Here is a 57,268-nt window from a genome sequence, read left to right on the forward strand (position 1 = left end):
CCGCATCTCCCGGCTCGACGCCGAGCGCTGGGCCCGCGTCAAGGAACGGGCGAGTGCCCGCGGCATCACGCCGTCCGCCGTCCAGCTCGCCGCCTACGCCACCGTGCTCGGCGCCTGGAGCCGCAGCAGCCACTTCACGATCGACGTGCCGCTGTTCAACCGGCACCCGCTGCACCCGGACATCGACCTGATCATCGGAGACTTCACCTCCGTCACACTGCTGGAGGTCGACCTGCGGCCCGGTGGCGGTTTCCTCGCCCTCGCCGATCGCATCCAGCACCAGCTCTGGCGCGACCTGGACCACCGGTTCTTCAGCGGCGTCGAGGTGATGCGGGAGATCGCCCGCGAACGCGGCGTGTCCGCCGGCGCCTATGCCGGCATCGTCTTCGCCAGCGCCCGCGAACAGGGCCGCGACCAGGACTTCAGCCAGGGCGACCTCGGCGCCGACTGGCTCGGCGAGACCGTGCACGCCGTGTCGCAGACGCCCCAGGTACTCCTCGACCACCAGGTGTACGAGGACCGCGGCGCGCTCACCTACAAGTGGGACGCCGTGGAGGCGATGTTCCCGCCCGGCGTCATGGACGACATGTTCGCCGCCTACGACCGCCTGGTCCATGCCCTCGCCGACGACGAGACCGCCTGGGACGCCGACACCGCCGACGTCCTGCCCGACGCGCACCGCGAGATCGCCGGCCGGGCCAACGACACCGCAGGGGACCTGCCCGAAGAACTGCTGTGCACCGCCGTCGCCCGGCACGCCGCCGAGCATCCCGAGCGCCCCGCCGTCCTCGCAGGCGGCCACCGCCTCGGCTACGGGGAGCTGTACCGGCACGCCTGCCGGCTCGGCCGCAGGCTGCGCGAGGCCGGCGCCGCCCCCGGCGCGCTGGTCGCCGTCGAACTCGCCAAGAGCGTCGAGCAGATCGTCGCCGTCGTCGCCGTGCACCTGTCCGGCGCCGCCTACCTGCCGCTCGACCCCGACCTGCCGGCGGAGCGCCGCGGCAGGCTGCTCACCCACTCCGGCGCTCGCCTGATCCTCACCCCGCCCGCAGGGACGGCCCACCCGGCCGCGGAGGGGACGACCAAGATCCCCGTAGACCTGGACGACACGACCGGCGACGACGCGCCGCTGCCCCCGGTGCAGCGTCCCGACGACCTCGCCTACGTCCTCTACACCTCCGGCTCCACCGGCGAACCCAAGGGCGTCGCCCTGTCGCACCGTGCCGTGCTCAACACCGTCGCCGACTTCGCAGACCGCTGCGCGCTGACCCACGAGGACCGGGCCCTCGCGCTCTCCGCCCTCAGCTTCGACCTCTCCGCCGGCGACCTGTTCGCCGTGCTGCGCGCCGGCGGCGCGCTCGTCCTGCCCGAGCCCGGGGCGGTCAAGGACCCGGGCCGCTGGCTGGAGTTGATGGCCGAGCACCGGGTCACCGTCTGGAACTCCGTGCCCGCCTTGATGCGGATGCTGCTGGAACACCTCGGCAACCCCGACGGCGGCGGGCGACCCGCCCACGCGGGCCTGGCGGCGCTGCGTCTGGTCTGGTTCTCCGGCGACTGGATTCCGCTGGACCTGCCCGGGCGCGTGCGAGCCGCCGCACCCCTAGCCCGCGTGGTGGCCTCCGGCGGTCCCACGGAGACCGCCATCTGGTGCGTGGCCCACGATGTCACCGAGGACGACCGGGAGGTGATCCCGTACGGCCTGCCGATGCGCAACCACACCATCGACGTCCTCGACGACCGCATGCAGCCGTGCCCCCTGTGGGTGGCCGGGGAGATGTACATCGGCGGCAGCGGGCTCGCCGACGGCTACTGGCGCGACCCGGAGCGCACTGCCGCATCCTTCGTCGTCCACCCCCGCACCGGACGGCGTCTCTACCGCTCCGGCGACCTCGGAAGGCGCCTCCCCAACGGCGAGATCGAGATACTCGGCCGCGAGGACCACCAGGTGAAGATCCGCGGCCACCGCATCGAGCCCGGCGAGATCGAGGCCGCACTGCTGCGCCACGACGCCGTGCGCGCCGCAGCCGTCACCCCCGTCGGCGACACCCCCGAGAGCCTCCGTCTCGCGGCCGTCGTCGTCCCCGCACACGGTGGCACGGAGGGTGGCGCCTCCCCCGTGGAGCCCGACGGCGCGGACGACGACCTGCACGACCTGGCCCTGGGCGAGGTCCTCAGTGACCCGCTGGAACGCCTCGCGTTCAAGGCCCGCCGACCCGGCCTGCGCACCGACCTCGACGGCATCGCGCACACCCTGCCCGCCCCCGACCGGACCGCCCCGGAAGACGCGCCACCGGTCCGCCGCAGCCGCCGCAGCTACGACACCCGCGCACTGCCCCAGTCCACCCTCGGCCGCCTGCTGGAACCGCTGTGCGCCGACCACGACGCCGGCGGCGCCCTGCCGCGCCACCGTTACGCCTCAGCAGGCGCCCTCTACCCGGTCCAGACGTACCTGCACGTCACCGAGGGGCGCGTGGAGGGACTGCCCGGCGGCACCTACTACCACGACCCCGACGGGCACCGACTGGTGGAGATCCGGCCCGGTGCCGCACTCGACGACGCCGTCCACGCCCCGGAGAACCGGCAGACGCACCACCGCGCCGCCTTCACCGTCCTCCTCGTCGCCCATCGCGGTGCGGTCGAGCCGCTGTACGGCAAACGAGCACGCGACTTCACCCTCCTCGAGGCCGGGCTGATGACCCAGCTCCTGGACGACCACGCCACCGCTTGCGGCATCGGCCTCTGCCAGGTCGGCTTCGTCCGGGAGACCGCGGAACTGCGCGACGCCCTCGCCCTGGACGACTCCGCCGAAATCCTGCACGGCATGCTCGGCGGCGCCCTCACCGACGAGGACGCAGAGCCGACGCCGGCTCCCGGCCCCGAACCGCTCGCCGACGCTCTGCCCCGGCATCTCACCGCCGCCCTGCCCGGCTACATGGTCCCCACCATGTTCGTCGAGATCCCCGAACTCCCGCTCACCGCCCGCGGGAAGCTCGACCGGGCCGCGCTGCGCCGGATCGCCGAGGAGGCCGCCGCGCAGCACACCGAGGACGGCCCTGCGGACGGCGGCGCCGAGAACGACACCGAGGCGAGGATCCTCACCGTCTTCCGCGCCGCACTGAAGGAAGGCACCCGGGTCACCGTCCGGGACCGCTTCTTCGACATGGGCGCGGACTCCATCGTCGTCGTCCGTATCCACCGCACCCTTCAGAGGGAACTCGGCCACGAGTTCCCTCTGATGACGATGTTCGAGCACCCGACGATCCGCAGCCTTGCCGCGCACCTGACCGGCGCGGCAACCGGCCCCGACCTCGTCGACGACGCGTGGGAACGGGCCCGAGCCCGCGCCCGGCACCGTCGGCCCGCCCGCCGCCGCGGCTGAGGGCGGCCCGATGCACGCCCTCGGCGAAGCCCCGCTGGACCGCGTCCCCGAACTGGCCGCGCGGGCCCACGGCGACCTGCTTCTCGGCAGCGACGTCCGCTGGACCACCGGTGCCGGACTGGTCGACACCGTGGCGGGCTTCGCCGCGGCGGTGAACCGTCACGCCGGGCGGCTCGCCGCGGCCGGCGTCCGCCCCGGCGACGTGGTCGCCGTACTGCGACGGAACCACGTCGACCTTCAGGCCCAGCTCTACGGCACGCTCCGCGCGGGCGCCGTGCCGGCGCTGCTCCCCGCGCGGCTGCCGCGCCGGGGGGTCCTGCACTGCCTCACCCTGCTCGGCCGCCCGCACCTGCTCCTGGACGTGGAGGGCGTCAACCGCCTCCACGACGAGGAGGACGGGGTGCGCGCCCTGTGCGCCACAGTGCACACCCTCGGCCCGATCGACGATTCGACGGCCGTCTGGGCACCACCCCTCCCCGACGACTGCCCCGGCAGGCCCGCCACGGGGACCGGGCAGCACCGCGGTGTGATCCTCCACGACCCGAGCAGCGGCCGCCCAAGGCTGCTGCCCGCCGCGGACCTGCGGGCACGCGCCCGCGCACTCGCGGGACCTTCACCGGAGGGAACCGCTTTCGTTCACCTCGACTTCGGCCGGCCGCATGCCTGCGCCACCGTCCTGGCCGCACTCCAGCAGGGTGGGCCGCTGCTCGCCGTGACCCGCACCGAACGTCCGCTGGTGGACGCTCTGCTGCGGGAGCACCGGCCGGTGACGGTGGAGGCACCAGCCGCCGTCCTCGCCGCCTGGCGACCCCTCGCCTCGGCACCCACCAGGCCGTTCGCCTCGGTACGGCGGTTCGTCGTCGGCACCGGCCGGCTCGACCCGCCCACGGTGCGTGCCCTGCTCGACGGGTCATCCGCGCCCGACGCGGTGTGCGTGCAGCGGGAGGCCGCCGCGCCGCACGCACACCGCCCGCCGGTCACGACGTACCGGTCGGCCTGAGGAAGTAGGCGACCACCGGATCCCGGTCGCCGCCGGCCCGCAGATGGGCCGCGAACCGGTCCTCGTGCGTGCGGTGCGCGAAGTTCCAGGTCAGCGACACGCTGTCGTCCAGTGCGACGGCCGTGTGGTACCAGCCGGCCGGGATGAAGATGGCGTCGCCCGGCGCGAGCACCTCGTCGAGCGTGGGTACCGCGTCCTTCCACCGGGGGAAGCGTTCCTCGTCCGGCGCGTCCGGATCGACCACGCCGTCCCCGTCGGACAGCAGCGCGCCCTGGTCCGGGGCGTACATGACGAACCGTTTCCGGCCGGTGACCTGGCACAGACAGGCGTCGCTGGCCCACGGGTCGACGTGCAACCGCGTACGCCCCCCGCGGCCGCACACGAACAGGCCGCGGGCGGGGAAGGGGTCGCGCGAGGCGTCCACCGGCCCGGCCGTGGGCGGGAACACGTAGTCCGTGCGCGGCAGCCAGGACGGCATCGTCCACTCGTCGGCCAGCTCGGTGAACGCCGCGTCCGCCTCCATCATCTGTTCCTCGCTCTGCCGGGTGAACCAGCGCAGATAGGGCGGCACCCCCTCCACCGCCGCGCCGGTGTGCTCCTCCACGTACTCGGCGAAGGTGGCCACCTCCTCCAGCGCGAAGAGCGTGTCGAACAGCGTCACTTCGTGCTCCCCGAACCGCCGGGCCAGTTCCTCCAGCGGCCAGGGTGGCGGCTTCCGCCACCCGGCGAGCGCACCGCGCACCACGACCGGCCGTCCCGGCCCGAGGTGGTCGGACAGGAATGCCTCCGCATCCAGCGACTCGACGACGTGAGAGGGGGACTGGGAGTAGGTCATGGCGCGCCTCCGTCCGGTTTCCGGGCAGGCCGGGGCGGACCCGGCGGGATGCCGAGTGGGTGTCCGCCGGCCGTTTCCGCGAGCCCGCCCGCGACAGCGTAGGAGCGGGCGCGGCGCGGCACCCTGGCCCGGGAGCCGGTCCTTTCTCCCGGCTCGTCGGGCACCGCGGGTGCCGCCCGCGCGGTGCCCGACCGGGCACCGCCAACGGCCGCCCGCCCGGCGACTGCACCACACGCCCACACCCGCCTAAGGTCGCCGCGGCGCGGTGACGGCCCCGCCACACCCGCATCGAGAGGCAGGCCGGACTCATGGACGGCAGGGGACGGACCTGGGCGTTCGCAGCACTGTGCGCCGCCCAGTTCATGTCGATGCTCGACCTCACCGTGGTCAACCTCGCTCTGCCCAGCATCCGCCGGGACTTCGACGCGGGCGTCTCCGAACTCCAGTGGGTCGTCGGCTCCTACGTCCTCGCCTTCGCCTGCCTGCTGCTGACCGGCGGTTCGCTCGGTGACCGGTTCGGCCGCAAGCGGGTCTTCCTGACGGGGCTGGCCGTCTTCACCGCCGGTTCCCTGGTGAGCGGGGCGGCGCCCACCCTCGCCGCGCTCGTCGCCGGCCGGGTGGGTCAGGGGATCGGTGCGGCCCTGTTCGTGCCCGCCACCCTCGCCATCCTCACCCGGCTCTACCCCGAACCCGGCGAACGGGCCCGCGCCATCGGGCTGTGGGCAGGGGTCTCGGCCGTCGCCCTTCCCCTCGGGCCGGTCCTCGGCGGCGTACTGGTGGACCGGTTCGGCTGGCCCAGCGTGTTCCTGGTCAACGGCCCCGTCGGAGCAGCCGCACTCGTGGCCTCCTGGCGGTCGCTGGCCGAAACCCCCTTGGTGCGGCGCAGGTTCGACCTGCCCGGCCAGCTTCTCGCCATCGGCTGGCTGGGGTGCCTGACGTACGCCCTGATCGAGGCCGAGCAGGCGGGCTGGTCCTCCCTGCACATCGCGGTGCTGCTCGGCGCCGCAGCGCTGCTGCTGCTGGGATTCCTCACCGCCGAACACCGGGCCGCCCAGCCGATGCTGCCGCTCGGACTGTTCCGCAACCGTCGCTTCGCCGCATGCAACGCCGTGCTCTTCGCGGGGGCGTTCGGACTGCTCAGTTCGTTCCTTTTCCTGTCGCTCTTCCTCCAGCAGGTACAGGAGTACCCGCCGTTCCAGGCCGGGCTGCGCATGCTGCCACTGCTGCTCCCGGCCGCGGCGGCCGCACCGGTGGCCGGAAGGCTCGCGGCGCGCTACGGCCCGGCCCTCCCCATGACCGTCGGGCAGACGGCCACCGGGACCGCCCTGCTGGCGCTCACCGCGATCGGCGCCGACACGCCGTACGCCCTCTGGGCGTTCGCGCTCGTGCCGCTGGGGGCGGGCGTCGGCCTGACCATGACGCCCACCAACGCGGCGCTCATGGGCAGCGTGCCGCCCGAGAAGGCCGGCATCGCCTCCGCCACCTCGATGGTGAGCCAGCAGGTCGGCAACGTCCTCGGCGTGGCCGTGATCGGCGCCGTCGTCGCAGCCGCCTTCTCCGGCGCGCTCACCGAACGCGCCGGAGAACTCGGCCTGTCCGCCGCGACCACCCGGCAACTCGTCCACGACGCGGTGGAAGGCAGCCTCGGCACCGGTCCCTCGGCCGACGGCGCCCGCGGCGAGGCCGTCGACGACTCCTTCACCGCGGGCGTCCACCGAGGGTTCGCCGTGAGCGGGGTCGCCTACCTGACCGGCGCGGCCCTCACCGTGACCTTCGTCGCGGAACGGCGAGGGACGCGCCCCCGTCGCGAGCGGCTCGCCGCCCGGTGAGCCCCGCCGGGCGCCGCCCCGGCCCCGACGCGGTCCGGGCCGGGCGGCGTCCCCGCCCGGCCCGCGTCGACGGGTCGGTCCGGGCGGAATCCGTACGCCTCGTCCTCGTGTGACGCACCGCAACACCCCGGTCAGTCGTCCGGCACACCGTCACCGCTCCCGGCACGCCGCCGCCCGCTTCCCCGCGCCACCCGCCGCGTGAGCCCGCACACCCGCCGCGCCGTTCGGCCACCCGCCCGGTACCCGAACGGTCACCCCACCCGTGCCAGTGCAGCCACGACCGCCGTACCACCTCGCCCGGCGAGCGAACGGACGGGCCGAAGGGGGTGCGACCACCGCCCTCGGCCTCGGCATCCTCACGTTGTGGCAGACCCTTCCCAACCTCTCGGGGCGAGACCATGAAGCACCGGACCATGCTCAAGTCCAAGATCCACCGCGCGACCGTCACCCAGGCCGACCTCCACTACGTCGGCTCGCTCACCATCGACACCGACCTCATGAAGGCGGCAGATCTGCTGCCCGGTGAACTCGTCCACGTCGTCGACATCGACAACGGGGCACGCCTGGAGACCTACGTGATCGAGGGCGAGCCGGGAAGCGGCGTCATCGGTATCAACGGCGCGGCCGCCCGGCTGGTGCACACCGGCGACCTCGTCATCATCATCGCCTACGCCCAGGTCACCGACGACGAGATCGACGGTCACCGGCCGCAGGTGGTGTTCGTCGACGGTGAGAACCGGCAGGTCGGAACGGGCCACGACCCGGCGCAGCCGCAGCCGGAGGACCACCTGCCCACCGGACACACCCCGAACGGCACCCCCGGCACCTGACCCGCGTTCCACCCGCCGCCCTGCCGCACCCGCCCGCCCCACGGAGAGCACCCAGCACGGGCGAGGACGTCGCACACCTCAGGAGGAGCCCCCGGTATGACCCCCCAGCAGAGCAGCGCTCCGAAGGAGCCGGTCGACGACGCGGGCGACATCGCCGTCATCGGCATCGCCTGCCGCTTCCCAGGGGCCCCCGACGCGGGCCGGTTCTGGCACAACCTGCGCAGCGGCGAGGAGTCCGTCAGCTTCTACGACGAGGCCGAACTCCTGGAGAGGGGGGTGCCGGCCGAACTCGTCGCCGACCCCGCGTACGTGCGCGCCGCGTCCGTCCTGGAGGACCCCGAACTGTTCGACGCCGCCTTCTTCGGCTACAACGCGCGCGACGCCGCCATGATCGACCCGCAGCAGCGCATCCTGCTGGAGACCGCGCACGCCGCGTTGGAGGACGCCGCGTGTGTGCCTGCCGCGTTCCCCGGCTCCGTCGGTGTGTACGCCGGCAGCAGCCTGTCCACCTACCTGATCTCCCACCTGCTCACCGCCGGGCCCGGCTTCGCCGACATCGCGGACGCCACCGAACTGCTCACCACCAACGACAAGGACTACCTCGCCACCCGCATCAGTTACGGTCTGGACCTCGACGGCCCGGCCGTCTCGGTGCAGACCGCGTGCTCGTCCTCGCTGGTCGCCGTCCACCTGGCCATCCAAGGGCTGCTCGGCCACGAGTGCGACGTCGCCGTCGCCGGCGGCGCGTCCGTACGGCTGCCGCAGGGGACGGGCTACCTGCACCGCCAGGGAATGATCTTCTCGGCCGACGGTCACACCCGCTCGTTCGACGCCGCCGGCAGCGGCACCATGTTCGGCAGCGGCGTCGGTGCCGTGGTGCTCAAACGGCTGTCCGACGCCGTCGCCGACGGCGACCGCGTCGACGCCGTGATCAAGGGCTCTGCCGTCACCAACGACGGATCGGCGAAGGTCGGTTACACCGCCCCCGGAGTCGACGGCCAGTCCCGCGCCATCGCCGGTGCCCTCGGCGTGGGCGGCATCGAGCCCCACACCGTGAGCGCGATCGAGGGGCACGGCACCGCCACCCCGATCGGCGACCCCATCGAGGTCACAGCCCTCGCCCGGGTCTACGGCCGCGGCCCCGCCGCGGCCGCCGGCTGCGCGCTGAGTTCCGTGAAGTCCAACGTCGGCCACCTCGCCGAGGCCGCAGGCGTCGCCGGCCTCATCAAGGCGGTTCTCCAGCTCCGCCACCGCGAACTGGCCCCCAGCCTGCACTTCGACAAGCCCAACCCCGAACTCGGCCTGGACCGCACGCCGTTCCGCATCGTCACCGAACTGGAGAAATGGCAGACCGACGGCACACCGCGTCGTATCGGCGTCAGCTCCTTCGGCATGGGCGGTACCAACGCCCACGTCGTGCTGGAGGAAGGACCCGCAGCCGCGCCGTCCCGGCCCTTCACCCGCGACCTGTTCCTGCTGCCCCTGTCCGCACGCACCCCCGCCGCGCTGGACTCCGCGACCGACGCTCTGGCCACCGCCCTCGCCGGCCCTGCCGCCGACGACCTGCCGGGCACCGCCACCACACTTCAGCAGGGCCGCACGCCACACGGTCACCGGCGGTTGGTCGTCGCCGGCGACTCCGACGAGGCCCGCGAGGCGCTCCGCACCCGCGACGCCGACCGCGTCGCCACCCACCGTGCCGCAGAGGACCCCCGCGTGGTGTTCCTGTTCTCCGGCCAGGGAAGCCAGTACCCCGGCATGGGGCGGCGGCTGTACGCACGCGAACCCGTCTTCCGCGAGCACTTCGACGCCTGCGCCGACCTGCTCGCCCCCGAACTCGGCCTCGACCTGCGGGAGGTCGTCCACCCCGCCGCCGGCACCGACCCCGCGGAGGCCGCTGCCCGGCTGCGCCGCACCGACCTCGCCCAGCCCGCGCTCTTCGTCCTCGGCCACGCTCTGGCAGAACTGCTCGACAGCGTCGGCGTCACCCCGGACGCCATGATCGGCCACAGCGTCGGCGAGATCCTGGCGGCCTGCCGCTCCGGTGTGCTCACCCTGCCGGACGCGCTGCGCCTGGTCGCCGTACGTGGACGGCTGATGCAGCAACTGCCGTCCGGCGGCATGCTGTCCGTGCCCCTGGCCGAGGACGAGGTCTGCCGCCGGCTGCCCGACGGGCTCTCCCTCGCCGCGGTCAACGCCCCCGAACTGTGCGTGGTCTCCGGCCCCGACGACCGGATCCACGCGTTCGCCGACGCCCTCGCCGGTGACGGCGTCCCCACCCGTCCGCTGCACACCTCGCACGCCTTCCACTCGGCCATGGTCGAGCCCGCCCTCCCGGACTTCCGCGCCGCCCTGTCCGGCCTCGACCTCCGGGCCCCCGACACCCCCTACGTCACCAACCGCACCGGCACCTGGGTCACTCCGGAACAGGCGCGGGACCCCGAGCACTGGGCCCGGCACATCCGCGAACCCGTCCGCTTCGGCGAGGGCGTGGACCTGCTGACCGAGCCCGGCCCCGCCGTCCTCGTGGAGATCGGACCCGGCGCCACGCTGTGCTCCCTGTCCCGGGAGGCGGCCCGAGGACGCGGCGCGACCACCGTGCCCCTGCTGCCCGGACCGGGGGAGGAGAAGGACGACGCCCGCCGGTTCACCGAGGGCCTCGGCCGCCTCTGGCTGGCCGGCGCCACCCTCGACTGGGACCGCGTGCAGGGCGGCACCGCCTCCCGCACCGCCCTGCCCACCTACCCCTTCGAACGCCGACGCTACTGGATCGAACCCGCCGCCCCCGCCGCCCCCGCCGGCGGCCACGACGGCTACCGGGTCCAGGTCCCCGACGGCGACCCGGCCGACGCCCAGGACGCATCCGCCGTGGACGGGGCGTGCGACCCCCGGCCCGCACTCACCACCGAGTACGTCGCACCGCGCGACGACCGCGAACGCCAGGTCGCCGCGGTCTGGCGCGAGCTTCTCGGCGTCGCCCCCGTCGGCGTTCACGACAACTTCATGGAACTCGGCGGCCATTCGCTGCTCGCCGCCCGCGTCGTGGAACGCCTCAAGTCCGTTCTCGGCACCGAGGTCAGGCTCGCCGACCTGCTCGCCGGACCGACCGTCGCCGGCGTCGCCGCCCTCCTCGGCGGCACACCGCAGGCCGACGGCGCCACCCCGGACGAGGACCCGGCTCCGGACGACCGGCTGCCCGCCGCCGTACCCGACCCCGACCGGCTGCACGAACCGTTCCCGCTGTCGGAGATGCAGCAGGCACAGTGGATCGGGCGTCTGGACAGCTTCCAGGGCGGCAACATCGCCGCCCACGTCTACTGGGAGGTCGACGTCGACCCCGGCATCGACCTGGACCGGCTGGAAGCAGCCTGGCAGCACGTCGTCGACCGGCACGACATGCTGCGCGCCGTCATCGACCGGGACGGCACCCAGCGCATCCTCCCGGACACCGGCCCCTACACCGTCGCCCGTCTCGACCTGCGCCGGGCCGGTGCCGAGGACGCCGAGGCACAGCTGACCGCACTGCGCGACACCCTGTCCCACGAAGTCCGGCCCGCCGACACCTGGCCCCTCTTCGACGTCCGGGTCACCCTGCTGCCCGGCGACCGCATCCGACTTCACCTCAGCTTCGACCTGCTCATCGCCGACATCGGCAGCATCCGCCTGCTGGTGCGCGACTGGCGCCGCTACTACCAGGACCGTGGGGACGAGATCCGGCCGCTGCGCGTCAGCTACCGCGACTACGTCCTCGCCTCCGAACGCATCCGCGACACCGCGCTCTACAGCCGCTCCCTGGAGTACTGGCGCGATCGGGTCGCCGCACTGCCGCCCGGCCCCGCGCTGCCGCTGGCGCTCAACCCCGGCTCGCTGACCGACCCCGACTTCACCGCCCGCGACGCGCAGGTCCCCGCCGACCGCTGGCAGGCCTTCCGCAACCGGGCCGCCGCGGCCGGCGTCACCCCCTCCGCCGCCCTGCTGGCCGCCTACGCGGTGGCGCTGGGCACCTGGTCCCGCTCGGCCCGCTTCAGCCTCAACGTCACCGTCATCAACCGACTGCAGGTGCACGAGGACGTCCGTGACCTGGTCGGCGAGTTCGCGTCCTTCGACCTGCTGCCGGTCGACCTGTCCACCGGGCTCAGCGTCGGTGAACTCGCCGCCGCACTCCAGCGGCAGAGCTGGGAGGACCTGGAGTACCGCTACCTGAACGGTGTGGAGATCCTCCGTGAGATGGCCCGGCTGCGCGGCGGCACCAGCGGGTCGGTGATGCCCGTGGTCTTCACCAGCACCCTGGTGCAGGAGAACGAGGCCGAGGACGCCTCCATGTTCGGCTGGCTCGGCGCGATGCTGCACGAGATCGCGCAGACCCCGCAGGTCTGGCTCGACTTCGCCGTCATGGAGAACGCCGACGGCGTACAGCTCAGTTGGCACTGGCTGCGCCGCCTCTTCCCCGAGGGCGTGATCGACGCCGTCTTCGACTCCTTCCACCACCTCGTGGAACGCCTCGCCGACTCCGACGCGGCCTGGGGCGACGCCGCTCGATGCCCGCTCCCGGCGGACCAGCGCGCACTGATCGAGCGGGCCAACGCGACCGAGGGGCCGCTGCCGGAGGGATTCCTCTACTCCGCTCTCCTGGCCCGGGCCGAGGAGCACCCCGACCGCGTCGCCGTCACCGCCGACGACGGCGAGCTGACCTACGGACGGCTCCGCGCCCACGCCTGCGCCCTCGCGCACCGTCTGCGCGGCCTCGGCGCGGGGCCCGGCCGCCTCGTCGCCGTCGCCCTGGAGAAAGGCTGCGAGCAGATCGTCGCCGCCCTCGCCGTGCAGCTCGCCGGCGGCGCCTACCTGCCGATCGATCCCGGCCTGCCCCCGGAGCGGCAGGACCACCTGTGTGCACGCGGCGAGGTGCGGCTCGTCCTCACCCCCGCAGGCGGCACGGACCGCACCTGGCCCGGCGGCGCCCGCGAGGTGCCCGTCGACCTCGGCGCCGACCCGGAGGGGACCGGCGCCGACGGCACCCCGCCCGAGGCCGTCCAGGTGCCCGACGACCTCGCCTACGTGATCTTCACCTCCGGCTCGACCGGCGAGCCCAAGGGCGTGATGCTCTCGCACCGGGCGGCCCTCAACACCCTGGACGACATCAACGAACGGTTCGGCGTCGGCCCCGGGGACGCCGTCCTCGGCCTCTCCTCTCTGAGCTTCGACCTGTCCGTCTACGACGTGTTCGGCGTGCTCGGTGCCGGCGCCCGGCTGGTGCTGCCCCGCCCCGGCACCAGCCGGGACCCCGCGCACTGGGACGAACTGGTGCACCGGCACCGCGTCACGCTGTGGAACAGCGTGCCGGCCCTGCTGCGCATGTACGTCGAACACCTCGCCGGCCACCCCTCCGGGGACGAGAACGCCCCCTCCCCGGAGACCAACCCCCTCCGGCTGGCGCTGATGTCCGGAGACTGGATACCCCTCGACCTCGCCTCCCGTCTGCGCGACGTGGCCCCGCAGACCCGCCCCGTCAGCCTCGGCGGTGCCACCGAGGCGGCCGTGTGGTCCATCTGGCACCCCATCGACCCGGACGACACCGACCGCGAATCCGTCCCCTACGGCACGCCCCTGCGCAACCAGACCTTCCACGTCCTCAACGACCGGATGGAGCCCTGCCCCGTGTGGGCCACCGGCGAGCTGTACATCGGGGGCGACGGCCTCGCCCTCGGCTACTGGCGCGACGAGGAGCGCACCCGGGCGTCGTTCGTCACCCGGCCGGACACCGGGGAGCGCCTCTACCGCACCGGAGACCTCGGACGGCGCCTGCCGGACGGCACGCTGGAGTTCCTCGGCCGCGAGGACTTCCAGGTCAAGGTCGGCGGATTCCGAATCGAGCTCGGCGAGATCGAGAACGTCCTCACCCGCCACGAAGGCGTGCGCACCGCCCTGGCCGCCGCACCAGGAGACCGCCACAACCGCCGCCTGGTGGCCTACCTGGTGCCCGAGGCCGACCCGGACGCCCGCACCCCCGAGTCCGACGAGGAACTCGTCGACGAGGTCACGGCACTCGCCGAGACGGCCCTGCCCGCCTACATGGTGCCCACCGCGCTACTCGTTCTGGACCGGTTGCCGCTGAGCGCCAACGGCAAGGTCGACCGCTCCGCCCTGCCCGACCCGGCACGTGCCGCCGCGGGGACCGACGGCGCCGCGGCGGGCCCCGTCGCGACCCGGCTCGCCGAGATCGTCGCCGAGGTCGTCGGCGTCCCCGGCATCGGCCCGCACGACAACTTCTTCTCCGTCGGCGGCAACTCCATCATGGGCGTCCAGATCGTCTCCCGGGCCAACGCCGAGGGCCTCGACTTCACGGCCGCCGACCTCTTCCAGCACGAGACGCTCGGAGAACTCGCAGCTGTCCTCGAAGCACGCGGCGCGGTCGTCTCCGGCGAAGCGCCCACCACGCCCCCCACCCGGCACCAGCGCCGGCTGCTCCAGGCCGCCGCGCCCACCACACCCGCGGGCGCGCACCGCGCCGAACTCCTGGTGGCGGGCGACGTCGGACCCGAACAGCTGGAGACCGCGCTCGCCGCCGTCGCCGGCCGGCACACCGCCCTGCACCAGCGTCTCGCCGCCCCCGACGGCACCGGCGGCCTCGTACGGTCCGGCGACGACACCGCCCCTCCCGTGCCGCACATCGACCTCACCTCGCTTCCCGACGCGCGCAGGCTGCGGGCCTTCCACGGCATGGTCGAGGAGATGCGCCAGGAGCTCTGCCCCCACCGCGGGCCGGTCACGAAGGCGGCGCTGTTCGAACTCGGGGACCACGGCCGCCGCATGGTCTGGCTGGTCCACGAACTCCTCGTGGACGGCGCCTCCTGGCCGGCGCTGCTCGGCGACCTCGACCGCGCCGCTCGAACGGTACGGAACGGAACCGAACCCGCGCTGCCCGCCCCGGACGACCAGCAGGCCCGCGCCCTGACCGCACTGGCCACCGAAGCGCCCGCAGACGCACCCCCGCCCGTACCGGAACCCGCCGGGGGAGAGGGCGCCGAAGAGGAGAGCGCCGACCTGGTCGACCTCGGCGCCACGGCAGGCACCCCGCACGCCCTGCACCTCCTGGACACCGTCCTCTCCGAGGAGGAGACGGCGGACCTGCAGCACGGAGTGGCGAGCACTTACCGGCTCACGCCCGCTCAGACGGCGGTCGCCGCCCTCGCGCTGGCCGCCGGCGCCACCGGCCACCGGCAGGCGCTGCGCTGCGCCGTGGAGGAGGACCTGCGGGAGTTCGAGGAGGAGGACAGTCGTGCCCGGCTCCCCGCCGGCAGCTTCAGCACCCTCCTCACCGCGCTCCTCCCCGCCCCGAAGACCGCCCCCGGCGCACCGGCGGAGAACGGGGCGGACGCCCAGACCGACGCGCTCCTGCGCGTTGTGAAGAACGTGCGCGACGACGCACCGCCCGCGGCGGAGGAGCCCGCGGCCCAGATCCTGGTCCGCCACCTGGGTGCCCTCGACCTCGCGCCGGACGGCCCCTTCGACCTCGCGGGTCCGCCCCGGCTCGACGCCTCCGGCCACCCCGTCGTCTTCGACACCCGCATGGAGGCCGGACGCCTGCACACCACGCTGACCTGTCACGCCGACGAGGCGGCCGCCCGTCGCCTGGCGGACCTGAACGACGCCCTCCCCGGCGCCTTCCGTCGGATCGCCGCGCACTGCCGCGACACCGGCACCGCCGTCCTCGACCCCGGCGACTTCCCGCTCGCCGGCCTGGACCAGGACACCCTCACCGCGTTCCTCGGCGCCTTCGCCGGTGACGACGGCGGCAGGGGTCACGCGGAAGGCGACGCACCTGCCGGCGTGCCCGACGGCGACGACGCACCCCCGGGCCACGGAGCGCGGCCGACCCGACACGCGGAGGAGACCCGATGAAGCCCGAGAACCTCCAGGACGTCTTCGAACTCACCCCCGTCCAGGAGGGGATGCTCTTCCACAGCCTCTTCACCCCGGATTCGGGCGTCTACGTGGAGCAGCTCTCCTTCACCCTCTGCGGCCCCCTCGACCCGGACGCGTTCCTCAGGGCGTGGCAGGATCTCGCCGCCCGGCACCCGATCCTGCGGACCGGCTTCCACTGGGAGGAGGTCGGCAGGTCCCTCCAGGCCGTGCACCGCCGCGTCGAGGTGCCGGTGCGGCACCACGACTGGCGCGACGTGCCCCCCGCCGAACGGGAGGGACGCTACGAGGAGTTCCGCGCCGAACAACGCCGCCTCGGCTTCGACCTGCGGCGGCCCCCGCTGATGCGGCTCGCCCTGATCCGGCTCGAGGACGAGCTGTACCGCTTCTTCTGGAGCTTCCCCCACCTGGTCATGGACGGCTGGTCGTTCGGCCTGGTGCTCCAGGAGTTCGCCGCCGCCTACGCCGCACGCTGCGCCGGGACGGCACCCCAGCTCCCCGGCGCCCGCCCGTACCGGGACTACGTCGCCTGGTGGAAGCGCCGCGACACCGGTCGCGCCGAGGAGTTCTGGCGGCGGGAACTCGCCGACGCCGCGCCGCAGCCGCTCGACACCGGGCCCACCGCGCCCGACGACGGCGGCCCCACCCACGCCTTCGTCCCGGACCGCCACCTCGGCTCGCTCGTCCGCGACCTCGACGGCCTCGCCCGCGACAACCGGCTGACCCTCAACACCCTGGTGCAGGGAGCCTGGCTGCTGCTGCTCGGCCGCTACACCGGCAGCGACGACGTGGTCAGCGGTGCCACCTCCACCCACCGGCCGTCCGACCTGCACGGCGCGGAGACCATCGTCGGCCCGATGATCACCACCACCCCGGTGCGGGCCCGCATCGACCCGGCCCAGCGGCTGCTGCCTTGGCTGCGCCGCCTCCAGGACGCCATGACCGAGGCTCGCGAGTACGCCGACGTCCCCCTGCACCTCTTCCCCCGATGGGCCGGCCTCCCCGGCGGAACGCAGCTCTTCGAGACCGATCTCGCGTTCGAGAACACTCCCGCACCCGAGATGGCCCTGCACCGTCTGGAGATCACCGACTTCGCCTACGACGGCCGACCGCACTACCCGCTGACCATGGTGGTCTTCCCCCAGGAGGACCTACCGCCCCGGCTGGTGCACGACCGGCGCCGCTTCCCCGCCCCCGTCGCCGAACGCCTCCTCGGGCACTTCCAGCACCTCCTCGGCGGCATGGCAGACGACCCCGGCCGCAGCCTCGGCGACATCGACCCCTACACCCCGGCTGAACGCGTACGGCTGCTGGACGGCGGGCACCGTCCGGACCCCGTGGACGGCGACGACCTGCTGCACGAGGTGTTCGCCGGCCGCGTGGACGCCGCCCCCGACGCGGTCGCCGTGGTGTGCGGCGACGACACCGCCACCTACCGGCAGCTCGACGAGCGCGCCAACCGCATCGCCCGGCACCTGGTCAGCCTCGGCGCCGGGCCCGAGGAGCGCGTCGGCCTCTGCCTGGAGCGGTCCGTGGACATGGTGGCGGCCGTCCTCGGCGTGCTGAAGAGCGGAGCCGCCTACGTGCCCCTCGACCTGGCGCAGCCCGCCTCCCGCATGGCCCACGTGCTCGCCGACTCCGGCGCCGCCCTGCTCGTCACCCACGACGCCGCCGCCGACCGCGCGCCCGCCTTCGAAGGCACCCTCGTCCACCTGGAGAAGGACGCGGACGCTCTCGCCGACCAGGACCCGACCCGCCCGGACACCGGTGCCACGCCCACCGACCTCGCCTACGTCATCTACACCTCCGGCTCCACCGGCCGCCCCAAGGGTGTCGAGGTGACGCACTCCAACGTGGTGCGTCTGGTGCGCGGCGCCGGCACGCTGCTGGACACCGGCCCGGCGGACGTGTGGAGCATGTGCCACTCCTACGCCTTCGACGTCTCCGTCTACGAGATGTGGGGCGCGTTCGCCGACGGCGCCCGCCTGGTCGTCGTCCCCCGGGACACCGTGCGCGCGCCCGACGCGCTGCACGAGCTCCTCGCGGAACAGGGCGTCACCGTCCTCAGCCAGACACCGTCCGCCTTCCGCCCGTACGCGCGGCACGCGCTGGAGACCGACGGCGGGCAACCGCCGTTGCGCTACGTGCTGTTCGCCGGCGAGTACCTGGACGTGCCGGCGCTGGAACCCTGGTTCGCCCGCTTCGGCGACGACGAGCCGCAGCTGGTCAACCTGTACGGCATCACCGAGGTGACCGTGCACGCCACGTTCCACAGGGTCACCCGGTCCGACGTCCTGTCCGGGGTGCGCAGCAACATCGGCCACCCGCTGCCCGACCTCACGCTGCGCCTCCTCGACCCCCACGGGCGCCCCGTCCCCCAGGGCGTGCCGGGCGAGATCCACGTATCCGGGCCCGGCGTCGCCCGCGGATACCGCAACCTGCCCGAACTGACGCGACAGCGTTTCCTTCCCGACCCGTTCACCGCGGGCGACGCCCGCATGTACCGGTCCGGCGACCTCGCCCGGTTGCTGGACGACGGCACCCTCGAGGTGCTCGGCCGCGTCGATGACCAGGTCAAGATCCGCGGCTTCCGAGTCGAACCCGGCGAGATCGCCGAGGTGCTGGCCGGGCACCCCGCCGTCCGGGAGGCCGTCGTCGTTCCGCGCGAGCACCCAGAGGGCGACGTGCGGCTCGTCGCCTACGTGGTGATCCCACGACCCGACACGGACGATCCGCGGACGGCGGTCGGCGACGCGCGAGGCGAGGGGCGGGAGCCCGGGCCCACCGGCACCGAACTGCTGGAACGGGCCCGCCGCAACCTCCCCGAGTACATGGTGCCCGCGTCCGTCGTGCTGCTGGACGCCCTGCCGCTCACCGCCAACGGCAAGGTCGACAAAGCCGCCCTGCCCGCCCCGGGCACCGGCCGCTCGGCAGCGGCCGGCGCCTACGTGGCGCCCCGCGACGACCTGGAACGGCGCATCGCCGAGGTGTGGAGCGAGGTGCTGGAGGTCGAACGGGTCGGCGCCCACGACGACTTCTTCGCCCTCGGCGGCCACTCCCTGCTCGCCACCCGCGTCACCGGCCGGCTCAAGTCCGCGCTCGGCCGCGACGTGAGGGTGCGCACCCTTTTCGAACGGCCGGTGCTGGCCGAGTTCGCCCGCGAGTTGCGGGAGACCGCGGATGCCCGCGCGGCTTCCGGCAGCCCCGAACTCGTCGCGGTGCCCCGCACCCCCCGCCGGCCCGCGACCGCCGCCGACGACGAAGCACCCGGGAACGACGAGGAGAACTGACGTGACCACGGAGCGGACCGACCCGGCAGCCGCGTCGACGGCACAGGACGAGGCGCCCAGCATCCTGCCCATGTCCTCCGGTCAGCAGCGGCTGTGGTTCCTCGCCCAGCTCGACTCCCGGAGCACCGCCGCCTACCTCGGTCACGGCGCCGCCCGCCTGCGCGGACCCTTGGACGCGGAGGCGCTGCAGCGCGCGGTGGACGCCCTGGTGCTGCGGCACGAGACGTTGCGCACCTCCTTCGGCCTGGACGGCGCCGAGCCCGTGCAGCACGTCCACCCCTCCGGCCGGCTGCCCGTGACCCGACGCGACCTGTCCGCGACCGAGGACCCCGACGCCGCGCTGCGGGACGTCCTCACCGGGGAGACGTCCACCCCGTTCCGCCTCGACGCCGCGCCGCTGGCCCGGGTGACCCTGGTCCGGCTCGCCGACCGGGACCACGTCCTCGTCGTCACCTTCCACCACGGCGTCGGGGACATGTGGTCCGGAGCCGTCTTCGTCCGCGAACTCGCCGCCTGCTACGAGGCCGAGACGACCGGGGCCGCACCCGGCCTGCCCGAACTCCCGGTGCAGTACGGCGACTACGCGGCCTGGCAGCAGCGCCGGCTCGAGGACGGCGCGTTCCTCGGCGACCTCGCCTGGTGGCGCATGACCCTGGACGACCTGCCCGTCCTGGAACTCGCCACCGACCTGCCCCGCCCGCCGACGCAGTCCTTCCGCGGCGCCGTCCGCACCACCCGGCTGCCCGCCGACCTCGTCACCGGTCTGGAGGACCTGGCCCGGGAACGTGGCGCGAGCCTCTTCATGGTGCTCCACGCGGCCTACTGCGTCCTGCTCTCCCGCTACTCCGGGCAGCAGGACATCCCCGTGGGCACCTCCGTCGCCGGCCGCGACCGGCCGGAGCTGGAGAACCTCATCGGGATGTTCATCAACACCCTGGTGCTGCGCACCGACCTCGCCGGCGACCCCACGTTCGAGGAACTGCTGGACCGCTCCCGCGAGACCTGCCTGGGCGCGTACGCCCACTCCGAGCTGCCCTTCGAGCGACTGGTGGAGGAGCTGAAACCCGAACGCGACCTGTCCCGATCCCCGCTCGCCCAGGTGTGGCTGATGCTCGGCAACACGCCGTCGGACCGGCTGCGCATGGGCGGCCTCGCCGTCGAGCCGGTGCCCGTGGACACCGGAACCGCCAAGGTCGACCTGTTCCTCTCCCTCGTCCCCGACGGCGACGGCGGCCTGAACGCGGAACTCCACTACGACACGGCGCTGTTCACCGCAGACACCGCGGACCGCATGCTCGACCACCTCACCCTGCTGCTGCGCGAGGCCGCGGCCGACCCGTCCCGCCGCCTGACCGCCCTCCCCGCGCTGCCCGCACCGGAGGCGGCACTCCTCGCCGCCTGGGGGAGCGGCGACACCTCCGCACCCCGCCGCACCCTGCCCGTGCACCGCATGATCGAGGAACAGGCCACCCGTGTGGGCGACCGTACGGCCGTCTTCCTCGACGACCACGCGCTGACCTACCGCGAGCTCAACACCCGCGCCAACCGCCTCGCCCACCTGCTGCGCCGCCGTGGCGTCCGCCCCGGCAGCCGCGTCGGCGTGTGCACCGAACGCACCCCCGACCTGCTGGTCGCACTGCTCGCCGTGCTCAAGTCCGGCGGCGCGTACGTGCCGGTCGACCCCGCCTACCCGGCCGAACGCGTCCGGTTCCTGCTCCGGGACACGGACGTGTCGGTGCTGCTCACCCATCGCAGCGTCGCCGCCGCCCTGCCGGGCCACGACGCCGAGGCGATCTGCCTGGACGACGACCCGGACCCGGCCGCGGCGGAGTCCGGCCACGACCCGGAGCCGGTGGGCGGCCCCGACGACCTCGCCTACGTCATCCACACCTCCGGATCCACCGGCCGTCCCAAGGGCGTGATGATCCCGCACGGGCGGCTACCGAACTTCCTGGACTGCATGCGCCGCCAACCCGGCCTCCACGAGGCCGACATCGTCGCCGCGACCATCACACACGCCTTCGACATGTCCGTGCTCGACTTCTTCCTGCCACTCACCACGGGCGCCACGATCGCCCTGGTGCCGCGCGCCGAAGCCGTCGACGGCGAACGTCTCGCCGCCCGCATGACCGCCACCGGCGCCACGTACTGGCAGGCCACCCCCGCCGCATGGCAACTTCTGCTCGACACCGGCTGGCGGGCCCGCCACCCGTTCCGCGGACTGTGCGGCGCCGAGCCCCTGGACCCCGGCCTGGCCCGCCGCATGGCCGACGCCGGGGTCGAGGCGTGGCAGGTCTACGGGCCCACCGAGACCACTGTCTGGGCGAGCTGCCACCGCGTCCGCGAGGACGACGCTCCCGTCCCCCTGGGCCGCCCCCTCGCCCACACCCGCTTCCGGGTGCTGGACCGCGCCGGCCGGCTCGTCCCCGTCGGCGTCACCGGCGAACTGCACATCAGCGGCCCCGGCGTCGCCCTCGGCTACCACGGGATGCCCGAGCTGACCGACCAGCACTTCCTGCCCGACCCCGACGACCCGCACGCCCGCATGTACCGCACCGGCGACCTGGTGCGGTACCGCGGCGACGGCCGCCTGGAGTTCGTCGGCCGCGCCGACTCCCAGGTCAAGATCCGCGGCTTCCGCGTCGAACTCGGCGAGATCACCGCTGTGCTGCGCGAGCACCCCGACGTCCGCACCGCCGTCGTCGTCCTCCGCGAAGACACTCCCGGCGACCGGCGCCTCGTCGGCTACGCCGAACCCGTCACCATGCCCGAAGACCCCGGCGCCCTCGCCGCCGCGCTGCGCGAATTCGCCCGCAGCCGCGTCCCGGAGTACATGGTGCCCGCCGTCGTGGCCGTGCTGCCCGCCCTGCCCCGCACCCCCAACGGCAAGGTGGACCGCCAGGCCCTCCCCGACCTGGGCAGCTCCCCGCGCCAGAGCACCGACGACTCCACCGCACCCCGCACCGAGACCGAACGGCGCATCGCGGAACTCTGGGCCGACGTGCTCAAGCTCGACACCGTGACGACCGACGACGACTTCTTCGACCTGGGTGGGCACTCGCTCCTCGCCGGCCGCGTCGTCGCACGGCTCGGCAAACACCTCGGACGCAAGATCCCCGTCCGCACCCTGTTCGACAACCCCACGGTCACCGCCTTCGCCGCCCGGCTCGACGAAACCGCCGCCCCCGCGGCCGACCCCGCCCGCACCCCCGACACGACGCGGGAGGAACCCACCGCGGACGTCGGGGCCGCAGCCCCGGCCACCGCTGTCGGCGACGGCCCCGAGCCGTTGCCCCGCACCGCCGAGACCGGCGGGCCCGCGCCCGGCCACGTCGTGCTGCCCGCCTCACTCGGCCAGGCCCGGCTGTGGTTCCTGCACCGCCTCGACCCGGGCAGCGCCACCGCCTACCTGATGTCCGGGCAGGTCGCCCTGGACGGCCCCGTCGACGAGGACGCCCTCCAGCGCGCCGTCGACCGGCTCGCCGACCGGCACGAAAGCCTCCGCACAGCCATGGTCGAGGTCGACGGAGAGCCCCGCCAGGCGATCGCACCGCACGTCACCGTCCCCGTGGAACGTACCGACCTGCGGCACCTGCCGGAGACGGAACGCCGGGACGCGACCGAACGTCTGCTGCGCACCGCGGCCACCCGCCCCTTCGACCTCGCCCGGGCACCGCTGGTGCGCCTCACCCTGCTGCACACCGGCGAAGACCGCCGCGTCCTCTCCTTCGTGCTCCACCACGCCGTCTGCGACCGCTGGTCCGTCGCCGTCCTCGTCCGCGAACTGGTCGCCTGCTACGAGGCGCTGACCGAAGACCGGGAACCGGACCTTCCGCCGCTGCCCGTCCAGTACGCCGACTACGCCGCCTGGCAGCGGACCCGCCAGGACTCCCCGGAGACGGCGGCCCAACTCGCCCACTGGCGGGAGCGGCTGCGCGACCTGCCCGTGGTGGACCTGCCCGCAGACCATCCCCGCCCGCCCGTGCAGACCTTCCGCGGCGCCGTCCGTGCCCGCACCCTCCCCGTCGACGTGCTGCGCACCCTGGAGGAGCTGGGGCGGCGCGAGGGCGCCACCCTGTTCATGGTCCTGCTCGCCGTCTACTACGTGCTGCTGCAGCGGTACAGCGGTCACCGCGACCTCGCCGTCGGCTCGCCCCTCGCCGGGCGCGGCCGGCCCGAACTCGAAGGGATCGTCGGCTTCTTCGTCGACAACCTCGTGCTGCGCACCGACCTGTCCTCGGACCCCACGTTCACCGAACTCCTCGCCCGTGTCCGGGAGACCTGCCTGGACGCCTACGCCCACCCCGACGTGCCGTTCGAACGCCTGGTGGAGGAGACCGGCGCCGCCCGCGACCTCTCCCGCACCCCGCTCTTCCAGACGGTGTTCTCCTTCGGCAACGTCGAGATTCCGCAGACCCGCATGGGAGCCGCTCGCGTCAGGCCGTTCGACGTCGACGCCGGCACCTCCAAGTTCGACCTCGTCCTGGAGATCGTGCGCCGCGACGGCGGCTGGCGCGCCGCTCTGCAGTACAACACCGACCTGTTCGCCGACCACACCGCCGACCGGCTCTTCGACCACTTCGTGGCCCTCCTCGAAGCGGCGGCCGAGGACCCGGCACGCCCGCTGTCCGCCCTCCCCGCGCTCACCGGGGCCGACGCCCGCGCCCTGGAGCGGTGGCGGCGCGGCGAGCACCGCCCCGTTCCCGCCACCACGGCACACGCCCTGTTCGAGCAGCAGGCCCGTCTCACCCCGGCCGACGTCGCGCTGCGCTGCGCCGACGGCGCCACCACCACGTACGCGGAACTCGACGCCCGCGCCGACCGCCTGGCCCGGCACCTGCGCACGCTCGGCGTCGGCCCAGGCACTCTCGTCGCCCTGTGCACCGGGCGCTCGCCGGACACGTACATCGGCATCCTCGGCGTCCTCAAGGCCGGCGGCGCCTACGTGCCCGTCGACCCCGGCTACCCGGCCGACCGCATCCGGCACATGCTCACCGACAGCGCCGCACCCGTCGTCCTCGCCCTCAGCGGTCTCGCCGACACCCTCCCCGCCGACGGCGCGACCCTCGTGCTCCTCGACCGGCCCCTCCCGGCGCCCCACGACGACGAACGGGCCGACCGTACCGACGACGCACCGGCCGCCGGTCCCGACGATCCGGCGTACGTCATCTACACGTCCGGCTCGACCGGACGCCCCAAGGGCACGGTGATCACCCACCGTTCGGTCGCCGACCTGCACCTGACCCGCGACCTGACCGGCATCGGACCGGACGACACCCTGCTCGCCTTCGCCTCCACCAGCTTCGACGCCTCCGTGTGGGAATGGGTCACCGCACTCCTCGGAGGTGCCACCCTCGCCGTGCCGGCCGCCGACGCCCCCCTGGCCGGGGAGGAGCTGGCCGTCACCGTGGAGGCGCTGCGCGTCACGGCGGCCCTGCTCCCGCCCTCCCTGCTGGCCCTGCTCGACCCGCGCGACATGCCCACGCTGCGCACCGTCGTCTCCGGCGGCGAGGACTGCCCCGCCTCGGTCGCCGCGCGCTGGACGGACCATGTGCGGCTGCTCAACGCCTACGGCCCCACCGAGATCACCGTGTACGCCACGCTCTCCGAAGTGCTGACCGGCGAAGGGCACCCACCCATGGGCCGCCCGGTCCCCAACGCCGTCCTCGACGTCCTGGACCCCGACGGCCGCCGAGTACCGGTCGGCGTACCCGGCGAACTGCACGTCGGTGGGCCCGGCGTCGCCCTCGGCTACCTCGGGCTGGCCGACCTGACCGCCGAGCGCTTCACCACCGACCCGGACCGTCCCGGCGACCGCCGCTACCGCACCGGCGACCTCGTCCGATGGCTCCCGGACGGCCAGCTGGAGTACCTCGGCCGCCGGGACGACCAGGTCAAGGTGCGGGGCTTCCGGGTCGAACCCGGAGAGATCGAAGCCGTGCTCCGCACCCACCCCGCCGTGCGGGACGCCGTCGTGCTGCTCCGCGAGGACACCCCCGGCGACCCCCGGCTGACCGGCTACGTCCGCACCGACGGCGACACCGGCGCGAGCCCGGCACACGTCCTCACCGGCGAACTCCTCACCCTGCTGCGCGACCGCCTCCCCGGCTACATGGTCCCCGCACACCTGATCACCCTCACGGCCTTCCCCCGCACCCCCAGCGGCAAGACCGACCGTGCGGCGCTGCCCCGCCCCGACGCCGCACGCCCCGGCACACCGCCGGCCCGCCCCGCCACCCCGGCGGAGGAACACGCCGTGGCCCTCTTCGCACGCGTCCTCGGCACCGAAGGGGTCGGCGTGCACGACGACTTCTTCGCCTTCGGCGGCAACTCGCTGACCGCCACCCGCCTGCACGCCCTGGTACGCGACACCTGGCCGGACGCCCGCATCCCGCTCCGGCTGCTCTTCGAGGAGCCCACCCCGCACGCGCTGGCCCGCGCCGTGACCCGCGCCGGAGACGGCGACGCGGCGGACGACGCCGACACCCGTCCGCGCGCCGACGTCACGCTGGACCCCGAGATCCGCGCCGAGGGGCCCCCTCGGTGGCACCGCGACCCGCAGACCGTCCTCCTCACCGGCGCCACCGGCTTCCTCGGCGCCTTCCTCCTGGACGCCCTCCTGGACAGCACCGGCGCCGACGTGGTCTGCCTGGTGCGCGGCGACTCCGCCGAGGAGGCCGACGCCCGGCTGACCCGCCACCTGCGCGAACTGCGGCTGTGGGACCGCTGGGACGAGGACACCCGGGACCGGGTACGGGCACTGCCGGGCGACCTGTCCCGGCCCCACCTCGGACTCGGCGCCGACGGCTTCGAGCGGCTCGCCCACGAGGTGCAGGAGATCCACCACTGCGGCGCCGCCGTCAACTTCGCCAAGCCGTACGCCGCCCTGCGGGACACCAACGTCGGCGGCACCCGGTCCGTTCTGCGGCTCGCCTGCACCGGCCCGGTCAAGCCGGTCCACCACATCTCCACCCTGTCCGTCTTCACCCTGCGCAGGGAGGGCGACCCCCCGGCCCGCGAGGACGAACTGCCCGCCGACCCGCCGCCCGCGGAGAACGGCTACAACCAGAGCAAGTGGGCGGCCGAGCAGCTCGTCGGACTCGCCCGGGACCGTGGCGTTCCCGTCTCCGTCTACCGCCCCGGCCGCATCGCCGGCGACACCGTCGGCGGGGTGTGGCGTGCGGACGACGTGTTCACCCACATCCTCCGCGCCTGCGCCGTCGTCGGATCCGTGCCGACGCTCGACTTCCACACCGACATCGTGCCCGTCGACCACATCGCCCGCGTAGTCACCGGCATCGCCCGCCAGGAGGAACACCTGGGCGGCACCTACCAGTTCGGCGGCACCCGGCGCCTCACCTTCGACACCGTGCACGCCGCCCTCCGTCGGGCCGGCCATCCGGTCCGGCGCGACTCCTTCGACGACTGGTACCGCGCCTGCCGAGCGCACGCCGAACGACACCCCGACAGCGACCTCGGCCCGACCCTGTCGCTGTTCGGCAAGCGTGTCGAGGACGACCGGCAGGGGCTGCGCGAACCCGTCTTCGACACCTCGAACACCCTGCGGGCCACCGGCGGACTGCGGCCCCCGACGGTGGACGTCCCGCTGCTCACCCGCTTCGTGCAGGAGCTGACCGCGACCGGCTTCCTGCCGCCGCCCCCCGCGGCGGCCGACACCGACGCCTGACCCTCCCTGAAAGGCAACGACATGCACGCGAAACCCACAGTCCTCGTCGCCGGAGCGGGCATCGGCGGCCTCACGGCGGCACTCGCCGTCCGGCGGCAGGGGTTCCCGGTCACCGTCCTGGAACGCCGCACCAGCCTGCGTATCGAGACCAGCGGCACCGGCGTCACCATCTGGTCCAACGCGACCAGTGCCCTCGCCGCCCTCGGGCTGGGCGACCAGGTACTCCGGGCCGGCGTTCCCATCCAGGAGTCCCGCCTGGTCACCGAACGCGACGTGCCGGTCATCCACACCCCGGTGCAGGAGTACACCCACCCCGGCAGCACTCCCGGCGTCACCATCGCCCGCGGCGCGCTGGCCCGCGTCCTCACCGACGCCTGCGAACAGGCCGGCGTGGAGATCCGCTTCTCCGCCAACATCACCGAGCACCGAACCGACGGCGACCGGGTCACCGTCCACCTCGACGACGGCACGGAGCTCACGGGCGGCGTCCTCGTCGGCGCCGACGGACTGCGCTCCCGCACCGCGGCCCGCATTCTCCCCGCCACCGACCCCGTCTACACCGGCGTCACCACCTACCGTGGCGTCAGCGACACCGACTGCGGTGTCCCGCCCGGCACCGTGCACCTCTTCCAGGGCAGGCACGGCGTCAACGGCGGTGCCTGGCACATCGGCGGCGGCCGGGTCACCTGGACCGTCGGCCACCCCGCCCCGCCCGGCGGCCAGGACGCCCCCGGCACCCGGCGCGCACGCATCCTCGAACTGATCGACGGCTTCCAGGGACCGCCGCAGTGCCTGGTGCGCAACACCCCCCAGGACCGACTGCTGCGCACCGACCTCTACTACTGCGACTGGTACGACAGGTGGGGACAGGGCCCCGTCACTCTCCTCGGTGACGCGGCACACGCAGTCACCACGGTCCTCGGCCAGGGAGCCTGCCAGGCCATCGAGGACGCGGTGGTGCTCGGCGACGAACTGGGCGCCGCCCCGAGCGACCCCGCCGCGGCGCTCCGCAGCTACGAACGCGTCCGCCGCGAACGCGTGCGCTCCGTCCGCGACACCATCTTCAAGGTCGCGTCCGCGCCCCGGGTGGACAACCGGCTGCTCCGGCCTCTCTTCCTCCGCCTCACCCGCCACTTCGCCACCCGCAACCAGGAGGCCATGTGGCGTGACCTGCAACAGCCGCCCCGGCTGCGCGCGACCCCGGCTCCCGATGTCGTAGCGCAGCCGTGACCGTGGCCGCCGTGAGCGCCCGTCGCCCGTCAGCGAGAGGACCGATGACACCTCCAACCCCCTCACCCGACAACGCTCCCCGCCCCCTCACCGACCTGTCGCCCGCCGCCGAGGCATGGCGTCGCAAGGTCCGCGACTTCGCTCGCGACCGCGTGGCACCCCGGGCCCGCGCCATGGACGAGGCCGGACGCCTCGACGACGCCCTGGTCCGCGAACTCTTCGAGCACGGCCTGATGGGCATCGAGATCCCCGAGATCTACGGCGGCGGCGACGGCGACCTCTTCGACGTCGTTCTGGCCATCGAGGAACTCGCCCGCGTCGACCCTTCCGTCGCCGTCTTCGTCGACGTGCAGAACGCCCTGGTCGCCAGCGCCCTGCTGCGCCACGGCAGCGGCGACCAGAAGCGCCGCCACCTGCCCCGGCTCGCCGGCGGCGTGACCGGCGCCTACGCCATCTCCGAGGAGCACGCCGGCAGCGACGCGTTCGCCCTGGCCACCCGGGCCGAACCCGACGGCGACGCCTACGTCCTCAACGGCCGCAAGCGCTGGATCACCAGCGCCGCAGAGGCCGGACTCTTCCTGGTCTTCGCCCGAACCGGCGAGCGGCCGTCCGCGTCCGCGCCCCCCGGACTCAGCGCCTTCCTCGTGGAGCGCGACGCCCCCGGCCTCACCGTCGGCGCTGCGGTCCCCAAGATGGGCATCCGCGCAAGCTCGACCTGCGAAGTCGTCCTGGAGAACGTACGGGTCAGGCGCGCCGACCTGCTCGGCCGGCCGGACGACGGGGGAAGCCTCATGGTGGCCACTCTCGACATCGGCAAGCTCGGTATCGCCGCCCAGCTCGTCGGCCTCGCCGACGGCGCCCTGCAGCACGCCCTGCGGCACGCCGAGGAACGCGAGCAGTTCGGCACCCGCATCTGGGACTTCCAGGGCGTACGGTTCCCGCTCGCCCGCCTCGCCGCGGAAGTCGAGGCCGCCCGCGTCCTGCTGTACAACACCGCCCGGCTGCTGCAGGGCGAGGCCCCGCAGCACGAGCGGCTCAAGGCCTCCTCGATGGCCAAGTACGTGGCCTCAGCGGTGGCCGAACGCGTTGCCTCGCAGGCCGTGGAGACCCTCGGCGGCGCCGGGTTCGCGGGCCGTCACCCCGTGGAGAAGCTCTACCGGGACGCCAAGATCGGCGCCATCTACGAGGGCACCTCCAACGTCCAGTTCCAGACCATCGCCTCGCTGCTCTCGCGGCGCGACGGCGCTGCACGACCCGACGGTGCGGCGTCGGCGGCGGGGGAGGAGTGAAGCCGATGGACCCCAGCACCGCACCCGCCGCGGGCGCCTCCGTTCCGGGTACACCCACTGCGGCCGGCAGCCGGCCGCTCCGGCTCTTCTGCTTCCCCTACGCCGGCGGCTCGGCCCGCCTCTTCGCCGGCTGGGAGGCCGCCATGCCCGCCCACGTGCGGCTGCATGCCGTCGAACCCGCCGGCCGCGGCAGCCGGTTCCGCGAGAACCCTCACGACCGCATCGAGACGCTCACCCAGGACCTGCTGCCGACCTTGCTCGCGGCCCGGGACGCTCCGTACGCCCTGTTCGGCTACAGCCTGGGCGCCCTCGTGGCCTTCGAACTCGCCCGCACGATGGAGCAGCGCTTCGGCTGCCCGCCGGCGCACCTGTGCGTGGGAGCCTTCCGCGCCCCGCACATGCGGCGGACCGCGGTACCCGACTACAACCTGCCCGAGGAGCAGTTCCGCGAACGCCTCCGTGCCTTCAACGGAACCCCGGACGCGGTGCTGGCCGACGACTCGCTGATGGAGCTGGTCATCCCCATCCTCCGCGCCGACCTCGCGGTCGCCGACACCTACCAGCACACGGCGGGGCGCCCGCTGAGCTGCCCCATCACCGCCTTCGCCGGCACGGGTGACGAGGAGGTGCCGGTGTCCGCCGTGGCTCAGTGGGAGCGCCACACGAGCGCAGCCTTCACGCTGAAGGTTCTCGAAGGCGACCACTTCTTCATCCACCAGGAGGAGGCCACCTTGTTGCGACACCTGTCCGGTGCCTTCACGGACGGGTGAGGAAGCCCGGCTCGTGGACGCACGTCAGGCGCCCTCCTCGCCGGAGGGCTCGTCGACGATGCCCTCTCGCAGGGCCAGGGCGACTGCCAGCGTCCGGTTGGGACAGTTGAGCTTCGCCAGTACGTTGGCCACGTGGCGCTTTGCGCCGTGCTGGGATATCTGCAACGACCTGGCTATCTGCTTGTTGCTGTATCCCTCTGCGAGGAGTTGCAGCGTCTCCTGCTCACGTGCTGTGAGGAAGAACGGTCGCACAGCACGGGCCGGAACGCCGCTGCGTATCCGTCCCAGCATCCACTTCGACAGCAGGGCGGGCACGGGCATGTCGCCCCTGACCAGCCTCCGGAGGGAGTCCTCCAGTGACTGCGCGGTGATCTCGTCGACGAGCAGGAACCCGTCGGCCGGCATCTCCGCAGCGACGGCGAGTTGCTGTTCGTCCCCGCTCTCCAGCAGGGCCAGCGTCTTGCCCTGCTGCTCGCGTGTGGCCGCCACCAGCTCCATCACCTCGGGTGTCAGGTCGCACGGACAGATCACCACGTCGGTAGCGGGCAGGCTCATCCGTACTTCAGCCGCTCCGGGGTCGTCGAAGGCCGTGACCCGGGCGGCGAAGTCCTTCTCCTTCATCATCGACTCCAGGCCGCGCCGCACCATCTCGTGCGGGTGCACGACGCTCACACGCAGACCGCCGGAGATCGCGGACTGCGGCAGCGTCTGCTGCTCCGCGGCCCCGGTCGTCTCGGCGTCGTTGCTGACTCGCATCGGCCCAGGCCCTGACGTTCCCTTGCACACGGCCATCCAGACCTTCCTCTCAGGCTCGACGGGCTTATTTGTAATACATATCCAGCTCGTATGCGTCGATGGAGCCGCCTCCTGTCCACCATGTGCCAACCCGACACGTCACATGACAGGTTGGTGTCGTTACGGTTTGCTGTTGGGGAGGTAGCCGTTCGGCTACCCCGTTCGACCGCCCGGGTGGGCACGTGGACCGGCGAGCCGGGATGCGGACGCGGGTCACGCGTTGAGGCCGTGGCGGACGGCGGTGTCCTCGCCCTGCCGCATCCGGGTTCTCGCCTTCTCTCCCAGGGCGTTGACGACGGCGGCCACGGTGGTCTCCACGACCGCCAGCGTCGGAACCAGGCTGTCGTAGGGGGAGGGGGCAGTGACCTGGCTGGCGAGCACCACGTCCGCGTGCACGGTCGCGGGGGACAGCCAGGCGTCGGTGAACAGGACCACGGTGCCGCCCTTCTCCCGCAGGGTCTCGGCGATGACGCTCTTGTCCTGCTCGTAGCGCCGGTAGTCGAAGAGGACGAGCACATCACGGCGGCCGCAGGCCGTCAGCGCCGCTGTGCGTTCGACGGGCCGGTCGGGGAGGATGTGGACGCCGTCGCGCAGCTGCATCAGGTGCAGTGCCAGGTACTGGGCGAGGAGATGGGTGAAGCGGCCGCCGGCTACCGTGATCCGCCGTTTCGGGTCGCTGAGGTACTCCACGGTGCGGTCCAGATCGTGCGGCGGAAGCTCGGCCAGGGTGCGGCCGACGGCGGAGGCGAAGATGTCGCTTCCGTGCCGCAGCAGGCCTTCGCCGTCGTCGCCCGCCGGGCCGCGCTCGTAGGCGTCCCTGTCGTAGAGCGTGAGCGGCCACGCGTTGCGCGCCTCCAGCTCCGCGCGCAGCGCCGACTGCAGCGCGGGAAACCCGGAGTAGCCCAGGCGGGTGGCGAACCTGAGGACGGTGGGGGCGCTGACTCCGGCACGCTCCGCCAGCACCGCCACGGTTTCGAACCCGGCGGCGGGGTAGCCGGCGAGCAGGACCCGGCCCACCTTGCGTTCGGCCGGGCTCAGTTCGCCGAGGCGTTGTCGGATCTCGTCGGCGAGGGTGCCGGGTGCCATGGTCAATCCTTCCCTGGGTTCGGCGCGGGCCGCGGCGTGGCGGCCCGCGCCGAGCTTATGCAGTGCTGCGCGCGTCGCGGCGGTCGCCCACTCGCGCGGTGAGCGCGGCCAGCAGGGCGACTCGCTGCGGTACCGAGTCCAGGTCGAGCCATTCGTCGGGGGAGTGGTCGGCGCCTCCGACCGGTCCGAGTCCGTCCAGGACGGGGGTGCCGGTGCCGGCGACGAGGTTGGCGTCGCCGACGCCGCCGGTGTGGACGCCGTCGAAACGCAGCCCCAGGTCCGCGGCGAGGCCCTGCGCCTCCGCCAGCAGAGTCCGTGAGGCGTGGGTGGCCTCCATCGGCGGGCACACGTCGATCTGGTGGACGGCCGCCGAGGTCCCCGGGACCAGACGCCGTTGACCGAGTTCCCGCACGGCGTCGGTGGCGCGCCGGAGGCCGTCCCGTGTGGCCGCTCGCACCTCCAGGCGCAGTTCTGCGTCCGGGCAGACGATGTTGCTTCGCGTGCCGGCCCTGACCACCCCCACGTTGACGGTGACGCCCTGCCAACGGCCGTTGAGCGCCTGCAGCGCCACCACCAGGTGTGCGGCGGCGAGAGCGGCGCTGGCACCTCTGCCGGGTTCGATGCCCGCGTGTGCGGCCCGGCCGGTGACCCGTATGCGGAAGTCGGAGACGCCCTTGCGGGCCACGACCAGATCGCCGTTCTCCCGGGCGCACTCCAGCACCAGGGCGACGTCGGCCTCCCGCGCCGTCGCCTCGGTCAGCGCACGGCTCGCGGGCCCGCCGATCTCCTCGTCGGGCACCGCGAGGAACAGCACTTCCGCGTAGTCCTCCCAGCCCGCCCCGGCCAGCAGCCGCAGCGCGGTGAGGCCTGCCAGGAGCCCGCCCTTGTCGTCGCAGACCCCGGGACCGTGGGCAAGGCGGCCGGCCGTGCGGAAGGGCCGTGCGGCGGCCGTACCGTCCTCGAAGACCGTGTCGAGATGGCCGAGCAGGAGGACGCGCCGGCCGCCGGCCTCGGGCGGGAGGCGGCCCGGCTTGCGCGCGAGTACCGCGTCGCCGGTCTCCGCACGGCCCAGGGGCACGCGCTCGGCGGTGAACCCGAGCCTCGTCAGGCTGTCGCGGACTCGGTCGGCGACGCGGTTGACTCCGTGCGGGGAGTAGGAGCCGGAGTCGATCGCGACGAGGTCTGCGAGGTCGCGTACGAAGGTCTCCATGTGGGCCAGGGCAGGGGCGAGCAGGTCGGCCGCGGTCGGCATCGCCGTGAGCCGCGGCGCACGCGCGGCGGTCACAGGACCTTGGACAGGAAGGCGCGGGTCCGTTCCTGCTCGGGATGAGCGAGGACCGCGGCAGGATCGCCCGCCTCCACCACGGCTCCGTCGTCCATGAAGACCGCGGTGTCCGCGACCTCGCGCGCGAAGCCGATCTCATGGGTGACGACGAGCATGGTCATGCCGTCCGCGGCGAGCGCGCGCATGACGTCGAGGACTTCGCCCACCAGCTCCGGGTCGAGGGCGGAGGTCGGTTCGTCGAAGAGCATCAGCGTGGGCTTCATGGCGAGCGCACGGGCGATCGCGACACGTTGCTGCTGCCCGCCGGACAGCTGCGAGGGGTAGTGGCCGGCCTTGTCGGCCAGGCCGACCCGGCCCAACAGGCGGTCGGCCTCCTCACGTGCCCGGGCCCGGGACAGCCCGCCGACGCGCACCGGGGCCTCGGTCACGTTGTCCAGCGCGGTCATGTGGGGGAAGAGGTGGAAGCGCTGGAAGACCATGCCGATGCGACGACGCTGCGCGGCGACCTCCTTCTCCCGGAGCTCGAACAGCCGACGTCCCTGCTGTCGGTAGCCGACCAGGGAGCCGTCGACGGACAGGCGGCCGCCGTCCACCTTCTCGAGGTGGTTCACACAGCGCAGGAACGTCGACTTCCCCGAACCCGAGGGGCCCAGCAGGCAGCACACCTGGCCGCGTTCGACGGTCAGGTCGATGCCCTTGAGGACCTCCAGGCGCCCGAAGCGCTTGCGGACGCCCTCGGCGTGCACCATCGGAACGCTCATCGGTTCTCCTTCTTCGCTTCCGTGGCCGGGCTCTGCGCGTCCACCGGCGCGGCACCCGGTGCGTGTGGTTCCGGCCGCGACGACGGCCCGCCGCCGAAGAGCCTGCGCAGCGGCGAAGCACCGTCGGCGCCGGCCACGCCGCGCCCGTAACGTCGCTCCAGCCACGCCTGCGGGATGCTGAGCACGCTGACCATCGCCAGGTACCAGGCGGAGGCGACCACCAGCATCGGGATGACCTGGTAGTTCTGCGCGTACACGTCCTGGATGTTCGACATCAGGTCGTGGGCGGCGATGACGGAGACCAGGGCCGTCATCTTGAGCATGTTGATGGTCTCGTTGCCCATCGGCGGGATGATCACGCGCATGGCCTGCGGAAGAACGATGCGACGCATCGTCAGCCCCGGTCGCATGCCCAGCGAGTGCGCGGCCTCGGTCTGCCCGCGGTCCACCGACTGGATGCCCGCCCGGACGATCTCGCTGGAGTACGCGGCCTCGTTGAGTCCGAGCGCCAGGAGCGCGGCGACGGCCGGGGTGAGCAGCGCGTTGGTCTCGGCGCGGAAGAAGGTGATGTCGGTGAACGGCACGCCGATCATGACCTGGCTGTACAGGGCTCCGGCGTATCCCCAGAAGATGATCTGGACCAGCAGGGGGGTGCCCCGGAAGAGCCACACCACCAGGCCGGAAAGCCACCTCAGCAGCGGGTTGGGGGAGAGCCGCATGACCGCGATGACCGTGCCGAGGCTCACCCCCAGGACCATCGAGGCGGCGGTCAGCCACAGGGTGGTGACCAGCCCGTCGAAGACCAGGTCGGCGAAGAGGTAGTCGGCGACGATGTCCCAGCGCAGGTTGTCGTTGCGGGCGAGCGAGCCGACCGTACCGGCGAGCGCGAGCACCGTGACGACGGCGGCCACCCACCGCCCGTAGTGCCGTACCGGCACCAGAGTCGTCCCGGTTCCGGTGGAGTCGGCCGACCCCCGGCCGTGCGCAGTGGTGCTCGTGACGGCCATGTCTACTTCGCCCCCGCGTTCTCGGTGGCCTTCTCGAGCGCGATGGACGCGAGCCCGTACCTGTCGAAGATCTTCTCCGCGCTTCCGTCGTCGATGAGCGACTGCAGCGCCTCGCGTATGGCGTCGGTCAGCTCCGGCATCCGTTTGCTGACGGCGATGCCGTTGGGGGAGGCGCGATAGCCGCCGGGCGCCGCCGGGTCCTCGACGAGATCGAACGCCTTCCCGTCGTCCGCGTTCTTCGCCGTCCACGCGGCGGCCGGCTTGGTGAGCACGTGCGCCACGACCTTGCCCGAACGCAGCGCCAGCTGAGCGTCGGAGTCCTTGGGGTAGGTCTGCACGTCGATCCCGGAGTCCCCGCCGGCCTTGCACTTTCCGCTGTGGGCGGTCAGCAGCTCCAGCTGGTTCGTGGCCACCTGGACCGCGACCTTCCGCCCGCACAGGTCCTCCAGCGTGGCAAGCCCTTCCGGGTTTCCCTCCCGGACCATCACCCCGGACCCGGACAGGGAGTAGTCGACGAAGTCGACCACCTGCTGACGCTCCTCGTTGTCGGTGATCGCGGACATCGCGACGTCGAACTTGCCCGCCTGGATCGCGGGGATGATGCCGTCGAACTTCTGCGGGGTGAAGGCGAACTTCACGCCGAGGCGTGCGCCCAGCGCCTGACCGAGGTCGTAATCCAGGCCGGTGAGTTCCTTTCCGCCCTCCTCGGCGAACATCTCGAACGGCGGGTACGGCACGTCGGTCGCCACCCGCACCACCCCCGACTCCCGGATCTCGTCCGGCAGTTCCCGGTGCAGACCGTTGTCGGTGTCGATGGTCACTCCGGCGACCTTCGAAGGAACCTCGGGGCGCTGTGCGGCGGACTCCCCCGCCGCACGCGGCCAGCGAGAGGCAGGTCGCGACGGCCGACGCGACGGCCACCGCGCGGCGGTGGAGGGCAAGGGGAGGGTGCACGAGAGACTCCTCGGTCGAACGCAGGGGCAGGACTGCGCCCGGACGTTACATCAGGGAGCCGGAGGCGCCTAGATGTAATGCACGTTACGCACTGTGCGTGTGCGCTCGGTGGCCGAGTGGAAGCATCTCCGGGTGTGTTACGGCTGCCTGTCGCCCCCCGCTGCTCTGCCCGTCCGTGTCCGTGTCTGCGCCCGAGGCGTCCGCCGGTACATCGGGGGTGTGCCGGCGTTCGGAGCCGACCAGGTGCTCCGTCCGAGTGGGTGCCGTCGACCCGCGATTCCCGCAATCCGCAGATACCGCACCATGCGGCCGTCGTGATTTCCGCGCGGTGCCTTCCCGGCGCATATGCCCGCAACGTCGGTCCGGCTTCCCAGGAGAAACCGAATGGGCAATGCCAATTGTGTGCCCACGCGGGAGGCTGAGGATTACCGCCGGTGTGATGCAGGCCACACGACACCCTCTTGGTGATCCCTTTGCCTGCACCTATCGTCGTGACCACGCGTCAGATGGAGATTTCACTTTCTCGTTCCCCCGGCCAGGAACGTGACGGAGATATCGATCTCTTTCTTCGGAAGCCATTTTCTGCGGCATGCGTGAGATACACGCGCCGTTCGTCGTGACACGAAACGGGGGCATTCTCATTCCTCGTCCGTCAGCCCTCTGTCCAGCGCGAGCGGCGCGCATCTCCCCGCCGCCTCATCGCTGAACGCAGATCGCCGCGGCCCGGACTCGGCGGCCGCGCCTCGAAGCTGCCCGACGCGGCGTCGTCGGGTATGGCCGGGCGGCGGCGTGCCGTCCCGGTACGGAGCACGACCGAGACACACAGGAGGACTCCGCATGGAGCAGAAGATCGCGACGTTCATGAACGGGCAGGACCTCGGTCCGATCGAGAACGGCCTCCAGGAGACCACCCCCGCGCCGGTCATGGGCACCCCCGCCTCCGCCGCCGCCACCTGCTGGTACGTGGCAGGCGGCGTAGCCGGTGCGGGTGCCGTCGTCGGCGCCTACACCTGGGGTGTCGCCAACGGCTGACCGGCCGCCGCCGGGCAGCCCGCGCCTTCGTCCCCCACCGGTACAGGAAGAGGAGAAAGCAATGAGCCGCATCAAGAACAGTGTGATCGCCGTCACGCCGGAGAAGCTGCAGGACGGGGCCACCACCGAACTGGGCGCGATGGCGCCCGTCCAGGCCACTCCGGGCTTCGTCGCCTTCGGTGTGGGCTTCGCCGGCGGTGCCGGCGCCGCCTGGGTGACCGTCCAGGCCTACGAGGCCGGCGTCAACGACTGACCCGTCCCGTTCGAGGTTCACCCGCGGAAAGACTCCGCCGGAATCGCGCCGCACCCGTGCGAGGCCGCACGCGGAGAGAGCTGCCGGGCCGCGCCGCAATCGCGGCCCGGCAGCCCTTCGCGTCATGGTAAGCACCCGTACATCGGACCGCCCCGTCGAAGAAAGCCTCGGCATATTCCGTCGGACGGAATGATGGGTGGGTGAAATCGGGGAAACGCCTACCGGCGGGAGAGCATCAGGTGGCGGATCTCGGTCGATTCCAGGTCGGTTGAACCACTTTGAGGAGAGGGCAGGCCACGGGCGTCGTGACCGCTCTGGGACCGTGGTCGGGCACCGACACGAGCTCCTACCTGTATGAAGGGGGCGTCTACGTAGACGAGCGTCCCGGCCGCGCCGGGGGGGCACGACCGGGACGTCGTTCGAGTCGTCGTCCGCGAACGGGACTGGGGCTGGGGCTGGAGGAGTGTCAGACCCGGGCGCCTCGGTCGAAGTCACCCGTCGCGCCCGCCCGCCTACTCGACGCCGACTGCGAGCGTGCTCGCGAAGTGGTCGAGCGTTTCGGGCGAGGCGGAGGCGAACTGTTGTGCGCCTCAAGTTCGACGGCCAGGGGTGTGGCTGTGAAGAGTGAGGAGTACGTGCCCACGACCACGCCGATCAGGAGGGCGAGGGCGAAGTCGGTGAGTGAGTCGCCGCCGAAGAGCAGCAGGGCGCCGAGGATGAAGAGCGCGCCCATGCCCGTGTTGATCGTGCGGGGCAGCGTCCTCACGACGGCGTCCCCGGCGATGTCCGCGAACGGGGCGCCGCGGTGGCGAGCCCACATCTCGCGTAGCCGGTCGAAGACCACGACTGAGTCGTTGACGGAATAGCCGATGACCGTGAGCAGTGCGGCGAGGAAGACGCCGTCGAGCGGCTTACCCAGCCAGGCGAAGGTGCCCACGACCAGAAGGATGTCGTGCGCCATGGCTGCCACTGCGGCTGCGGCGAAGGACCAGCGGAAGCGGAACGCGAGGTAGGCCAGCTGGGCCGCGAGCGCGACGCCCAGCGCAATCAGCGCGTTGCGCCGGAGCTCGTCGCCCAGGCTGGGCCCGATCATCTCATCGCTTGCCTTCTCCACACGTCCGTCCACGGCCTCCGCGACTGCTGCGCGAATCTCGACTTCCTCGGCGTTCGACAGATCCCCGGTTCGCACGGAGACGTCTCCGTCACCCGTTACTTGTACTACCGCCTGTGGAAAACCCGCGTCCGCGAGTGTGTCCCGTACTTTGCTCGAGTCGACCGAGGCGCTCGTGCTGTATTCGACGAGCCGTCCGCCGGTGAACTCCACGCCGAATTCCAGTCCCCGGGCAGCGATTCCCGCAGTGGCCAGCACCAGCGCTGCTGCGGACACTGCGAGCCAGCGCCGTGGTCGGCGTAGCAGCCCGGGCCCGTGCCGGGCCAGCCGGCGGCGCATGCGGCCTTCGCCGGCGATGCCGGAGAGCCTGGGACGTGCGGTCAGGCCCCTGCGGCGTACGGCTGTGTCGGTGAGCACGCGCGCGATGACGAGGGCGCTGAACATCGAGGCCAGCACGCCGAGGGAGAGTGTGACGCCGAAACCGCGCACCGGGCCTGAGGCGAGGAAGAACAGCAGGCCGGCGGCGAGCAGAGTAGTGATGTTGGAGTCTGCGATGGCGCTGAAGGCGTGTCGGAAGCCGGCCGCCAGGGTGGAACGGAGGCTTGGCGTGCGACGCGCTGCGTACTCTTCTCGTGCGCGTTCGAAGACGAGCACGTTGGCGTCGACGGCCATCCCGATCGCCAGCACGAAGCCCGCGAGGCCGGGCAGGGTGAGGGTTGCACCGAGGGCCAGCAGGCCGGCGTAGGAGATGAGGCCGTAGCAGGCGAGTGCAACGGTGGCGAGTGCGCCCAGCAGCCGGTAGACGCCGATGATGAACACCGACGTCAGTGCGGTGCCGGCGATCGCGGCCCAGCCGCTGGCTTCGATGGCCTGTTCTCCGAGCGTGGGTCCTACGGTGCGTTGTTCGAGGAGTTCGATCGGTACGGGCAGGGCGCCGCCGTTGATCAGCAGGGAAAGCTCCTGCGCCTCCTTCTGGCCGAAGCCGCCGGTGATGTGCGTGGCGCCACCGCTGATGCCCTTCCCACACTGAACCGATGGGTCGACCTGGGGGGAGGAGATGATCTCGTCATCGAGCACGATCGCGACTCGTCGGGTCGGGACGCCGGGTGCTGCGCAGGCTGCCTTGCCCGTGAGTTGCGCCCATTTCTGCTTGCCGTCGCCGCGCAGGTCGACGGAGACGTACCAGCCGGCCCCCCGCTGCTGGTCGAGCAGTGCTCTTGCCTGTTCGACCTCGTCGCCGGCCAGGGCAGCAGGGCCGAGGCGCAGCCGCTGCCCGGACTCGTTGCGCAGCACCTGTCCTTTCCCGTCGGGCCCGTCGGGCTTGTCGCTGTTGCCGTCCCCGATGCCGAGTACGGGGTGGAAGGAGAGCTGTGCGGTGCGGCCCAGGACCTCCGCTGCTTCTCGAGGGTCCTGCACGCCGGGCAGTTCGACGATGATGCGCCGGTCGCCGGAGCGGGCGAGGGTGGGTTCGCTGACTCCGAGTGCGTCCACCCGGCGGCGGAGCACCTCCAACGTTCGATCGGTGGCCTCGTCGTCGGCCTGGGCGGTGGGGGAGTCGCGGGTCTCCAGGACCATATGGGTGCCACCACGCAGGTCGAGCCCTAGGCGTGGCGTCTGGGTCAGGGCGAGATACAGGGCAAGGGTGAGGACGGCGCATGCGAGCACCGCCCGCACCCTGTTGGCGCGGGTCAAGGGGCCTCCGGCAGGAGAAGGGGAATTCGGTGGTTCAGGAGTGTTGCGCCGGAGGCGGGGCGCGGTCGGTGCACCTACCGGTGTACGGACAGGTGGCGTACGCGCACCCGGTGTGAGTGAGGCTGGTCCCCGTCCCGTGTGGGGCCGGCCAGCCCGCACAGCTGAGGGGTCCCTCGACGGGATGGGGTGTGTGCTGCTCGGCGATGTTGCCGCGAGTCGCCCGGGTGAGTGCGACGGGAGCGACACGGGCGGCCGTGTCTGCGTGTTCCCCACGCACCGGTTGGTGGGAGGCGCGTACAGCCGCCGTCTGCGACTCGTACAGCGTCGCTGGCACGTTCCCGGAGCCGGTGGTAGCGGCAGGCGTGACCAGCAGCACGACGGCCAGCAGACTGCGGAGAAGGGAGACGAGGCACTGCGAAGACACGCCTTGCCTCCCCTCCTCGCGACGCTGGTGTCGGTGAAGATACCTCTTGGCCGACCGGCGTGGGTCTGCGCATGGGAGTGTCCGCAGCGCACCTTTCGTCCGCAATCGCTGTCTCGGTCCACCTGGAGGTGTGCCGCTTCGAGGGTTGCTTCTACGCCGCTGGGCCGGGTTCAGCTCCGGGCGTCATCGGGTGATTCAGGGCTCGATCAGGCCGACGCGGATGGCGTAGCGCGTGAGTTCGAGCCGGTCGCGAAGACCCAATTTCTGCAGCAGGTTGGACCGGTGCCGCTCGACCGTCTTGACGCTGATGATCAGGAGGTCGGCGATGTCCTTGGAGGAGTGGCCCTCGGCGACGAGCTTGAGGATCTCCTCCTCGCGCTCGGTGATGGCCCTGGCGGGCGGGGCCTCACCCTTGTGCGCCTGCTCGAGGTAGTGACGGATGAGGGTGGTGACGGCGCCCGCGTAGATGAAGGGCTCGTTGCGCGTGGCGGCGCGGCAGGCTTCGACCAGGTCGCGGTCGGCCACGGACTTCAGGACGTATCCGCAGGCTCCGGCCTTGAGCGCTTCGAAGAAGAACTGCTCGTTGTCGTGCATGGTCAGGATGAGGATGCGCATGTGGGGCTGTGTCCGCGAGAGTTCGCGGGCAGCCTGCAACCCCGTCAGGCGCGGCATGGCGATGTCGAGGACGGCCAGGTCGGGTTGTTCTGTTCTTGCCAGGGCGACGGCTTCGGCGCCGTCGCCCGCCTCGGCGACGACGGTGAGGTCGGGTTCGCTGTTGAGGATGAGGCGGACACCGCGGCGGACGAGGGCGTGGTCGTCGGCGAGCAGAATGCGCGTGGGGGCCGTTGGTGTCATGGTCGGTCGCTTTCCTCTGTCACGGGCAGATGCAGCGTCACCTCGGTGCCGCCTCGGGGCGGGGTGTTCACAGTGAGTTCGGCTCCGACGAGCAGTGCGCGTTCGCGCATTCCCCGAATTCCCGCGCCTTCCTCGGCTTCTCCCAGCCCTCGCCCGTCGTCGGCCAGGCGCAGCATCACGCTTTCGCCGCGCCTGTGCAGTGAGACATCGAGGTGTTCGGCACCGGCGTGCCGCACGGTGTTGGTCAGCCCTTCCTGCGCGACGCGGTAGACGACGAGTTCTGCCGTCGCGTCCAGGTCGGGAAGATCGGGGCTCAACGTGAGCCGAACGGCAAGTCCGGCGCCGGCAGGTGTCTCCCGGGTCAGCGCCTTCAGCGCGCTGACCAGTCCGAGTTCTTCCAGGACGCCCGGGCGAAGCCTGCGAGCGATGCGGCGAATCTCCTCCAGGCTGCCCCGGGTGATCTCCTGGACCTGGCGTAGCTCCTTCCGAACCGGCTCCGGTGCGTGGTCGGTCACCCGAGACAGTTCGAGGAGGACCGCGGTCAGGCTCTGGCCGATCTCGTCGTGCAGTTCCTGGGCCACCCGGCGGCGCTCTTCCTCCTGCGCGGACAGGGCGCGGGCGTTACTGGTCGCCCGTTCGGTCTCCAGCCGACCGAGCATGCTGTTGAAGGTGCTGATCAGGTCGGCGACCTCCGCGCGGCCGCCGACGGCCAGACGAGGGCCGGGACGCAGCAGGTCGATGGTGGTCATCGCGCTGGTCAGCCGATGCAACGGCGCCAGCCCGACGCGCAACAGCAGCGCGTTGGCGAGCAGCAACGCGACCAGGCCCGCGGTGAGAATGATCGCCTCGGCCGGGAGCACCGGCGTGGAGACGGTGAGCGGGCCGACCGCGAGCAGTACCGTCGCCACGATCAGCACCACGGCGTTGAGGAGGAAGATGCGCCAGAACAGCGACATGGTCCTCAGCCTCCTCCCGCAAGGGCCGTCGTCGGCGGTCCTGACCGCACTGCGAGCCTTCCGGGAACGCCCGGCACGTCGAGATCATCTGGTCTACTACAGGGTCGACACATCCGGAAATGGGGGTCAGCCCTCATACCGACCTTACTGGCTGCTTGCGATCATGGAGGCGAGGTACCCGACCGGTCCCGAGTTCCGGATGACGGTGCCCTCGCCGGTTCCACCGCCCGCCCCGTTCCTGCCGTGCCCGCCTGGCCACGGCCGAGGACCTCGATGGACAAGGAGCGCTCCATGGCGGCCGCGGCACCTGGAACGTCTTTCGCGCGGAGACTTTCGGGTGAGGCTCTCGGCGCGAGGGAGCGCAGACGCTTGTCCCTCGGCGTTCGGCAGAACTGGAGGCGTAGATGCTCCGCACCCGCCCTCGTGCCAGGCCCGCCGCGCGCTCCGAGCGTCCGTCCGGCCGACCGTACCGCCGTCTCTGGGCCCTGCCGGTGCTGGCACTGGGTACGGCGCTTCTCGCCGTCGGCGTCATCCGCGGCGACGGGCTGCTCCTCGCCGCCGGCCTGGTCGTCATGGGACTGGCGGGACAAAGGTGCGACCGGAGCTCCGCTGACCGTCACCGGCCGCCCCCGTCCCAGGACTGACCCGGTGCCCCCGGCCGAAGTCCGGTTCCCGGGGATCCGACCGTGACCCTCCAGCAGCTGTACCTGGCGCTGCTCATCGGCGGGACGGCACTCCTGGCCAGCATCGCCGCGGCGCGCGCCGCAAGTCGCTTGGGGCTGCCCAGCCTGCTGCTCTTCCTCGGAGTGGGCGTGCTCATCGGCGAGGACGTCATCGGGCTTCACTTCGACGACGCGCAACTGGCGCAGTCCCTGGGCACGGCGGCACTGGCGCTCATCCTCGTCGAGGGCGGCCTGACGACCCAGTGGAGCGACGTCAAGCGGCTGCTACTGCCCGCAGGCACCCTGGCCAGCGCCGGAGTCGCCGTGTCCGTCGTGGTCACTGCCGCGGGTGCGCACTTCCTGCTGGGCATGGAGTGGCACCTGGCATTGCTCCTGGGCGCGATCGTCTCCTCCACCGACGCCGCCGCGGTCTTCGCCGTCCTGCGCGTGCTGCCGCTGCCGCAGAAGACAGCCGGCCTTCTGGAGGCGGAGTCGGGTTTCAACGATGCCCCGACGATCATCCTCGTCCTCGTCTTCAGCACCGCCAGCGCGGACCTGCCCAGCCCGCTCTCCATCGTCGGCGACGTGCTCTACCAACTGTCCGTGGGCGCCGCGCTGGGGCTGGCGATCGGCTGGGTCGGCGCGGTCGCCCTGAGGCACATCGCCCTGCCGGCGACCGGCCTCTACCCGTTGGCGACGGTCGGATTCGGCATCCTCTCCTTCGCCGCCGGCGGAGCGGCGGGCGCCAGCGGCATCATCGCCGCCTACCTGGCGGGCCTCGTCCTGGGCAACTCCGCCCTCCCGCACCGCGCCGCCACCCGTTCCTTCGCCGAGGGCACAGGCTGGCTCGCCCAGATCGGCCTCTTCGTCATGCTCGGTCTCCTCGTCACGCCCAGCGACCTGCCGGCAGCCGTGGTCCCGGCCGTCGTCGTCGGGCTCGTACTCCTGCTCCTCGCCCGCCCGGTCTCCGTGTTGCTGTGCCTGCTGCCGTTTCGCACCCCCTGGCGGGAGCGGGCCTTCCTGTCCTGGGCGGGGCTGCGCGGCGCCGTCCCCATCGTGCTGGCGACCTTTCCCATCGTCGCCGGGGTCTCCGGTAGCCAGAGCCTGCTGAACATCGTCTTCGTCCTCGTCGTGATCTTCACACTGGTCCAGGGTCCGAGCCTGCCGACTGTCGCCCGCGTTCTCGGCATCACCCGCCCGGGCGGCCTGCGGGACGTCCAGGTCGAGACCGCCCCGCTCGACGTGCTGGACGCCGACCTGCTCACCGTCGCCATCCCCCCGGGCTCCCGCCTTCACGGTGTCGCGATCTTCGAACTGCGACTGCCATCGCCCACTGTGGTCACTCTCATCGTCCGCAACGGCGAAAGTCTCGTCCCGGACCGCAACACGGTGCTGTGCCAGGGGGACGAGCTGCTGCTGGTGACCGTTCCCGACGCACGGGAAGCTGCCGAACGCCAGCTCCGGGCGATCGGGCGCCGCGGGAAACTCGCCCGCTGGTTCGGAGAGCACGGCGACCCCGTACAACCCCACGACGCCCCTGCTTCGTAAGCGCCCCCTGGGACGGGACCCGAGCGGAGCCGGCGCACCCTTTCCCGCCCGGCGTGTCGCGGACGCCTCCGCATCGGTGTCCGGCCGGTGTCGCGGGCCGGTGGCGCGGCGTGGTCCCGTTCGTCCCGTTCTGTGAAGTATTACGGTGCGCAGATGCGGTGGCGAGGGACGTGGGAGCGGCAAGGACCCGCCGCAGTGGATACGGGCTGGTTGGTGATCGCGGTTCTCGTGATCACGGCCGTCGCCGTGATCGACACGCTGGTCGGGGAAGCGGCGGTGCTGTCGGGGCTGTTGGTCACGGGGCCCGTTCTGGCCTGCGCCCGGCTGGACGCGGTGCGCACGGCCTGGGTGTGCGCGTACACGCTGGCGGTCTCGATCGCGCTGGCGCTTCTGACGGGGCGTGCCGGAACGGTCGATCAACTGCTGCGCCTGATGGTGCTCTTCATCGGCTGCGCGCTGACGGTGTTCCTCGCCCGGAGCCGGACCGGACGGGAGCGCGCTCTGGCGCGGGTCGCCCGTGTGGCGCAGCGGGCCATCCTGCTGCCGTTCTCCGCTCGGGTCGGAAGCGTGGACATCGCGGTGCGCTATCGCTCGGCCGATCGGGACGCGTTGGTCGGTGGCGACCTGTTCGACGTGGCGAACACGAGGTTCGGCCTGCGGGTGATGGTCGGCGATGCCCGGGGGAAGGGCCTCTCGGCGACCGTGACCGCCGCCGCCGGACTGCGGGCCTTCAAGAACGCGGCGTACGTGGAGCCGACTCTTGAGGAGCTCGCTCGGCGTGTCGACACCGAGCTCCGCACCCAGCTCGCCGAGGAGGACTTCGTCACTGCGGTGATCGTCGAATTCGTCCCCGGCCGGCTCGCCACCGTCAGCTGCGGCCACCACCCTCCGGTCGTTCTGGGACCGCGGCCGGACTTCTTCGCCACGGGTGAGAGCGCGCTTCCTCTGGGGACGGGGTTCGAACTCACCCCGGAGGTCGTCCGCATGCCGTTCGAGTCGGGGCAGTCCGTGCTGCTGTACACCGACGGGATGGCGGAGGCCCGTGATCACCAGGGTGTGATGCTGGACATGCTCGCCGTCTGCCGCGGCGTCCATGAAGCGGCGACACCGGATGCGGCCTCCGATCTCCTGCTCGAGCGCCTCGACGCGTTCGTACAGGGGCAGCGGGACGACGACGTGGCCCTGATCGTCTGCCGCGCAGTCCGGTGAAGGACCGTAGGACCGCCGCCCTGCATGTGCGGGCTGTGGCGGAACGCAGCTCCAGACGTTCGCCAGGTGCTCCACGACAGGCAACCCACGGCCGTCCTCCGTGCCGTCCCGGCGCTGCGGGGGCGTCTTCTGTATCCACGTCGCCGCCACGCGGCGCAGTGACTCCAGCGTCTTCACGGCCCCGGCGGCGTCCCCTACGTCGGTGTGCGCCCGCGCGACGTCCAGCAGCAGCCACGTACGCCACCGGCTGCGGGTCTCCTTGCTCAGGCGGATGCCCCTGGCCAGCGTCAGCGCGTCGTGCGGGTGCCCGTACTGCACGGCCAGGCGCACCCGCTCGATGCGCACCGACGACGGGCTGAAGAGCTCACCATGCGGCTGTCGCCGCACTCGGGCAGCTTGCGACCAGCCGTCGGCGATCTGTTCGCGCAGGCGCTCAACCGAGAAGTCGGGGGCGACGGGCTGTGGCAGTGCACCCCGGAGTGCGGGCATGATGGCGCGCCGCACGGCGACGAAGCGCGGGCCGTCGCTCTCTCCGGTGGCGGCGACCGCCGGGGGGCGCCGAGTAGCGTGGTCAGCTCCACGCCGAGCCCGTTGGCGAGGGCGTGAAGGTGGGGAGGCGCGCCGAGTGCTTCCGCCGCTGTTCGAGTTGGTGGATCACGTCGAGGAAGACGCCGGCGTTCGGCCGGTTCCTCTTGCGCGAGGGCGTCTGCCCGAGGTGTTCTTTTGCCACGCTGTCATGCTGCCCCCAGGCGAGACGGCCAGCTACTACGCTGCCGCGCTACCGGCCGCGGGGTACGCCCGCACCCGGTGCGGTTGCGCGTGTGCCCCGGCCGGTTCCAGCAGGGCGCCCGGCGAGTTCCGCGCGGACGCGAAGTGGAAGACGCCACCGCCGGCACCTACGCGAATGCGATGCTCCCTGTCCGGGACTACATGGAACACAAGGGCGTTCAGAGCCTTACCCGAGTTCACTTTGCAGCACGTGTGGTGTGCGTGTGCGCAGGCGATATTCGCAGAGAGAACGCGCTCGTGATCTCAGCCGCCCTATCCTGGTTGCCGACGCGATGGTTCACCGGGAGGCGGTCGAGGGTGGAGCCTGCGGCTCTGGGGATGGCGGCGCGAGTCGCCTCGACACTGATCAAGCCGCTTGTGGCGAAGCTGTTCGTGCGGGAGGAGGGCGGTGCCGACCTCGTCAGCAAGCCGATCCGTGTCTCCCGACTAGTCAGCTGGCGTGGCCAGAAGCGGACGCTGGACGAGCGGGACGTGCGCAAGATCAGCGAGAAGTTGATCAGCCGAACCCTCGCTGCGAACCCGTACGAGCCGACGGTGCACGACGGTGACCGGATAGCTGTGGTCGACGCGCTGACCAGGACCTTGTTATCGCTCGGGGACCTGGACATGGAGGACGTTCAGGCGGTCCACCTTGGGCACGTCGAGCTGGCGCGCACGCTGTCGGCAGCGGCGGACGACTCGACACGGAACATGAGCGCCGACGCGACGTATCTCTACCGTTCCCTGCTCGACGTCTGCTGCCTGCACATCCTGCAGTTCTTCACGCAGCGCTCTGCCTTCATCCCAGCCACTCTGATCGCGCAGACCCGCATGATCGATGAGACGATGCGCCGCATGGAGACGCTGGCTGCGCGGCTTCCCCCGCCACGCAGCCAGGACGCCGATTTCGAGCAGCGCTACTTGGAGCACCTCGGGCTCAAGTACGGCAAGCTCGCCATCTTCGGGCTCGACCTCAGCGCTCCCGGTCAGACGCGATGGCCGCTCGACACAGCCTATTTGAGCCTGGAACTCTCGGAGCAGAGCCGCAACGGAGGTGTTTCGGCCACTCACCGGCTCCGGGTGGAAGGGGCCCTGGCCGGCAAGCATCGTGTGGTGCTGAGAGGTCCCGCTGGCTCGGGCAAGACGACACTGGCCCAGTGGCTCGCCGTCAGCGCCGCGCAGAACGACTTCGACGATGAGCTCGCGTTCCTCCGAGGCCGTGTCCCGTTCATCCTCCCGCTCCGCAGCCTCGCGCAGGAGTCCAAGCTCCCCACTGCTGGCAACTTCCTCGCCATGGCCGACAGTGTGCTGGACGGCGCGCAACCGAAGGGCTGGGCCGATCGGGTCCTGCACAGCGGGCGTGGCATCGTCCTGGTCGACGGTATCGACGAGGTCTCGGAGTCGAAGAGGCTACTGACCAAGCGGTGGCTCACGGAGCTGACCGAGGTCTACCCACGCACGTTCTTCCTGGTGACTACCCGTCCCTCTGCGATCCCGATCGGCTGGGCGGCGGACCTCGAGTTCGTCGAGTTCGACCTGCTACCCCTCACCCAGCGCGATGTCGACAAGTTCGTCAACCGTTGGCACGACGCGGCCCTGTCGACTCTCGGGGATGCTGAGGAACGCACAGAGATGGAGCGGTATCGGAGCACCCTGCACGTCACCCTGCGCCGCAAGACCGACCTGTACCAGCTCGCCACCAACCCTCTCATGTGCTCGGTGATCTGCGCTTTGCACCGTGACCGGCACTCGCAGCTGCCCGAGGGACGCATGGACCTGTATGCGGCGGCGCTGCGGATGCTCCTTGTCCGCCGCGACAAGGAGAGGGAGGTCATCGCTCCGGAGGGCTTGCAGCTGACGGAGGAGCAGCAAATTCAACTCCTCCAGCGGCTCGCGTACTGGCTCATCCGCAACGGACGCTCCGAGGCGACCCAGGGACTGGCCGTGCGCATCATCCGGGAACGGCTCCCCTCCATGCCGCACGCCGTCCCGCCCGACGGCGCGCACCAGGTGTTCCGTCATCTGCTGCTGCGCAGCGGGCTGTTGCGGGAGCCCACGCCCGACACGGTCGACTTCATCCACCGGACGTTTCAGGACTACCTCGGCGCGAAGGCGGCCGTCGAGACCTCGGACCTGGATCTGCTCGCTAAGAACGCCGGCGACGACCAGTGGGAGGACGTCATCCGCATGGCTGTCGGGCACGCCCGCGAACGCGAGCGCGCCGAACTGCTGCGCAAACTGGTGGACATCGGCGATCAGCGTCCCTCTCAGCGTCGCCGCTACCACCTTCTGGCTGCAGCGAGCCTGGAGAACGCCACGACGCTCGATCCGGCGGTGAGGGCTGAGGTGCTCAGCCGCGCCGCCTTCCTCATCCCTCCGGCGACCCGCGAGGAGTCGGAGGATCTGGCGCAGGCGGGCGCGGTGGTCCTCGACGTGCTGTCGGGGCCGACCGACATGACGGAGGAGCAAGCCGTCGCGAGCGTGCGCACGATCGGACTGATTGGGGGGCCGGCTGCCCTGCAACGCATGCGAGCGTACAAGAATGCTCCACAACGCGGTGTCCGGCAGGAGGTCGTCAACGCGTGGTCGCGGTTCGACACATTCGAGTTCACCGAGTCCATCCTGGCCGACTGCCGTTGCGACGACATCGAGATCCCGGTGACGAACGCCGAGCAGGTGGCATGTCTGCGCCAGCTCCGCAACGTGCCGAACTTGTCGCTCCTCCGGCCGTCGCTGGTCTACCAGCTCGCCGCGGCCCTCGACCAGGACTCCATTGTGTCCCTGGCGCTGGGCACGACCGACCATCGCACGGCGGAGCTTCCCGCGCTCGGCGGTCTGACCGGGCTGCGACGACTGCACATACGCAATCCCACGTCCACACTGTCCTTTGAACCACTTGCCGAGAGCGGCATTCGGGAACTCGTGCTCGACCACGTGCCCGTCGGCCTGGACCTCTCAACGCTCCAGGCGGCACCGTTGCTGACCAAGCTAAGTCTCGGCTTCACCGATCGCGTCGCACTCTCGGAAACCGCGCTGCCCTCGATTACGTCTCTGCGGCTTGAGGGGGTGGCGGACACCGCGACGTTGCCCGACTTCGCTGCTCTCTTTCCCGGCCTCACCCGGCTCGACCTCAACCTGCACCGCAGGCCGCGTCGGGCGCCGCTCGACTTGTCCCGGGTGCGGGGCATCGACTATGTCACCATACGCGTCCGGAACACGAAGAAGATCCTCGGCCTTGACGGGCTCGACCCGGGGCGGGTTTCTGTCACCGTGGAGGGCCGCCGTGCAGGTGGTCTGCTGACATCGCTCCGCGACCAGCGCCCCTGACCCGGGCGGCTGCATCCAGCGACTGCTGGACTGAGCTTGCGTCGGATTGACGGACACGTCGGTGAATTCGAAGATCGCGAAGTGAGCGGCGGCCCGGCCGGCGCACCCCCGGTGGTGGTCTCGGCGCCCAGCTCGCGCTTGAGGGGGGGCCAAGAACGATTCCGGGACGCCGTAGGAGCCCTGGAATCGGGTGTGCACGGCGGTGATGCGCTCGGTCGGCTCGGCGTCTTAGCCGCCGGCGCGGGGAAGTTTGCACGCTGACCAGGAGCTCGGGACGACGGTGTGCAGTCCCGGGACGCATGTCTCGGAACATCGAGGACATGGTGTCTCGCGTCATCCAGGACACAGAGGCGGGCTGCTGATGTTCGGGCATGTCCAAAGCCCGGTTGGTCATCACCGCCGTCATCGTCGAGCGCCGTCCCTTCGCGGAGGTCGGCCTGGACGCCTGCGCCGGCACACGACCGCGTGCGCGCCGACCGTGTCCATCACCCTGCGCCACGGCGGAACCCTCCACCGCATCGGCATCGGACGAACCCACGCCGGAACCTACGTCCTGGCCCTCGTCCAGGACCTCGACATCCGCGTGATCAACGCCGCCAACGGCGAAATCCTCCGCGAACCGGTCCTCGACCCCACCGTCATCCACCAGCGCACAGGCCGCCCACCAGGCCCCACCCCAAAATGACGAACGCCCGAACCTACATCCCTGTAGGTTCGGGCGTCCTCGATGTCCTGCGACATCACACCGTCGGGACGACAGGATTTGAACCTGCGACCCCTTGACCCCCAGTCAAGTGCGCTACCAAGCTGCGCCACGTCCCGGTGCTCTGGGCGGCGGCGGGAAGATCCGCTCGCCGACCGGCACGAAGAACAATACCGCACTCCAGGGGGTGGATGTGCACCCCCTGCCCGCCTCGCGGGGCGGTCGGGAGGGGGTGGCGGGCGTTTGGCGGGCCGGGGCGCGGGAACCGCGGGAGGTCTGGCCCGGACCCGCAGGACAGGGAGTGCACGTGAGCAGGTCCCGCATCGTCGTCGTCGGAGCCGGGTTCGCCGGATACCGCGCCGTCCGCACGCTGTCCCGGAAGCTGCGCGGGGCGGCGGAGATCGTGCTGGTGAACCCCCACGACTACTTCCTGTACCTGCCCCTGCTGCCGGAGGTGTCCTCCGGTGTCCTGGAGCCGCGGCGGGTGTCGGTGTCGCTGGCCGGGACGCTGCCCGGCGTGCGGCTGGTGCTGGGGGAGGTGCACGGCGTGGACCTGTCGGAGCGGCGGGTGCGCTACACCGACCCGGAGGGCGGCGAGGGCGAGCTGTCCTACGAGCGGCTGCTGCTGTCCGTGGGCAGCGTGAACAAGCTGCTGCCGATCCCCGGCGTCGCCGAGCACGCGCACGGCTTCCGCGCGATGCCGGAGGCGCTGTACCTGCGGGACCACATCACGCGCCAACTGGCGATGGCGGCCGACAGCGACGACCCCGGCGAGCGGGCGGCGCGCTCGACGTTCGTGGTGGTGGGGGCCGGATACACCGGCACAGAGGTGGCCGCGCACGGCAAACTGTTCACGGACTCCCTCGCCCGGCAGCACAACCGGTCCGCCGGCCGGGGCGGCGGATCCGTGGAGCACCCGCGCTGGATGCTGCTGGACGTGGCGCCCCGGGTGCTGCCCGGCCTGGACCGGCGGCTGTCCGCGACCGCCGACCGGGTGCTGCGGCGGCGCGGCGTGGATGTGCGGACGCGGACCTCGGTCAAGGAGGCGACCCACGACGGTGTGCTGCTGGACGACGGGGCCTTCGTGCCGACCCGGTCGCTGATCTGGTGCGTGGGGGTGCGGCCCGACCCGCTGGTCGAGGACCTGGGGCTGCCCACCGAGAAGGGCCGTCTGGTGGTGGACGAGTACCTGACGGTGCCCGGTCACCCGGAGGTGCTGGCCTGCGGCGACGCGGCCGCCGTACCCGATCTGACCCGGCCGGGGGAGTACACCCCGATGACCGCGCAGCACGCGTGGCGGCAGGGCAAGCTCGCCGGACGCAACCTGGCGGCCGCCTACGGGCGCGGGGTGCGGCGCCCGTACAAGCACCACGACCTCGGCTTCACCGTCGACCTGGGCGGGGTGCAGGGCGCGGCGAACCCGTTCGGCATTCCGCTGTCCGGGCCGCTCGCCAACGCGGTCACCCGGGGCTACCACCTGGCGGCGATGCCCGGGAACCGGGTCCGCGTCGCCACCGACTGGCTGCTGGAGGCCCTGCTGCCCCGGCAGGCGGTGGAGCTGGGCATGGTCCGTTCCTGGGCGGTGCCGCTGGACACCTCCTCGCCCGAGCTGGCGAAGGCGCCGACCGGACGGAGCACCCCGGGCCGCTGAGCCGCCGAACGGGCGAGGCGCCGGGCTGCCGGGGCGCCCCGTCCGGGCGTCAGCGTTCCAGGACCAGTGCCTGCCCCTGCCCGACGCCGATGCACAGTGCCGCCAGGCCCGTGCCGGAGCCCGCTGCTGCGAGCTGGTGCGCCACCGCGCCGGTGATACGGGCGCCGGAGGCGCCGAGCGGGTGCCCGATCGCGAGCGCGCCGCCGCGCGGGTTGACGAGCGAGGGGTCCAGTTCCGGCCACTCGGCCAGGCACCCGAGCGCCTGGGCGGCGAACGCCTCGTTCAGCTCGACGGTGTGCAGGTCGCCGAAGCCGCGCCCGGCTTTGGCCAGGGCCTTGCGCACGGCCTCCACCGGGCCCAGGCCGAAGAGCTGCGGCTCGATGCCGGTGACGGCCGAGGCGCGGATACGGGCCAGGGGTTCGCGGCCGGTGGCCGCCAGGCCCTCCTCGTCGGTGAGCAGCAGCGCCGCGGCGCCGTCGTTGAGCGGCGAGGAGTTCCCGGCCGTGACGGTGCCGGTGCCGTCCTTGCGGAAGACCGGCTTGAGCTTGGCGAGCGTCTCCGGCGAGCTGCCGTCGCGGATGGTCTCGTCGCGCGGCAGGTCGACGCCCTCGTACGGGACCACTTCCCGGTCGTAGAGGCCGTCCTTCCAGGCGCGGGCCGCCTTCTCGTGGCTGGCGGCGGCGAAGACGTCCTGCGCCTCGCGGCCGATGCGGTGCTTGTCGGCGACCAGCTCGGCGCCCTCGCCGAGGGAGACGGTCCACTCCGGGCGCATCCGCTGGTTCACCATCCGCCAGCCCAGCGTGGTGGAGAACGCCTCCGGCGCCCCGGCCGGGAAGGCGCGCTCTGGCTTGGGCATCACCCACGGTGCGCGGCTCATCGACTCCACGCCGCCGGCGATCACCGCGGTGGCGTCGCCGACCGCGACCGCCCGCGCCGCCTGTACGACGGCCTCCAGGCCGGAGGCGCACAGCCGGTTCACGGTGCTGCCGGGCACGCTCAGCGGCAGCCCGGCCAGCAGTACGGCCATCCGGCCGACGTTGCGGTTCTCCTCGCCGGCGCCGTTGGCGTTGCCGAAGACGACATCGTCGAGGCGCGCGGGGTCCAGGTGCGGCGTACGGTCCACCAGCGCCCGTACGACGTGGGCGGCCAGGTCGTCCGGGCGCACACCGGCCAGGGCGCCGCCGTACTTGCCGACGGGGGTGCGGACGGCGTCGACGACGAAGACGTCACGGAGTCGATCGTTGGTCATGGCAGCGATCCTCGCAGGCCCTTCGGCGCGTGACCAGGGCCGGCCCCGCCGGTGGGCCGTCGCACCCCGCCCCATAGGGGATCGATACGGGTCAAAGGGGTGAGATCCGCGACGGGACCGCGCTCGCGCAACGCGACCGGGTACGTACGAAGGGTTGACGCCGTGCTGCCCGGCAAGCGGCAATGGTCAACGCACCGCGATGAAGCGTGCGTCGAGAGGAGCAATCCATGCCCGCTCACAGCTCCGCGTCCGCCCGTCCGCCCGCCACCGAGTCCTCACTGAGCAGGCGCAGGGTCCTCGCACTGGCGGGAGGTGCGGCGGCGGCGCTGCCGCTGTCCGCGTGCGGCTCCGGCGCCCCCGACGCCGACGGTGCGGGCGGCGGCGCCTTCACCGTCTACTGGAACCCCGGCCACGACTACGCGCCGTACCAGCAGGTCGTCAAGGAGTTCGAGAAGGCCCACGGTGTCACCGTCCGCATGCAGAAGTACCAGTGGCCGGACATGCGGACCCGCATCCTCACCGACTTCCAGTCCGGCAACGTGCCGGACCTGATGGAGGAGCCCGGAGGGTGGGTGCAGGAGTTCGCGCTCAGTGGCGACGCGCTCAGCCTGCAGAAGTACATCGAACGGGACGGTGCCGAGATGGGCTTCCCGGACGACTGGCAGACCGCCGCCGTCGAACACAACTCGCACAAGGGCGAGGTGTACGGCATCCAGCTGCACCAGACGTGCAGCCTGCTGCTCTACAACAAGCAGATGTTCGACAGGGCGGGTGTCCGGCCGCCGGCCACGTGGGACGAGGTCGTCGAGGTCTCCCGGGAGCTCACCGGCGGCGGCGTGCACGGCATCGCGCTCAACCAGGACCCCTCCTACGCCTGGCCGTGGATGCTCCAGAACAGCGTGCGCGAGTACGACCCGAAGACGGGGAAGCTCCTGACTCCCCGCGACGCGGCACGTGAGGCCCTGCAGTTCCAGACCGACCTGGTGCACAAGCACAAGGTCTCGCCCGTTCCCACGCCCGGCACGGACTACTCCGGCCCGCAGAAGCTGCTCTCCGCCAAGCGGGCCGCGATGATCGTCTCGGGTCCGTGGGACCTGGAGCCCATCGCCAAGTCCAGCCCCGATCTGGAGCTGGGCGTCGCGCAGGCGCCGAAGAAGAAGGAGCAGGCGACCATCCTCGCCGGCACGTCGGTCCTCATCCCGAAGAAGGCCCGGCGCCCGGACCTGTCCTGGGACCTCATCAAGCGCCTGACCACGCTCAAGACGGAGCTCGCCGTCACCCGGCAGTCCGGCATGCTCATGCCCCGCAAGTCCTGGGCCGAGGACCCGGTCGTGCAGAAGGACACGGTCACCCGGCAGTTCGCCCAGGGCCTGTCCTACGCCCGCGACGCGCACGAGGGCCTGTATCTCACCGGCCACTACGGGGAGATCTCCGTGGACGTGTGGAAGAAGCTCTACCAGGGGGTCGTCATGGAACGCACGCCCGTCGACGAGGCGCTGGACGCCTACCTGGCCGCCGGCCGCCGGATCATCGAGGGGTAGCCGCCCATGGCGCTCAAGACCGCCGTACGGGAGAGGTCACCCAGGCCGCCGCGGACCGCGCCGCGGCGGCCGAAGGGCGGCACGCTGCAGGCCCGCCGGGCCCGCACCGCCTATCTCTTCCTCACGCCCGCCCTGCTCTTCTTCGCGCTCTTCTTCTACATGCCGATCGCGGACATCGTGAACACCAGCATGCACTCCGGGCCGCAGGCGGACGAGTTCAGCGGGCTCGGCAACTACGTCGACGCCTTCGGCGACCCCTCCGTCCGGAACTCCTTCAGCGTCACCCTGATCTTCGCCGTCGGCACCACCGTCGGCGCGATCGTCCTGGGCCTGGCGCTGGCGCTGCTGGTCAACCGGCCGCTGCGCGGCCGCACCCTGATCCGGCTGGCGCTGCTCGTGCCGTACCTGACCTCGGTCGCCGTCGTCGGCCTGCTGTGGCGCAACATCCTCGACCCGCAGCTGGGCATCCTCAACCGGATGCTCACCGAGTTCGGGCTGCCCACCCAGGCCTGGCTCAACACCGACCCCCTCGCCACCATCATCCTGGTCACCCTCTGGCAGATCGCCGGCTACACCATGATCCTCTTTCTCGCCGGCCTGCAGGGCATCCCGGAGGTCTACTACGAGGCGGCCACCATCGACGGCGCCAACCAGTGGCAGCAGTTCTGGCGCATCACGCTGCCGCTGCTCGCGCCCACCACGCTGTTCGTCTCGGTGATGGCCGTGATCTCCGGCCTCCAGGCCTTCGGTCAGGCGTACATCATCACCAACGGCGGCCCGGCCGACGCCACCGACCTGTACGTCTTCCACGTCTTCGAGGTCGCCTTCCGCAGCCGCGACTTCGGCTACTCCTCCGCCCTGTCGGTGCTGCTGCTGTTCGTCATCATCGCGTTCACCGCCGTGCAACTGCGCGCAGGCCGCCGTGGGGAGGTGCAGTACTGATGACCCGGTTCGGCCGGATCGCGGTCTACGTGACGCTGCTCGCCGCGAGCGCGGTCACCATCGTGCCGCTGCTGTACATGCTGACGCTGTCGCTCCAGACGGAGGGCGAGACGCTGTCCGGCGAGGCGGTGCTGCTCCCGGAGACCCCGCAGTGGGGCAACTACGTCACGCTCTTCGAGGAGGCGCCGTTCGGGAACTTCATCATCAACAGCCTGGTCGTCGCGGGTGGCATCACGATCGCCCACCTGGTCTTCGACCCGATGATCGGCTACGTCTTCGCCAAGTTCGACTTCCCGCTGAAGAACACGATCTTCGTGGCGATCCTGGCGACGCTGATGATCCCGCTGTTCGTGCGCATGATCCCGCTGTACGTGATGATGTCCAACCTGGGCTGGCTCAACAGCTACCAGGCCCTGATCCTGCCGTTCGTCATGGACGGCTTCGGCATCTTCCTGATGCGGCAGTTCATCCAGCCCATCCCGGACGACCTGCTGGACGCCGGGCGGGTGGACGGCGCCTCGGAGTTCGCCGTCTACCGGCGGGTGGTACTGCCGCAGGTCAAGCCCGCCCTGGCGGTGCTGGGGCTGTTCACCTTCGTCTTCCAGTGGAACGAGTTCCTGTGGCCGCTGGTGGCCACCACCACCGAGGACATGCGCACCATCCCGGTCGGGCTGACCCTGTTCAACCAGGAGCACTTCACGCTCTGGCACCTCACCGCGGCCGGTTCGGTGATCATGTTCGTGCCCACCGCGCTGATCCTGGTCTTCGCCCAGCGCTACTTCGTCCGGGGCATCGCCCTGACCGGTCTCAAGTAGTCCCGAACCGGCCGACGGGCCGCCCGGCTCGGCCGGGCGGCCCGTCGGCCGGTTTCGTGCGCCTGGGCGCCTGGGCGCCGTCTAGAAGTATCCCTCGCGCTTGCGGTCTTCCATGGCGGCTTCGGACATCTTGTCGTCGGCGCGGGTGGCGCCGCGTTCGGTGAGGCGGGAGGCGGCGATCTCGGTGATGATCGCGTCGTTGGTGTCGGCGTCGGAGTCGACGGCGCCGGTGCAGGACATGTCGCCGACGGTGCGGTAGCGCACGGTGCGGGTCTGCAGGGTGGTCTTCTCGGTGTCGGTGGGTCCGCCCCAGTCGCCGGCGGAGAGCCACATGCCGTTGCGGGAGAAGACCTCGCGGCGGTGGGCGTAGTAGATGGCGGGGAGTTCGATCTTCTCGTGGCCGATGTACTGCCAGACGTCGAGTTCGGTCCAGTTGGACAGGGGGAAGACGCGGACGTGTTCGCCGGGGGAGTGGCGGCCGTTGTAGAGCTGCCACAGTTCGGGGCGCTGGCGGCGGGGGTCCCAGCCGCCGAATTCGTCGCGGAGGGAGAAGACGCGTTCCTTGGCGCGGGCCTTCTCCTCGTCG

The 57,268-nt window shown here is 72.1% G+C and carries 34 protein-coding genes and 1 tRNA gene (1 of these 35 cut by a window edge); 21 read left to right on the top strand and 14 right to left on the bottom strand.

Annotation, left to right across the window (positions count from 1 at the left end; all coding sequences use genetic code 11):
* Both K304_RS31540 and K304_RS0101610 read left to right on the top strand, forming a co-directional pair.
* Nucleotides 1–3,376: the 3' portion of a non-ribosomal peptide synthetase gene (locus K304_RS31540; protein ID WP_051307653.1), read on the top strand. It extends 2,855 nt beyond the left edge of the window; only the last 3,376 of its 6,231 coding nucleotides appear in the window; its start codon lies beyond the left edge, outside the window; its stop codon occupies nt 3,374–3,376.
* A 10-nt stretch (nt 3,377–3,386) separates the two neighbouring features.
* The gene (locus K304_RS0101610) at nt 3,387–4,376 is read left to right on the top strand and encodes an AMP-binding protein (protein WP_027762314.1); all 990 of its coding nucleotides are present in this window, start codon (nt 3,387–3,389) and stop codon (nt 4,374–4,376) included.
* Here the strand turns inward: K304_RS0101610 and K304_RS31545 are convergent.
* Entirely contained in the window at nt 4,354–5,211 is an 858-nt protein-coding gene (locus K304_RS31545; protein WP_051307654.1) for a cupin-like domain-containing protein, read from the bottom strand. The genes K304_RS0101610 and K304_RS31545 overlap by 23 nt on opposite strands.
* A gap of 308 nt (nt 5,212–5,519) precedes the next feature.
* Between K304_RS31545 and K304_RS26755 the strand changes: the two genes are divergently transcribed.
* The 8 genes from K304_RS26755 to K304_RS26785 all read left to right on the top strand — a co-directional run bounded on the left by K304_RS26755 (nt 5,520) and on the right by K304_RS26785 (nt 30,056).
* Nucleotides 5,520–7,040: an MFS transporter gene (locus K304_RS26755; RefSeq protein ID WP_051307656.1), complete on the top strand. Its 1,521-nt coding sequence runs from the start codon at nt 5,520–5,522 to the stop codon at nt 7,038–7,040.
* Between the two features lie 398 nt (nt 7,041–7,438).
* Nucleotides 7,439–7,870, top strand: coding sequence for an aspartate 1-decarboxylase (gene panD, locus K304_RS0101625; protein WP_027762315.1), 432 nt, complete (start codon nt 7,439–7,441; stop codon nt 7,868–7,870).
* Nucleotides 7,871–7,966: 96 nt separating this feature from the next.
* A complete protein-coding gene (locus tag K304_RS26760) occupies nt 7,967–15,769 on the top strand; it encodes a hybrid non-ribosomal peptide synthetase/type I polyketide synthase (RefSeq protein ID WP_078528257.1) in 7,803 nt (2,600 codons plus the stop codon).
* Nucleotides 15,766–19,080, top strand: a complete 3,315-nt coding sequence (locus K304_RS26765) for a non-ribosomal peptide synthetase (RefSeq protein WP_051307657.1) — start codon at nt 15,766–15,768, stop codon at nt 19,078–19,080. Before K304_RS26760 ends, K304_RS26765 begins: the two co-directional genes overlap by 4 nt.
* Nucleotide 19,081: 1 nt before the next feature.
* Entirely contained in the window at nt 19,082–26,767 is a 7,686-nt protein-coding gene (locus tag K304_RS26770; protein WP_051307660.1) for a non-ribosomal peptide synthetase, read from the top strand.
* A 21-nt stretch (nt 26,768–26,788) separates the two neighbouring features.
* The gene (locus tag K304_RS26775) at nt 26,789–27,997 is read left to right on the top strand and encodes an FAD-dependent monooxygenase (protein WP_051307662.1); all 1,209 of its coding nucleotides are present in this window, start codon (nt 26,789–26,791) and stop codon (nt 27,995–27,997) included.
* Nucleotides 27,998–28,041: 44 nt separating this feature from the next.
* Nucleotides 28,042–29,286, top strand: coding sequence for an acyl-CoA dehydrogenase family protein (locus K304_RS26780; RefSeq protein WP_051307664.1), 1,245 nt, complete (start codon nt 28,042–28,044; stop codon nt 29,284–29,286).
* Between the two features lie 5 nt (nt 29,287–29,291).
* Nucleotides 29,292–30,056: an alpha/beta fold hydrolase gene (locus tag K304_RS26785; protein ID WP_051307666.1), complete on the top strand. Its 765-nt coding sequence runs from the start codon at nt 29,292–29,294 to the stop codon at nt 30,054–30,056.
* Nucleotides 30,057–30,080: 24 nt separating this feature from the next.
* Here the strand turns inward: K304_RS26785 and K304_RS0101660 are convergent, their stop codons facing one another.
* From K304_RS0101660 to K304_RS26795, 6 genes are all read right to left on the bottom strand, one after another.
* Nucleotides 30,081–30,812: a response regulator transcription factor gene (locus tag K304_RS0101660; protein WP_051307668.1), complete on the bottom strand. Its 732-nt coding sequence runs from the start codon at nt 30,810–30,812 to the stop codon at nt 30,081–30,083.
* A 252-nt stretch (nt 30,813–31,064) separates the two neighbouring features.
* The gene (locus K304_RS0101665) at nt 31,065–31,937 is read right to left on the bottom strand and encodes a MurR/RpiR family transcriptional regulator (RefSeq protein ID WP_027762317.1); all 873 of its coding nucleotides are present in this window, start codon (nt 31,935–31,937) and stop codon (nt 31,065–31,067) included.
* Between the two features lie 55 nt (nt 31,938–31,992).
* Nucleotides 31,993–33,222: a M20 family metallopeptidase gene (locus tag K304_RS0101670; RefSeq protein WP_486591543.1), complete on the bottom strand. Its 1,230-nt coding sequence runs from the start codon at nt 33,220–33,222 to the stop codon at nt 31,993–31,995.
* Nucleotides 33,219–33,983, bottom strand: coding sequence for an amino acid ABC transporter ATP-binding protein (locus K304_RS0101675; protein WP_027762319.1), 765 nt, complete (start codon nt 33,981–33,983; stop codon nt 33,219–33,221). Before K304_RS0101675 ends, K304_RS0101670 begins: the two co-directional genes overlap by 4 nt.
* Nucleotides 33,980–34,990 (bottom strand): amino acid ABC transporter permease, encoded by a 1,011-nt coding sequence (locus K304_RS26790; protein WP_106965495.1) that lies wholly within the window; start codon nt 34,988–34,990, stop codon nt 33,980–33,982. Before K304_RS26790 ends, K304_RS0101675 begins: the two co-directional genes overlap by 4 nt.
* A gap of 2 nt (nt 34,991–34,992) precedes the next feature.
* Nucleotides 34,993–35,811 carry an ABC transporter substrate-binding protein gene (locus tag K304_RS26795; protein ID WP_486591544.1) on the bottom strand — a complete coding sequence of 273 codons (819 nt, stop codon included), beginning with the start codon at nt 35,809–35,811 and terminating at the stop codon, nt 34,993–34,995.
* 970 nt (nt 35,812–36,781) lie between these two features.
* Between K304_RS26795 and K304_RS0101690 the strand changes: the two genes are divergently transcribed.
* Nucleotides 36,782–36,976 (top strand): hypothetical protein, encoded by a 195-nt coding sequence (locus tag K304_RS0101690; protein WP_027762320.1) that lies wholly within the window; start codon nt 36,782–36,784, stop codon nt 36,974–36,976.
* 61 nt (nt 36,977–37,037) lie between these two features.
* Nucleotides 37,038–37,229, top strand: coding sequence for a hypothetical protein (locus K304_RS0101695; protein WP_027762321.1), 192 nt, complete (start codon nt 37,038–37,040; stop codon nt 37,227–37,229).
* Between the two features lie 466 nt (nt 37,230–37,695).
* On the opposite strand, the gene secD is transcribed toward K304_RS0101695, so the two are convergent.
* The 3 genes from secD to K304_RS0101710 all read right to left on the bottom strand — a co-directional run bounded on the left by secD (nt 37,696) and on the right by K304_RS0101710 (nt 42,267).
* On the bottom strand, nt 37,696–40,032 hold the full coding sequence (gene secD / locus K304_RS0101700) for a protein translocase subunit SecD (RefSeq protein WP_027762322.1): 2,337 nt from the start codon (nt 40,030–40,032) through the stop codon (nt 37,696–37,698).
* A 619-nt stretch (nt 40,033–40,651) separates the two neighbouring features.
* Nucleotides 40,652–41,311 (bottom strand): response regulator transcription factor, encoded by a 660-nt coding sequence (locus K304_RS0101705; protein WP_027762323.1) that lies wholly within the window; start codon nt 41,309–41,311, stop codon nt 40,652–40,654.
* A complete protein-coding gene (locus tag K304_RS0101710) occupies nt 41,308–42,267 on the bottom strand; it encodes a HAMP domain-containing sensor histidine kinase (protein WP_027762324.1) in 960 nt (319 codons plus the stop codon). The genes K304_RS0101705 and K304_RS0101710 overlap by 4 nt, the downstream gene beginning before the upstream one ends.
* 404 nt (nt 42,268–42,671) lie before the next feature.
* Here K304_RS0101710 and K304_RS26800 point away from each other — a divergent pair, with 404 nt between their 5' ends.
* The 3 genes from K304_RS26800 to K304_RS26805 all read left to right on the top strand — a co-directional run bounded on the left by K304_RS26800 (nt 42,672) and on the right by K304_RS26805 (nt 45,686).
* The gene (locus K304_RS26800; RefSeq protein WP_037788938.1) at nt 42,672–42,911 is read left to right on the top strand and encodes a hypothetical protein; all 240 of its coding nucleotides are present in this window, start codon (nt 42,672–42,674) and stop codon (nt 42,909–42,911) included.
* Nucleotides 42,912–42,953: 42 nt separating this feature from the next.
* Nucleotides 42,954–44,477, top strand: a complete 1,524-nt coding sequence (locus K304_RS0101720; protein WP_027762325.1) for a potassium/proton antiporter — start codon at nt 42,954–42,956, stop codon at nt 44,475–44,477.
* Nucleotides 44,478–44,690: 213 nt separating this feature from the next.
* A complete protein-coding gene (locus tag K304_RS26805) occupies nt 44,691–45,686 on the top strand; it encodes a PP2C family protein-serine/threonine phosphatase (protein ID WP_051307671.1) in 996 nt (331 codons plus the stop codon).
* 571 nt (nt 45,687–46,257) lie between these two features.
* Here the strand turns inward: K304_RS26805 and K304_RS33855 are convergent.
* On the bottom strand, nt 46,258–46,416 hold the full coding sequence (locus K304_RS33855; protein ID WP_486591545.1) for a hypothetical protein: 159 nt from the start codon (nt 46,414–46,416) through the stop codon (nt 46,258–46,260).
* Nucleotides 46,417–46,559: 143 nt separating this feature from the next.
* Between K304_RS33855 and K304_RS26810 the strand changes: the two genes are divergently transcribed.
* Both K304_RS26810 and K304_RS0101735 read left to right on the top strand, forming a co-directional pair.
* Nucleotides 46,560–49,781 carry an NACHT N-terminal Helical domain 1-containing protein gene (locus K304_RS26810; protein WP_078528265.1) on the top strand — a complete coding sequence of 1,074 codons (3,222 nt, stop codon included), beginning with the start codon at nt 46,560–46,562 and terminating at the stop codon, nt 49,779–49,781.
* 478 nt (nt 49,782–50,259) lie between these two features.
* A complete protein-coding gene (locus K304_RS0101735) occupies nt 50,260–50,466 on the top strand; it encodes a hypothetical protein (RefSeq protein WP_027762326.1) in 207 nt (68 codons plus the stop codon).
* Nucleotides 50,467–50,529: 63 nt separating this feature from the next.
* Here K304_RS0101735 and K304_RS0101740 read toward each other — a convergent pair.
* Nucleotides 50,530–50,603: transfer RNA gene (locus tag K304_RS0101740), tRNA-Pro, on the bottom strand.
* A gap of 188 nt (nt 50,604–50,791) precedes the next feature.
* Between K304_RS0101740 and K304_RS0101745 the strand changes: the two genes are divergently transcribed.
* Entirely contained in the window at nt 50,792–52,135 is a 1,344-nt protein-coding gene (locus tag K304_RS0101745) for an NAD(P)/FAD-dependent oxidoreductase (RefSeq protein ID WP_027762327.1), read from the top strand.
* 49 nt (nt 52,136–52,184) lie between these two features.
* Here K304_RS0101745 and K304_RS0101750 read toward each other — a convergent pair whose 3' ends face one another.
* Nucleotides 52,185–53,384: a thiolase family protein gene (locus tag K304_RS0101750; protein ID WP_027762328.1), complete on the bottom strand. Its 1,200-nt coding sequence runs from the start codon at nt 53,382–53,384 to the stop codon at nt 52,185–52,187.
* A 227-nt stretch (nt 53,385–53,611) separates the two neighbouring features.
* Between K304_RS0101750 and K304_RS0101755 the strand changes: the two genes are divergently transcribed.
* The 3 genes from K304_RS0101755 to K304_RS0101765 are packed head-to-tail and all read left to right on the top strand — an operon-like array spanning nt 53,612 to nt 56,682.
* A complete protein-coding gene (locus K304_RS0101755; RefSeq protein WP_078528269.1) occupies nt 53,612–54,925 on the top strand; it encodes an ABC transporter substrate-binding protein in 1,314 nt (437 codons plus the stop codon).
* A gap of 6 nt (nt 54,926–54,931) precedes the next feature.
* Nucleotides 54,932–55,867, top strand: coding sequence for a carbohydrate ABC transporter permease (locus K304_RS0101760; protein WP_106965497.1), 936 nt, complete (start codon nt 54,932–54,934; stop codon nt 55,865–55,867).
* The gene (locus tag K304_RS0101765) at nt 55,867–56,682 is read left to right on the top strand and encodes a carbohydrate ABC transporter permease (protein ID WP_037788940.1); all 816 of its coding nucleotides are present in this window, start codon (nt 55,867–55,869) and stop codon (nt 56,680–56,682) included. The genes K304_RS0101760 and K304_RS0101765 overlap by 1 nt, the downstream gene beginning before the upstream one ends.
* Nucleotides 56,683–56,763: 81 nt before the next feature.
* Here K304_RS0101765 and cysD read toward each other — a convergent pair.
* Nucleotides 56,764–57,268, bottom strand: a 505-nt coding sequence (gene cysD / locus K304_RS0101770) for a sulfate adenylyltransferase subunit CysD (protein WP_027762332.1), incomplete at its 5' end; no start/stop codon positions are given.

It is taken from the genome of Streptomyces sp. CNS606, assembly GCF_000426325.1.

Bases quoted from the DNA above. Each gene is read 5' to 3' on its own strand.
- K304_RS0101610 (WP_027762314.1), top strand. From the start codon at position 3,387: ATGCACGCCCTCGGCGAAGCCCCGCTGGACCGCGTCCCCGAACTGGCC.
- K304_RS31545 (WP_051307654.1), bottom strand. From the start codon at position 5,211: ATGACCTACTCCCAGTCCCCCTCTCACGTCGTCGAGTCGCTGGATGCG.
- K304_RS26755 (WP_051307656.1), top strand. From the start codon at position 5,520: ATGGACGGCAGGGGACGGACCTGGGCGTTCGCAGCACTGTGCGCCGCC.
- panD (WP_027762315.1), top strand. From the start codon at position 7,439: ATGAAGCACCGGACCATGCTCAAGTCCAAGATCCACCGCGCGACCGTC.
- K304_RS26760 (WP_078528257.1), top strand. From the start codon at position 7,967: ATGACCCCCCAGCAGAGCAGCGCTCCGAAGGAGCCGGTCGACGACGCG.
- K304_RS26765 (WP_051307657.1), top strand. From the start codon at position 15,766: ATGAAGCCCGAGAACCTCCAGGACGTCTTCGAACTCACCCCCGTCCAG.
- K304_RS26775 (WP_051307662.1), top strand. From the start codon at position 26,789: ATGCACGCGAAACCCACAGTCCTCGTCGCCGGAGCGGGCATCGGCGGC.
- K304_RS26780 (WP_051307664.1), top strand. From the start codon at position 28,042: ATGACACCTCCAACCCCCTCACCCGACAACGCTCCCCGCCCCCTCACC.
- K304_RS26785 (WP_051307666.1), top strand. From the start codon at position 29,292: ATGGACCCCAGCACCGCACCCGCCGCGGGCGCCTCCGTTCCGGGTACA.
- K304_RS0101660 (WP_051307668.1), bottom strand. From the start codon at position 30,812: ATGCGAGTCAGCAACGACGCCGAGACGACCGGGGCCGCGGAGCAGCAG.
- K304_RS0101665 (WP_027762317.1), bottom strand. From the start codon at position 31,937: ATGGCACCCGGCACCCTCGCCGACGAGATCCGACAACGCCTCGGCGAA.
- K304_RS0101675 (WP_027762319.1), bottom strand. From the start codon at position 33,983: ATGAGCGTTCCGATGGTGCACGCCGAGGGCGTCCGCAAGCGCTTCGGG.
- K304_RS26790 (WP_106965495.1), bottom strand. From the start codon at position 34,990: ATGGCCGTCACGAGCACCACTGCGCACGGCCGGGGGTCGGCCGACTCC.
- K304_RS0101690 (WP_027762320.1), top strand. From the start codon at position 36,782: ATGGAGCAGAAGATCGCGACGTTCATGAACGGGCAGGACCTCGGTCCG.
- K304_RS0101695 (WP_027762321.1), top strand. From the start codon at position 37,038: ATGAGCCGCATCAAGAACAGTGTGATCGCCGTCACGCCGGAGAAGCTG.
- K304_RS0101705 (WP_027762323.1), bottom strand. From the start codon at position 41,311: ATGACACCAACGGCCCCCACGCGCATTCTGCTCGCCGACGACCACGCC.
- K304_RS0101710 (WP_027762324.1), bottom strand. From the start codon at position 42,267: ATGTCGCTGTTCTGGCGCATCTTCCTCCTCAACGCCGTGGTGCTGATC.
- K304_RS26800 (WP_037788938.1), top strand. From the start codon at position 42,672: ATGCTCCGCACCCGCCCTCGTGCCAGGCCCGCCGCGCGCTCCGAGCGT.
- K304_RS0101750 (WP_027762328.1), bottom strand. From the start codon at position 53,384: ATGACCAACGATCGACTCCGTGACGTCTTCGTCGTCGACGCCGTCCGC.
- K304_RS0101755 (WP_078528269.1), top strand. From the start codon at position 53,612: ATGCCCGCTCACAGCTCCGCGTCCGCCCGTCCGCCCGCCACCGAGTCC.
- K304_RS0101760 (WP_106965497.1), top strand. From the start codon at position 54,932: ATGGCGCTCAAGACCGCCGTACGGGAGAGGTCACCCAGGCCGCCGCGG.
- K304_RS0101765 (WP_037788940.1), top strand. From the start codon at position 55,867: ATGACCCGGTTCGGCCGGATCGCGGTCTACGTGACGCTGCTCGCCGCG.